45 protein-coding genes and 1 pseudogene (2 of these 46 cut by a window edge) are annotated in these 57,671 nt (G+C 70.5%); 20 read left to right on the forward strand and 26 right to left on the reverse strand.

Annotated features, from left to right (window positions below):
- The 6 genes from ACZ7OY_RS24170 to ACZ7OY_RS24195 form a co-directional block, all read right to left on the reverse strand.
- On the reverse strand, positions 1-825 hold the 5' portion of the coding sequence (locus ACZ7OY_RS24170) for an ABC transporter ATP-binding protein (protein WP_471913275.1). 273 nt of this gene lie to the left of the window's left edge; only the first 825 of its 1,098 coding nucleotides appear in the window; the start codon lies at positions 823-825; its stop codon lies beyond the left edge, outside the window.
- 5 nt (positions 826-830) lie between these two features.
- Positions 831-1,796, reverse strand: coding sequence for an ABC transporter permease (locus tag ACZ7OY_RS24175; protein WP_471913276.1), 966 nt, complete (start codon positions 1,794-1,796; stop codon positions 831-833).
- Positions 1,793-2,854, reverse strand: coding sequence for an ABC transporter permease (locus ACZ7OY_RS24180; protein ID WP_471913277.1), 1,062 nt, complete (start codon positions 2,852-2,854; stop codon positions 1,793-1,795). The genes ACZ7OY_RS24175 and ACZ7OY_RS24180 overlap by 4 nt, the downstream gene beginning before the upstream one ends.
- A 3-nt stretch (positions 2,855-2,857) precedes the next feature.
- A complete protein-coding gene (locus tag ACZ7OY_RS24185; RefSeq protein ID WP_471913278.1) occupies positions 2,858-4,702 on the reverse strand; it encodes an ABC transporter substrate-binding protein in 1,845 nt (614 codons plus the stop codon).
- A 253-nt stretch (positions 4,703-4,955) separates the two neighbouring features.
- Positions 4,956-6,329, reverse strand: coding sequence for a M20/M25/M40 family metallo-hydrolase (locus tag ACZ7OY_RS24190; protein WP_471913279.1), 1,374 nt, complete (start codon positions 6,327-6,329; stop codon positions 4,956-4,958).
- A 121-nt stretch (positions 6,330-6,450) separates the two neighbouring features.
- Positions 6,451-7,473 (reverse strand): MurR/RpiR family transcriptional regulator, encoded by a 1,023-nt coding sequence (locus ACZ7OY_RS24195; protein ID WP_471913280.1) that lies wholly within the window; start codon positions 7,471-7,473, stop codon positions 6,451-6,453.
- A gap of 127 nt (positions 7,474-7,600) precedes the next feature.
- Here ACZ7OY_RS24195 and ACZ7OY_RS24200 point away from each other — a divergent pair, with 127 nt between their 5' ends.
- From ACZ7OY_RS24200 to ACZ7OY_RS24210, 3 genes are all read left to right on the forward strand, one after another.
- Positions 7,601-8,326, forward strand: a complete 726-nt coding sequence (locus tag ACZ7OY_RS24200; RefSeq protein WP_471913281.1) for a helix-turn-helix domain-containing protein — start codon at positions 7,601-7,603, stop codon at positions 8,324-8,326.
- A gap of 5 nt (positions 8,327-8,331) precedes the next feature.
- Positions 8,332-9,717 carry a diaminopimelate decarboxylase gene (gene lysA / locus ACZ7OY_RS24205; RefSeq protein ID WP_471913282.1) on the forward strand — a complete coding sequence of 462 codons (1,386 nt, stop codon included), beginning with the start codon at positions 8,332-8,334 and terminating at the stop codon, positions 9,715-9,717.
- A gap of 175 nt (positions 9,718-9,892) precedes the next feature.
- Complete coding sequence (locus tag ACZ7OY_RS24210; RefSeq protein ID WP_471913283.1) at positions 9,893-11,956, forward strand: S9 family peptidase; 2,064 nt, start codon at positions 9,893-9,895, stop codon at positions 11,954-11,956.
- Between the two features lie 71 nt (positions 11,957-12,027).
- Here the strand turns inward: ACZ7OY_RS24210 and ACZ7OY_RS24215 are convergent, their stop codons facing one another.
- From ACZ7OY_RS24215 to thpR, 4 genes are all read right to left on the reverse strand, one after another.
- Positions 12,028-13,587 carry a DUF4139 domain-containing protein gene (locus ACZ7OY_RS24215; protein WP_471913284.1) on the reverse strand — a complete coding sequence of 520 codons (1,560 nt, stop codon included), beginning with the start codon at positions 13,585-13,587 and terminating at the stop codon, positions 12,028-12,030.
- An 8-nt stretch (positions 13,588-13,595) separates the two neighbouring features.
- Positions 13,596-15,722: a DUF4139 domain-containing protein gene (locus ACZ7OY_RS24220; RefSeq protein ID WP_471913285.1), complete on the reverse strand. Its 2,127-nt coding sequence runs from the start codon at positions 15,720-15,722 to the stop codon at positions 13,596-13,598.
- A 200-nt stretch (positions 15,723-15,922) separates the two neighbouring features.
- Positions 15,923-17,722: a chitinase gene (locus ACZ7OY_RS24225; RefSeq protein WP_471913286.1), complete on the reverse strand. Its 1,800-nt coding sequence runs from the start codon at positions 17,720-17,722 to the stop codon at positions 15,923-15,925.
- A gap of 282 nt (positions 17,723-18,004) precedes the next feature.
- Positions 18,005-18,607, reverse strand: coding sequence for an RNA 2',3'-cyclic phosphodiesterase (gene thpR, locus ACZ7OY_RS24230; RefSeq protein ID WP_471913287.1), 603 nt, complete (start codon positions 18,605-18,607; stop codon positions 18,005-18,007).
- A 451-nt stretch (positions 18,608-19,058) separates the two neighbouring features.
- Here thpR and ACZ7OY_RS24235 point away from each other — a divergent pair, with 451 nt between their 5' ends.
- A complete protein-coding gene (locus tag ACZ7OY_RS24235) occupies positions 19,059-21,206 on the forward strand; it encodes an FUSC family protein (RefSeq protein ID WP_471913288.1) in 2,148 nt (715 codons plus the stop codon).
- 37 nt (positions 21,207-21,243) lie between these two features.
- Here the strand turns inward: ACZ7OY_RS24235 and ACZ7OY_RS24240 are convergent, their stop codons facing one another.
- Positions 21,244-23,211: a glycoside hydrolase family 15 protein gene (locus ACZ7OY_RS24240; protein ID WP_471913289.1), complete on the reverse strand. Its 1,968-nt coding sequence runs from the start codon at positions 23,209-23,211 to the stop codon at positions 21,244-21,246.
- A gap of 215 nt (positions 23,212-23,426) precedes the next feature.
- Positions 23,427-24,608, reverse strand: a complete 1,182-nt coding sequence (locus ACZ7OY_RS24245; protein WP_471913290.1) for a hypothetical protein — start codon at positions 24,606-24,608, stop codon at positions 23,427-23,429.
- Positions 24,609-24,842: 234 nt separating this feature from the next.
- Here ACZ7OY_RS24245 and ACZ7OY_RS24250 point away from each other — a divergent pair, with 234 nt between their 5' ends.
- The gene (locus ACZ7OY_RS24250; RefSeq protein WP_471913291.1) at positions 24,843-25,097 is read left to right on the forward strand and encodes a hypothetical protein; all 255 of its coding nucleotides are present in this window, start codon (positions 24,843-24,845) and stop codon (positions 25,095-25,097) included.
- A 74-nt stretch (positions 25,098-25,171) separates the two neighbouring features.
- On the opposite strand, the gene ACZ7OY_RS24255 is transcribed toward ACZ7OY_RS24250, so the two are convergent.
- A complete protein-coding gene (locus ACZ7OY_RS24255; protein ID WP_471913292.1) occupies positions 25,172-26,038 on the reverse strand; it encodes a hypothetical protein in 867 nt (288 codons plus the stop codon).
- A 719-nt stretch (positions 26,039-26,757) separates the two neighbouring features.
- On the opposite strand from ACZ7OY_RS24255, the gene ACZ7OY_RS24260 reads away from it, so the two are divergent.
- The 3 genes from ACZ7OY_RS24260 to ACZ7OY_RS24270 all read left to right on the forward strand — a co-directional run bounded on the left by ACZ7OY_RS24260 (position 26,758) and on the right by ACZ7OY_RS24270 (position 29,601).
- On the forward strand, positions 26,758-26,967 hold the full coding sequence (locus ACZ7OY_RS24260) for a hypothetical protein (RefSeq protein WP_471913293.1): 210 nt from the start codon (positions 26,758-26,760) through the stop codon (positions 26,965-26,967).
- A gap of 41 nt (positions 26,968-27,008) precedes the next feature.
- Positions 27,009-27,995: an NAD-dependent epimerase/dehydratase family protein gene (locus tag ACZ7OY_RS24265; protein ID WP_471913294.1), complete on the forward strand. Its 987-nt coding sequence runs from the start codon at positions 27,009-27,011 to the stop codon at positions 27,993-27,995.
- A gap of 577 nt (positions 27,996-28,572) precedes the next feature.
- Positions 28,573-29,601, forward strand: coding sequence for an isopenicillin N synthase family dioxygenase (locus ACZ7OY_RS24270; RefSeq protein WP_471913295.1), 1,029 nt, complete (start codon positions 28,573-28,575; stop codon positions 29,599-29,601).
- On the opposite strand, the pseudogene ACZ7OY_RS24275 reads toward ACZ7OY_RS24270, so the two are convergent.
- The 4 genes and pseudogenes from ACZ7OY_RS24275 to ACZ7OY_RS24290 all read right to left on the reverse strand — a co-directional run.
- A pseudogene (locus tag ACZ7OY_RS24275) lies at positions 29,588-29,783 on the reverse strand (hypothetical protein); the annotation flags it as partial. The gene ACZ7OY_RS24270 and the pseudogene ACZ7OY_RS24275 sit on opposite strands and share 14 nt — an antisense overlap.
- Positions 29,784-29,791: 8 nt before the next feature.
- The gene (locus tag ACZ7OY_RS24280; RefSeq protein ID WP_471913296.1) at positions 29,792-30,097 is read right to left on the reverse strand and encodes a TlpA family protein disulfide reductase; all 306 of its coding nucleotides are present in this window, start codon (positions 30,095-30,097) and stop codon (positions 29,792-29,794) included.
- A gap of 156 nt (positions 30,098-30,253) precedes the next feature.
- Entirely contained in the window at positions 30,254-30,679 is a 426-nt protein-coding gene (locus ACZ7OY_RS24285; RefSeq protein ID WP_471913297.1) for a nuclear transport factor 2 family protein, read from the reverse strand.
- Between the two features lie 75 nt (positions 30,680-30,754).
- On the reverse strand, positions 30,755-31,978 hold the full coding sequence (locus tag ACZ7OY_RS24290) for an RNA-guided endonuclease InsQ/TnpB family protein (protein ID WP_471913298.1): 1,224 nt from the start codon (positions 31,976-31,978) through the stop codon (positions 30,755-30,757).
- Positions 31,979-32,674: 696 nt separating this feature from the next.
- Between ACZ7OY_RS24290 and ACZ7OY_RS24295 the strand changes: the two genes are divergently transcribed.
- The 4 genes from ACZ7OY_RS24295 (at position 32,675) to ACZ7OY_RS24310 (ending at position 38,057) form a co-directional block, all read left to right on the forward strand.
- On the forward strand, positions 32,675-34,105 hold the full coding sequence (locus tag ACZ7OY_RS24295) for a selenium-binding protein SBP56-related protein (protein WP_471913299.1): 1,431 nt from the start codon (positions 32,675-32,677) through the stop codon (positions 34,103-34,105).
- 12 nt (positions 34,106-34,117) lie between these two features.
- On the forward strand, positions 34,118-34,885 hold the full coding sequence (locus tag ACZ7OY_RS24300; RefSeq protein ID WP_471913300.1) for a ZIP family metal transporter: 768 nt from the start codon (positions 34,118-34,120) through the stop codon (positions 34,883-34,885).
- Between the two features lie 422 nt (positions 34,886-35,307).
- Positions 35,308-36,174 (forward strand): alpha/beta fold hydrolase, encoded by an 867-nt coding sequence (locus tag ACZ7OY_RS24305; protein WP_471913301.1) that lies wholly within the window; start codon positions 35,308-35,310, stop codon positions 36,172-36,174.
- A gap of 104 nt (positions 36,175-36,278) precedes the next feature.
- A complete protein-coding gene (locus ACZ7OY_RS24310) occupies positions 36,279-38,057 on the forward strand; it encodes an MOSC domain-containing protein (protein ID WP_471913302.1) in 1,779 nt (592 codons plus the stop codon).
- A 33-nt stretch (positions 38,058-38,090) separates the two neighbouring features.
- Here the strand turns inward: ACZ7OY_RS24310 and ACZ7OY_RS24315 are convergent, their stop codons facing one another.
- Positions 38,091-38,549: a hypothetical protein gene (locus ACZ7OY_RS24315; RefSeq protein ID WP_471913303.1), complete on the reverse strand. Its 459-nt coding sequence runs from the start codon at positions 38,547-38,549 to the stop codon at positions 38,091-38,093.
- 359 nt (positions 38,550-38,908) lie between these two features.
- On the opposite strand from ACZ7OY_RS24315, the gene ACZ7OY_RS24320 reads away from it, so the two are divergent.
- Positions 38,909-39,706 (forward strand): maleylpyruvate isomerase family mycothiol-dependent enzyme, encoded by a 798-nt coding sequence (locus ACZ7OY_RS24320; protein WP_471913304.1) that lies wholly within the window; start codon positions 38,909-38,911, stop codon positions 39,704-39,706.
- 781 nt (positions 39,707-40,487) lie between these two features.
- Positions 40,488-40,898, forward strand: coding sequence for a lamin tail domain-containing protein (locus ACZ7OY_RS24325; protein ID WP_471913305.1), 411 nt, complete (start codon positions 40,488-40,490; stop codon positions 40,896-40,898).
- 355 nt (positions 40,899-41,253) lie between these two features.
- On the opposite strand, the gene ACZ7OY_RS24330 is transcribed toward ACZ7OY_RS24325, so the two are convergent.
- Entirely contained in the window at positions 41,254-43,422 is a 2,169-nt protein-coding gene (locus ACZ7OY_RS24330; protein WP_471913306.1) for an ATP-binding SpoIIE family protein phosphatase, read from the reverse strand.
- 140 nt (positions 43,423-43,562) lie between these two features.
- Positions 43,563-45,779, reverse strand: a complete 2,217-nt coding sequence (locus tag ACZ7OY_RS24335) for an MMPL family transporter (protein ID WP_471913307.1) — start codon at positions 45,777-45,779, stop codon at positions 43,563-43,565.
- Positions 45,780-45,927: 148 nt separating this feature from the next.
- On the opposite strand from ACZ7OY_RS24335, the gene ACZ7OY_RS24340 reads away from it, so the two are divergent.
- Positions 45,928-46,497, forward strand: coding sequence for a TetR/AcrR family transcriptional regulator (locus ACZ7OY_RS24340; RefSeq protein ID WP_471913308.1), 570 nt, complete (start codon positions 45,928-45,930; stop codon positions 46,495-46,497).
- Between the two features lie 392 nt (positions 46,498-46,889).
- Here ACZ7OY_RS24340 and ACZ7OY_RS24345 read toward each other — a convergent pair whose 3' ends face one another.
- Positions 46,890-47,912 (reverse strand): GlxA family transcriptional regulator, encoded by a 1,023-nt coding sequence (locus tag ACZ7OY_RS24345; RefSeq protein WP_471913309.1) that lies wholly within the window; start codon positions 47,910-47,912, stop codon positions 46,890-46,892.
- 70 nt (positions 47,913-47,982) lie between these two features.
- Here ACZ7OY_RS24345 and ACZ7OY_RS24350 point away from each other — a divergent pair, with 70 nt between their 5' ends.
- Entirely contained in the window at positions 47,983-48,936 is a 954-nt protein-coding gene (locus ACZ7OY_RS24350; protein ID WP_471913310.1) for an NADP-dependent oxidoreductase, read from the forward strand.
- Between the two features lie 197 nt (positions 48,937-49,133).
- Here ACZ7OY_RS24350 and ACZ7OY_RS24355 read toward each other — a convergent pair whose 3' ends face one another.
- Together ACZ7OY_RS24355 and ACZ7OY_RS24360 are read right to left on the reverse strand one after the other, a co-directional pair.
- Positions 49,134-51,629, reverse strand: a complete 2,496-nt coding sequence (locus tag ACZ7OY_RS24355; protein ID WP_471913311.1) for a SpoIIE family protein phosphatase — start codon at positions 51,627-51,629, stop codon at positions 49,134-49,136.
- 172 nt (positions 51,630-51,801) lie between these two features.
- Positions 51,802-52,107 carry a hypothetical protein gene (locus ACZ7OY_RS24360; protein ID WP_471913312.1) on the reverse strand — a complete coding sequence of 102 codons (306 nt, stop codon included), beginning with the start codon at positions 52,105-52,107 and terminating at the stop codon, positions 51,802-51,804.
- A gap of 264 nt (positions 52,108-52,371) precedes the next feature.
- Here ACZ7OY_RS24360 and wrbA point away from each other — a divergent pair, with 264 nt between their 5' ends.
- The 3 genes from wrbA (at position 52,372) to ACZ7OY_RS24375 (ending at position 53,938) form a co-directional block, all read left to right on the forward strand.
- The gene (wrbA, locus tag ACZ7OY_RS24365) at positions 52,372-52,986 is read left to right on the forward strand and encodes an NAD(P)H:quinone oxidoreductase (protein WP_471913313.1); all 615 of its coding nucleotides are present in this window, start codon (positions 52,372-52,374) and stop codon (positions 52,984-52,986) included.
- Between the two features lie 200 nt (positions 52,987-53,186).
- Positions 53,187-53,480, forward strand: a complete 294-nt coding sequence (locus ACZ7OY_RS24370; RefSeq protein ID WP_471913314.1) for a muconolactone Delta-isomerase family protein — start codon at positions 53,187-53,189, stop codon at positions 53,478-53,480.
- Positions 53,481-53,566: 86 nt separating this feature from the next.
- Positions 53,567-53,938: a nuclear transport factor 2 family protein gene (locus ACZ7OY_RS24375; protein ID WP_471913315.1), complete on the forward strand. Its 372-nt coding sequence runs from the start codon at positions 53,567-53,569 to the stop codon at positions 53,936-53,938.
- Between the two features lie 276 nt (positions 53,939-54,214).
- Here the strand turns inward: ACZ7OY_RS24375 and ACZ7OY_RS24380 are convergent, their stop codons facing one another.
- The 3 genes from ACZ7OY_RS24380 to ACZ7OY_RS24390 all read right to left on the reverse strand — a co-directional run bounded on the left by ACZ7OY_RS24380 (position 54,215) and on the right by ACZ7OY_RS24390 (position 56,643).
- Positions 54,215-54,832, reverse strand: coding sequence for a TetR/AcrR family transcriptional regulator (locus tag ACZ7OY_RS24380; RefSeq protein WP_471913316.1), 618 nt, complete (start codon positions 54,830-54,832; stop codon positions 54,215-54,217).
- 144 nt (positions 54,833-54,976) lie between these two features.
- Complete coding sequence (locus ACZ7OY_RS24385; protein ID WP_471913317.1) at positions 54,977-55,696, reverse strand: hypothetical protein; 720 nt, start codon at positions 55,694-55,696, stop codon at positions 54,977-54,979.
- A 359-nt stretch (positions 55,697-56,055) separates the two neighbouring features.
- Positions 56,056-56,643, reverse strand: coding sequence for a TetR/AcrR family transcriptional regulator (locus tag ACZ7OY_RS24390; protein ID WP_471913318.1), 588 nt, complete (start codon positions 56,641-56,643; stop codon positions 56,056-56,058).
- Between the two features lie 322 nt (positions 56,644-56,965).
- Between ACZ7OY_RS24390 and ACZ7OY_RS24395 the strand changes: the two genes are divergently transcribed.
- Positions 56,966-57,671, forward strand: the 5' portion of a protein-coding gene (locus ACZ7OY_RS24395; RefSeq protein ID WP_471913470.1) for a SpoIIE family protein phosphatase. 1,262 nt of this gene lie beyond the right edge of the window; only the first 706 of its 1,968 coding nucleotides appear in the window; its start codon is at positions 56,966-56,968; the stop codon falls past the right edge of the window.

Raw genomic sequence — 57,671 nt, forward strand, 5'->3', positions numbered from 1 at the left:
CAGGCCGGCCGGCGCCCTGCGCGAGGCGGGGTCGCCGATGGTGGGGAACGCACGCGACAGCGCCCGGGTGTAGGGGTGCCGCGGGTCGTCCAGGAGCTGCCGGGACGGGCCGGACTCGACCAGTTCACCGGCGTACATCACGGCGAGGCGGTCGCACATCTGGCCGAGGACGGACAGGTCGTGGCTGATCATGATGACGCCGATGCCCTCGTCGCGCACCAGGTCCGAGAGCAGGTCCAGGATCTGGGCCTGCACCATCACGTCCAGCGCCGTCGTCGGCTCGTCCGCGATGATCAGGTTCGGGCGGCAGGCCAGCGCCATCGCGATCATGATGCGCTGTCGCTGGCCGCCGGAGAACTCGTGCGGATAGCTGCGCATCCGGCGCGCCGGTACGCCCACCGACTCCAGCAGTTCGCCCGCGCGGGCGCGGGCCTGCTTGTCGGTGATGCGGCCGCCCTCCTCGCCGCCCCTGCGGCCGTGCAGCAGGATCGGTTCGACGAGCTGGTCGCCGATGGTGTGCACCGGGTTGAGCGCGGTCATCGCACCCTGGAAGACCACGGAGGCCTCCGCCCAGCGCACCGCGCGCATCCGGCTCCATTTGGCGGTGAGCAGGTCCTCGCCCTGGTAGAGCACCTGGCCGGTGACCTTCGCGGCGGCCGGCAGCAGCCGCAGCAGGCTCATCGCCAGCGTGGACTTGCCCGAGCCGGACTCGCCGGCCAGGCCGAGCGTCTGCCCGGCGTCCAGGGTGAGGTCCACCCCGCGCACGGCGGGCACCGTGCGCCCGCCGCTGCGGTACGTGACCTCGAGGTCCTTGACCTCCAGCATCGCGTTCAACGTGTCTTCACCGACCTCGGGTTGAGAAGGGTCTCCACGGCGCGGCCGGTCAGGGTGAAGCCGAGGACGACGATCAGGATGGCGATGCCCGGCGGGTACAGGTACCACCAGGCGCCGGAGGTGACGGCGCCGCCGCTCAGCGCCGAGTTGAGCATCGCGCCCCAGGAGATGCCCGTCGGGTCGCCCAGACCGAGGAAGGTCAGGGTCGCCTCGGACAGGATCGCCGAGGCCACCGTCAGGGTGGAGGAGACCAGGATCAGCGGGGTGACGTTCGGCAGGACGTGCCGCAGCATCACCTGCGGACCGCCCGCGCCCAGCGCCCTGGCCCGCTCGATGAAGGGCTTGGCCTCCACCGCGAGGGTCTGCGCCCGTACCAGCCGGGCCGTGGAGGACCAGCTGGTGACCGCGATGGCGATGGTGATGGACGCGGTGCCCTGCCCGATCACGGCCGACAGGGAGATGGCCAGCGGCAGGCTCGGCAGCGCGATGAACCAGTCGGTGAGGTGCATCAGCGCCTTGCCGATCCAGCCGCCGTAGTGCCCGGCGACCAGGCCGACCGCGCTGCCGAGCACCACCGTCAGCGCCGTCGCCATCAGACCGATGGACAGCGAGGAGCGCGCTCCCCAGATGACCAGCAGGAGGATGGAGCGTCCCTCCTGGTCCGTGCCGAGCGGGTAGCCGTCGGTCGGGGAGTGCAGGGAGGGCCCGTCGACCTTGATGACGTCGAGGTCGTTGTCCGAGATGAACAGCGGCGCGCAGACGGCCAGCAGACCGAACACGACCAGGATGGTGAGGCCGGCCACGCCGGAACGGATGCGGACGAAGGAGCGGACGAAGCCGGCGAATCCGTCGTGGCGCGGCTTCGGTGCGAGCGGCCGTGTGGCCGGCGCGACCGGCGGCGCGGGGTCGGCCCCGGCTTGCGGCGGGGAGACGGCCTCGGTGAGGGGTTCGTGGTGGGTCACTGGGCACGCACCCGGGGGTCGAGGAAGCGGTAGATCACGTCGGCGAGCAGGTTCATGAGGATCACCGACGCGCTGAAGACGATGAACGTGCCCTGCAGCAGGGGCAGGTCGGGCACCTTCAGGGCCTGGTAGCTGAGCTGGCCCAGGCCCGGCCAGGAGTACACGGTCTCCACGGTGATGGCACCTCCGAGCACCGTGCCCAGGTGCATGAAGATCATGGTGACCGAGGGCAGCAGGGCGTTGGGCACCGCGTGCCGGCGCCGTACGTCGTCGTCCCGCAGGCCCTTGGCCCGCGCGGTGAGCAGGTACGGGCTGCCCAGCTCGTCGATGATCGACGAGCGCATGACGGCGACGTACTGGGCGAAGACCACCAGGACCATGGTCAGACAGGGCAGGACCAGGTGTTTGGCGACGTCGAGGACGTGGTCCAGGCCGCCGGTGATCGCCGGGTCACTCATCCCGCCCGCGGGCAGGAAGCCGGGGACCGGACCGATGCCGACGCTGAAGGTGATCAGCAGGATCATGCCCAGCCAGAACGTCGGCACCGACCACAGCGTCAGGGACGCGCCGGTGGCGATACGGTCCAGCCAACTCCCGTGACGCCAGCCGGACCTGACGCCCAGCCAGAGGCCGAGAGCCACCGAGATGACGGTGGCGGTGCCCATCAGCAGCAGGGTCGGCCACAGCCGGTCGCCGATCAGGGAGCTGACCGGCTGCTGGAACTCCCAGGAGTCTCCCAGGTGACCGGTCAGGGTGTCGGTGACGAAGTGGAGGAAGCGTTCGGGCACCGACTGGTCCAGGCCGAGCTGGTGGCGCAGCTGCGCCATCTGCGCGTCGCTGGTCGGCCGGCCGCGGGTGATGGACTGCACCGGGTCGGCCGGCATCAGGCTGAACAGGACGAACCCGATGACGAGGGTGGCCAGGAAGCTGATGGCCGCGGCCACCAGCTTGGTGGCGAGGTAGCGGGCGAAGCCGGAGCCGGGCCGGAGCCCGCCGCTCGGGGCGGCGGGCTCGGCCGTGACGGCGCCGGTGGCGGTGGCGTCGATTGTTTCAGCCACGGTCTACTCGCGGTCGTCGGAGGAGGAGCGGCGGCGTGCCAGGAACACTCCGCCCGCGGCCAGGACGACCACCACGGCCGCCGAAGCGCCGATCACCGTGCCGGAGTTGCCGTCCGAGGAGGAGGACGCGGACTTGGCGGGGGTCGCGTTCAGGTACTGGTGGAAGGAGTTCTGCGCGGGGTAGGCGCCGGCGGAGTTCGCCTTGCCGGCCACGATGCCGCTCACGTGGTCGGTGCGGTACGCGGCGAGACCACTGGCGTTGTAGATCATGATGTTCTCGTTGGCCTTGTACAGGATGGCCTGCATCTGACGCAGCAGGTCGGCCCGCTCCTTGTCGTCGAAGGCGCTCTGCTGACGCAGGAACAGGTCGTCGTAGTTCTTGTCGCAGAAGAACGAGTCCGTGCTGCCGCCCTCGCCCTTGCTGTCGGGCAGCGCCGAGCAGGTCTGGATGCCCAGCAGGTACGTCGGGTCGGGACCGGTCGACCAGGAGTCCATCAGGATGTCCCAGTCGCCCTTGGCCAGGTCGGCGTTGAGCTTGGCGGAGCTCATCGACTGGATGTCGGCCTTGACGCCGATCTCCTTGAACCAGCCCGTGAGATACGTGGACACCTTGGCGTCGCCGTCGTCGTCGGAGTGGATGCCCAGGCGGAACTCCAGCTTGCGCCCCGACTTCGGGTCGACCCGGATGCCGTCCGAGCCCTTCTTGTAACCCGCTTCGTCCAGCACGGAGTTGGCATTGGCCGGGTCGTAGCCGAACTTCTCCGAGTCGGAGGGCTGCCACGCGTACTGCGGCAGCGACTGCGGCAGATAGCTGCCGCCGACCTCCGCCAGGCCGTTGCGGACCTTCTTCACGATGGTCGCCCGGTCGATGGCGCGTGCCAGCGCCTCACGCACCTTGACGTCGGCGAGCGCCGGGTGACCGGTGCCGATCTTCTTGCCGTCGCGGGTACGGGCGCCGCCGTTGACCTCGATGCCGCTCCAGCGGTTGCCGACCTGCTCGTAGGCCTTGATGCCGGACTGGCCCTTGAGCGCCTGGTACTGGGTGGGGTTGAGACCGCTGACGTAGTCCAGCTGGCCGGAGCGCAGGGCCGCCACCGCGGCGTCCGTGTTCTTGAACGACTGCTCGATCATGTGGTCGTAGTGGGGCGCGCCGAGCACGAAGTCCTTGTTCGCGTCGAACTTGGCGTACTGCTCGGCCTTGTAGTCCGTCAGCGTCCAGGGGCCGTACCCGACGATCGGGAAGCTGTCGTTCTTGTAGTTCTTCAGGTCCGTCACGTGGGATTCCCAGATGTGCTTCGGCACGATCGGGATGCCCGACACCGGGATGCTGACCGACAGCATGGTGGCCTGCGGCTTCTTGGTCTTCACGACCAGGGTGGTGTCGTCCGGCGCGGTGACCGACGCGAAGTTGCTCACCAGGGAGCCGTTGGCGGTGGCCGCCGTGGAGTTGCTCATGATCAGGTTGAACGTCCAGGCGGCGTCCTCGGCCGTGATCGGCTTGCCGTCGCTCCACTTCAGACCCTTGTGGATCTTGAAGGTCCAGGTGAGCTTGTCGTCGGAGGTCGTCCAGGAGTCCGCCAGGTACGGCTTGACGGTGCCGTCCTGCTCCACGGTGTCCAGCGCCGGGTAGATGCCGGCGAACACGTCCAGGCTGCCCGCGAAGTAGGCCAGGAACGGGTTGAGGGAGTCGATGCCGATGCCGGTGATCGGCATCCGCAGCGTGCTGCCGCCGTTGTCGGCCGTGGCGGCCGGTGCGAGGGCGAGGCTCGCGCCGGTGGCGAGCAGCAGCGACGTGGCGAGCGCGGCGGCCTTGCGGCCGGTTCTGCGCACGGGGGCGGGCTTGGTCATCGTGACTTCTCCTGGAGGTGCCGGCGGCGCGGGGCCGCGAGGGGACGGGAGAGATGAGGTCGCTGCGCCGAGGACCCGGGGATGGGCCGCAGGGCGTGATGGTGCGTGCAGAGTGCACTTATTGGTTCATGCATTGGTTAATGCATTGGTGCATGCATGAATATGTGTATGCATGCGGTGGGGGTCTGGTGGGCGGGTCCGGTCCGTGGTGCCGTGGCCGGTCCCCGCGGGGTTCAGCGGAGGTGCGGGGCGGTCATCGCTGCGCCTTCTGGGACCCGGTGCCGGTGCGCAGGAAGTCCTCCAGCACCCGTACGCCGAACTCCAGGCTGCTGACGAGGACTTGCTCGTCGACGCCGTGCACATACCGCCACACGTCGAAGCCGGGCGGGGTGAGGCCCGGGCCGAACCCGTAGCACTGGATGCCCAGTCGGGCGAACGCCTTGGCGTCGGTGCCGCCCGACATGATGAACGGCAGCACCAGCGCTTCAGGATCGGCGCGGTGCAGTGCCGCCGCCATCTGTGCGAACTCGGCCGAGGTGTGGTCCGCCGAGACCGGCGCGGCGAAACTGTGGAAGGACCGCGAGACCTTCTCGCCGAGCAGGGCGTCCACGGTGGCGAAGAACTCCTCCTCCGCGCCCGGCAGGATCCGGCCGTCCACGGCGGCCGTCGCCTCGCTCGGGATGACGTTGTGCTTGTAACCCGCCTTCATCATGGTCGGGTTGAGCGTGTTGGCGACGGTGGCCTCGACCAGCTTGGCCGCCTCGCCCAACTGCGCGAGGGACGCGGGGTCCGCCGGGTCGACCGTGATGCCCAGACGGGCACTGAGCCCCTCCAGCAGCGTGGCCACCGCCGGCACGATCCGCACCGGCCAGCGGTGCGCGGCCAGCGCGGCAAGGGTGTTCGCCAGGGTGGCGACGGCGTTGTCCGTGCCGGGCCGGGAGCCGTGACCCGCCGCGCCGCGCGCCGTCAGGTCCATCCACGCGCTGCCGCGCTCGCCGACGGCGATCGGGTAGAGCCGGGAGGCGTCCGGCAGATGGACCGAATAGCCGCCGGACTCGCCGATCGCGGTGGTGACGCCCTCGAAGAGGTCCGCGTGCCGGTCGACGAGGAAGCCCGCCCCCAGCTCACCGGTGTCCTCCTCGTCCGCGACGAACGCCATCACGATGTCACGCGCGGGCTTCACCCCGCGGCGCGCCCAGGACCGGGCGGCCGCGAGCATCATCGCGTCCATGTCCTTCATGTCCAGCGCCCCGCGACCGAGGATCGCGCCGTCGCGTATCTCCCCGCAGAACGGGTCGAAGCTCCAGTCGGCGGGCTCGGCCGGAACCACGTCGAGGTGGCCGTGGACCAACAGGGCCGGGGCGTCGCGGTCCTCGCCGGGGATGCGGACCACGGTGCTGGCCCGGCCCGGCGCCGACTCCAGCACCACCGGCTCGTAGCCGGACTCGGCGAGCAGTGCGGCGGTCCACTCGGCCGCCTCCCGCTCGCCGCGGGAATCGCCACCGCCGTAGTTGCTGGTGTCGAAACGGATCAACCTGGCGCACAGCTCGGTGACTTCGGAGATCAGTGCGGCGTCCTCGGCGGGCGACGGAGCGCCGCCGTCCTGACAGAGGGAGGGGTCGTTCATGGGAAGGAACCACTTGCTTTCCCGGCGGCAGGGCGCGAGGACGGGGCCTCTGCCGTCGATGGCTCAGCGAGACGAGCTCGCGGAAACGGGGAACAGGCGGGACGGGGGAGACAGGGGGCGGTCACCGCGCTGGCGCGTGCTCGTCCCCGGGCACGGCGGGTAAGGCGGACGGGCCCGTGGCGCGGGCGCCGGGAAGCCCGGCGGCGGGTCCCGGGAGATCCGCCGCGCCGTCCGTCTCGCCCGCGACCGCGACGGACGGCGTCTCGCCCAGGCCGTAGCTGCCCAGGGAGCGGAAGAGCTCGGCTCGGCGCCGGCTGCGCCGGGCGGCACCCTTGGCGCCCGCGGCGGCCAGCGCCGCCAGCACGTGGGCCGCGGCCGCCACCGCCGTCGGCGAGTGGTGCGGCGACTCGCTGCGGGTGTCGACCGCCAGCACATGCGTGGCGAAGGAGCACACCGGACTGGTGTAGCTGTCGGTCAAGGCGATCACCGAGGCGCCCAGCTCATGGAACTCCCGGGCCACGTCCACCGTCAGCCCGCTGTAGTTGCGGAAGCTGAACACGACCAGGACGTCGTCCGCGTGCGCGTCGCTGATCGCGTTGACCGCCGCGCCCGTCGCCGGCTGCACCAGGAACACGTCCCGCATGCTGCTGGTGAGGTCGCTGGTCAGCAGCGTCGCGTAGCCGGCCGACTTCAGGTCGCCGAGCACCCACCGCCGCCGTGCCCTCAACAGGGCCGCGGCCGCCAGTTCCAGGGCGCCGTTGGCCTGCAGATCGGCCAGCGTGCGACGGAGGTTGCCCTCCTCCGCGGTGATCATCCGGCGCAGCGCCGACCGCTCCCGCGGCTCGGACTCCGGATCGCGGCTGGTGAACCGCAGATCCGGCTCGGCCAGACGCAGGCCGCTCTCCCGGGCCGCCAGCATGCGCAGGTCGTCGGTGGAGGCGACCCCGGCCGCCGACAGCAGTCCGTCGAGGTCCGCGGCGCTCGCGTCGGCGGCCCGCAGCAGCTGACCGGGCCGGCGCTCCAGCGAGGCCGGGTAGTCCTCCGCCAGCACTTCGAACAGACGCTGCGCGGCGGGGCCGCACAGTACGGCGGCCGCACGCAGCAACTCGAGGGTCGGCGTCGGCGCCAGCGGTCGTCCGGTCACTGCTCACCCCTCCTGTTCAGGGCAGACGCACCCACGGGTCCGGCTGCTGAACGGCATCTCTGCTGACAGTTAAACGGCGGTGTCAGATTGCTTGATCTAAGCGATGCGTGAGTCTTACTGTCGCTGCATGACCTCGTCAAGAGCTTCGGGCGCGGAAAACTCTTCGGCCGATCCCCCCGTCTCACAGCAGATCTCGCGGCGCGCCACGAACGGTTCCGTGCACCCCGACGACGAACCGGGCAGCAGGGCGGGAAAGACCGACCCCACGGACACCGGCCGAGGCACACCGCCCGACGGCACGGACCCCGGCGACGTGCTCGCCGCCTCCGTCGCCCGGGTCCGCCGCGCTGCCGGACTCACCCTGAGCGCAGTGGCGACCAAGGCCGGCGTCTCGACGGCCTACGTCTCGCAGATGGAGTCCGGCGCCGCCAACCCCACGGTCCGCACCCTCTGCCAGATCGCCGACGCCCTCGGCGCCACCCCCGCCGAACTCCTCGGCGGCACTGGCCCGGTCACCCCCGCGCCCGCCCCGGCCTTCCCGCCGCGCTTCGCCCCGGCACCCCTGCTCGCCCAGGCCGACGGACACCGCGGCATCTGGGACCTCACGGCCCCCGGCGCGAGCCGGATCGGAGCGCGGCTGCTCCACGCCGACCTCGGCGACCACGACCACCCGACGGCGCACGGCGGCGAGGAGTTCGCGCTCGTGCTTGCCGGCTCCTGCCGGGTGTCGGTGGGCGGCGCCGTACGGCTGCTGCGCCGCGGCGACAGCTGCCACTTCTCCGCCACCGACGAACACCACTTCACCGACCCCAGCGACGACCTGCTCATGCTGGTCGTCCTCACAGAGGAGTGACTCCCATGCCCACCGCCGCATCCCTGCCCGCCCCCGCAGAGACGTCGCTGCCCGACGGACTGGCTCCCGCGGCCGCCCCGGAGACCGCACCCGAGGTGTGGCCGCTGACCGCCCGCACCGTCCAGGGCCGGCTGCACGTGGGCGGCGTCGCCATGGACGACCTGGCCGAGGCCTGCGGCACCGCGCTGTACGTGGTGGACGAGGCCGACTTCCGCCACCGCGCCCGCTTGTGGCGCACCTCCGGCGCGGACCGGGTGCACTACGCCTCCAAGGCGTTCCTGTGCGCGGAGATGGTCCGCTGGGTCGACTCCGAGGGACTGCACCTGGACGTGTGCAGCGGCGGTGAGCTCAAACTCGCCGCCGACACCGGCTTCGACCCCGCCCGCATCGTCTTCCACGGCAACAACAAGTCGGTCCCCGAACTGGAGGCCGCGGTCGCCCACGGCGTCGGCGTCGTGGTCGTCGACTGCCTGGAGGAGATCGACCGGCTCGCGGCCGCCGCCGCGGCGGCCGGCCGCATCCAGGACGTGTACGTCCGCATCGCCCCCGGCGTCGCCGCCGAGACCCACGACTACATGGCCACCGGCGGCGACGACGTCAAGTTCGGCTTCCCGGTCCGCGGCGGCCACGCCGAACGCGCCGTCCTCGCCGTCGCCGCACGCCCCGCCCTGCGCCTGGCCGGCGTGCACTCCCACATAGGCTCACAGATCACCGCGACCGAGGGGCTGACCCTCGCCGCCGAGCGGGTCGGCGCCTTCGTCGCAGCCCTCGTCGAGCGGCACGGCATCACGGTGGACGAGATCGACCTCGGCGGCGGCGCCGGGATCCCCTACCTGCCCGGCCAGCCGCGCCTGGAACCCGCCGAGTTCACCGCCGCGCTGCGCGCCGGACTGGACCGGGCGCTGCCCGGGGCACCGGTCCGCCTCGCCGTCGAACCCGGCCGCTCGATGATCGGCACCGCCGGACTGACGCTCTACCGCGTGGGCGCGGTCAAGGACGGCCTGCGCCGCCGGTTCGTCTCCGTCGACGGCGGCATGAGCGACGCCCTGCGTCCCTCCCTCTACCTGGCCCGCTACACCGCGTGGACCGCGAACCGGACCGCCGAGGGCGAGCCCGTGCACGCCGTGGTCGTCGGCCGGCACTGCGAGAGCGGCGACATCGTCGTGCCCGACCTCGCCCTGCCCGACGACATCGCCGCCGGCGACCTACTCGCGGTCCCCGCCACCGGTGCCTACCACCACGCCATGGCCAGCAACTACAACGCCCAGCCCCGGCCCGCCGTCGTCGCCGTACGGGACGGCCGCGCCCGCCTCATGGTCCGCCGGGAGACCCCGGAGGACCTGCGCCGCCGCGACGCCCACGGCGAACCGGTGCACCTGAACACCGCCTGACCCCGCGGACCCGGTCCGCCGCGCCCCTGGCGGACCCGTCCTCGACGCCTTCCGCGCCCTGAGAACCGGCCCCGGATTCCCGCTGCCCGTCCTGCAACCGGCTCCGGATTCCCGCCGCGCGCCCCGAAGTCGGCCCCGAACCCCCGCCGCCCGTCCCGCACTCGGAGTCATTCCCATGCCCAGCACGCCCCAACTGCCCTACGGCACCTGGCCGTCACCGATCACCGCCCAAGCGGTCGCCGACGCCTCCGGGTCCACCTCCTGGCCCTCCGGCGCCGGCGAGGAGAACTGGTGGTGCGCCTCCGACCCGGCCACCGCCACCGTACGACTGCTGCGCAACGCTCTCGGCCACGAGCAGCCCGTGCCCGTGCTCGCCCCCGGCATCTCGGTCCGCAACCGCTCGCTCGGGTACGGCGGCAAGCCGTACTGGGTGCGCCCCGCCGCCCCCGGCACCGACAGCCACCTGCTCGTCTTCACCGACCACCGCGACCAGCGCCTCCACCGCGCCGAGGTGCCCCGCATCGAGACGGCGTCGGCAACGACTTTCCCGGCGACCGCGCCGCTCACCCCGGCCGACCCGCCCGGCCAGGAGACCTGCTGGGCCGACCCGGTGCCGTCACCCGACGGGACCGAGGTGTGGTGCGTGCGCGAGACCACCCGCGCCGCCACCGGAGAGGACGACGCCGACCCGGCCGTCCGCACCGTCCGCGACATCGTCGCCGTGCCGCTGTCGGGCGCCGCCGCCGACGACCCCGAGGCCCTGCGCGTGGTCGCCCGCTCGCACCACTTCCTGTCCGGGCACCGCCCCAGCCCGGACGGCCGTCGGCTCGCCTGGATCGGCTGGGACCACCCCCACATGCCCTGGGACAGCTCGGAGTTGATGGTCGCCGAACTGCGCGACGGCGTGGCGGGGGAGCCCGTACGTCTGCTCGGCGGCAGTCACGACGGCACCGAGGTCTCCGTCTCCCAGGTGGAATGGGCGGACCCCGACACCCTCTACGCCATGGCCGATCCGGACGGCTGGTGGAACCTGCACCGCGTCGACCTTTCTGCGGACGGCCTGGAGGCACTGAAGATCACCAACGTCCTTCCCCTGGAGGAGGACTGCGCCGGCGCCGTCTGGCGGGTCGGCCCCAGCTGGTTCGCGGTGTCGCCGCACGGCGTGGTGTTCCCGCACGGCAACGGGACGCAGAAACTCGCCCGTTGGAGCCCTGAGTACGGCACCCTGACCGAACTCGCCGAAGGCTGGAGCAGGTTCCAGGGCGATCTGTGGTCGGACGGCGAACGTGTCCTGGTCAGGTCAGCCGATCCCGCCCTCGGCACCGCCCTGTTGACGGTACCCCTGGCACCCGGCGCCGGACCGGCCCGGCCGGTCCGGCCCAGGTCCGAGGACCCGCTGGCCGCGTGGCAGCCGCTGCCCGAACGCCGTACCGTGCACGACGCGCAGGGCCGCCCCGTGCACTACGTGCTGCACCGTCCGAGCCACCCCACCGCCACCGCGCCCGACGGCGAACTCCCGCCGCTGCTCGTGCAGGTGCACGGCGGCCCGACCAGCACCTGCGGCGTCACCGCCGACCTGGAGTACTCCTTCTTCACCAGCCGCGGCTTCGTCGTCGCCGACGTCGACTACGGCGGCTCCACCGGCTACGGCAGGGCCTATCGCGACCGCCTGCGCGACGGGTGGGGCGTCGTCGACGTGGAGGACTGCGTCACCGTCGCCCGCGCCCTGGCCGCCGAGGGCCTGGCCGACCCCGGCCGTACGGCCGTGCGCGGCGGCTCGGCCGGCGGCTGGACCACGCTGGCCTGCCTGACCCACACCGACGTCTTCTGCGCGGGCGCCGTCTACTACCCCATCAGCGACCCCGCGAGCTGGCGGGCCGGCCAGACCCACGACTTCGAGTCCCGCTACGTCGACACACTGGTCGGCGTCCTGCCCGAGGACCGGGAACGGTTCGAGCGGGTCTCGCCCGCCGGCAACGCCGACCGCATCACCGCGCCGCTGGTCATGCTCCAGGGCGCGGACGATTTCATCTGCCGCCCGGACCAGGCCACCCGCATCGTGGACCACCTCGCCGAACGCGGAGTGTGGCACCGCTTCCTCCTCTTCGAGGGCGAGGGCCACGGCTTCCGCCAGGCGGACAGCGTCCGCCGCTCCCTCCTGGCCGAGGTCGCCCTGTACCGCGAGGCCCTCGGCGCCCACATCGCCCCCGACGTACCGGTGGACGCCGACACCCTCTGACCACCGCGGGCGCCGGTCTCTCGGCGCCCGCCACGATCACCCGCGCGCCCGCACCGGAAGGCGGGGCGCATTCACAGCCCGGTGACCTTCCCGCTCGCCGACACTTCGTAGGCCAGGGTGAGGGTGCGGCGGCCTCCGGGCGGGAGGGTGATGTTCCAGCTGGCGATGCCCTCGGTGTCGACCGTCTCGGGCGCGGGGGAGCAGGCGTCCTTGGACAGCCGTATCTCCACCGCCGAGACCTCCGACACCGGAATGCGCTCCCGGAGGACCACCGTCCGTTCGTCGTTCTCCCCGGGAGCCGAGAAGCGGGACAGATGCAGCCGGACGGTGCGGGTGAGCACGGTGCGCTGGCTCAGCCCGACGCTTTCGCGGGACTCCTCGACATGGCGGACCACCCGGAAGTCGTCGCAGCTGCCGAACGCCAGTTCCACGGGGGCGCCGGGAGCCGTGAAGTCCAGCGTGCCGCGGCCGCTGTATCCGCTGTCGCGGACCAGGTCCACCGGCCCGGCCAGCAGCACATGCCCGGACCGGTTGTCGAACCGCAGCAGCCGGGTGACCAGCGGGGACAGCTCGGGGGAGCAGCCGTACTCGCTCTCGGCAGGCGTGGTGAAAGAGGAGACCGGCACCCGGTGGGCGCGCCCGTCGCCGGGCACGGACACCGGCGAGGGAGAGTGCAGCACCCGTACCTCGCCACCGTCGGCCACGCCGGGCAGGCCGGTCACCGGGACCGGGCCGAGGTCCCCGATCTCCTGTTCGCGCAGTTCGACCTCGACCGTACGGCGTTCCGCGGCCGACCGGTCCTTGAGCGTCAGCCGGTCCTCTCCCAGCCGTGGCGGTTCGGTGGCCGCCGCCGACCGGGCCGTCGACAACGTCAGTCGTACGTCCGACCAGTCCTCGCCGGTCTGCTGCCAGACCATGGCGTCCGTCTCCAGGGTCAGTGCGCCCCCGTCGAGCACGGCCCGATAGGCAGGGCGCCACAGCGCACACGGAGTGAGGTGGCTGAGCCGCAGCCCGACCGGTCCGGCTGCCGCGGTCTGCACGGTCAGCTCGATGTGGCCGACGAGCTGGACGGGTTCCGTTTCGGCGAGGTCCATGGCGCGCCGGACCGCGTCGAGTTCGGAGGCGGCCGCTGTCAACTCGGCCTCAGCGGCGTGCAGTTCCTCGCTGTGTGTGTCGCGTTCACCGTCCACCCGGTCCAGTTCACGGTTCCAGCGGGGCACGTCGGTCTCCCCGGAGCCGGCCCCTTCGCCGATGTCCCGCAGCAGGTCGGCGGCCAGGCGGGCGAGGGCGTCGAGGCGGGCGCGGAGGCGATCCCGGCGCTGCTTCAGCGCGGCCTGCTCCTTCTCGAGGCTGTGCAGGCGGTGACGCAGGGCGGAGTCGTCGGCGGACGGCAGTGGCCCGCGCGGGGTCCAGCTGCGCACGATCCGCAGGTCGAGCACGGTCGCCGGGTGATCGGCGGTCAGTTCGGCGTGCAGGGTGCGGTCGACGGCCAGCGCGCTGACCGGACCGAGGCGCAACCGCTGGACTCCGGCCTGCAGTTCGAGCACCGCGCTCCGCTCGACGTGGGCGCGGTCTTCCAGGCAGGTGACGGCGGTGACAGGAAGCGTGATCGGTGTCTGGGCCGTGGACATGGGGTGTGTCAGCTCCTGCGGTTGCCGCCGGCCAGGACCTTGCCCGCCGGGATGCGTATTTCGTAGCCGCCGTCGAGGGCGACGGTGCCGCCCGCGGGCAGCTCCACCCGCCAGATGCGCAGGCCCGGGACAGGGTGATCGGGACTCCGGTCGTCCTCGGGTGCCGTCCAGTCGGCCTGCTCGACGATCCGTACGTCCGCCTCGGAGGTGACCGGCACCCGCTCGCGTACCTCGACGATGACGGGCCACGGGAGCCGGTTGGCCAGTTCCACGTGGACACGGTGGTCGAGCACGGTGGTGCCGTTGCGCAGGCCCGCCGTCGACTCGTGCAGGCTCGTACGGCGAGTGACCCGGATGCCCTCGGCCGGCCCGAGTCCCATCCGGCTCACGCCGCCGGGGGCGAGCGTGGGCAGCGCGGCGGTCAGCAGGAATTCGCCGTCTACGCCGACCTCCACCGGTCCCGCCAGCAGTGCCTGGTCGGTGGCGTTGGAGAGCACCAGCGTGGCGTACGCGGTCTGTTCCACGCCCGGCACGCTGAGGTACTCGGTACGCAGGCCGACCGGGATCTCGGCGACTGTGACGGTGTGCCAGGTGCCGTCCGAGGGCACGTCGGCACGGGCCGCGGCGTCGAAGCGATGGTCGAAGGAGCCCGCCGATTCGCGGGGCCGCACCGCGTGTCCGGGCAGCGGCAAGGCGGCCGTCGCCTCGGCGCGGCGGCGGAGTTCGGCGGCCACCGGATCGAAGGACGGGCCCGGGAACAACAGGCCTCTGCGATCGCTTCCCGCCTCGGGGCCGCACAGGACGAGGGCGGTGTAGTCGAGTTCGGCGTCGCCGGGCCGCGGCGGACCGGCGGGTGCCTGGGCCGGTGGCGGGCCGGCGAGGAACTCCGGAAGCGACGGCGGCGCAGCGGCGCCCGGGCTCGGTGGCGGCGCGGCCCGGCCCGGGGCGGCGGGCGCCATGGCGGCGAGGGCCGGGAACGGACCGCTGCGGGCGAGCGGACGGGGCGGTGGCGCCAGGTCGGGCAGCGCGTCGGCGGCGGCCTTCGGAGCGGCGCCCGCCGACCCCGGGGCACGAGGCGCTCCTCCCACAGAGGGCCGCCCGCCGTAACCCGGGGACGGCGGTGGGGGCGGCGCAACGGGACCGGGCGCGGCGGCGACCGCTGCGACCGCCCACCCCGCCCCGGCATCCACGGGCGCGGCGGACGCCGCGGGGCGCGGTCCCGCCGCGTTGTACCCGGCGAACAGGTCGGCGAGTCCCGTGGGAGGCTCGCGCCAGCCGGAGGGCGCGGGGGCGGGCTGACGGCGCCCGATCCGGATCGAGCGCAGCTTCGGCAGGTCGGTGCGGCGTCGCAGGTCGGCGGTGGCCAGCGCGATGCGTACGCCGGTCCAGTCCTCTCCGGTGCGCTGGGCGACCGAGGCGCGCAGCATCAGGCGGCCGCTGTCGTCGCCCTGCCGGTGGCTGAGACGGTAGGCCGGCACCCATACGGCACCCGGCACCGCGTATTCGAGTTCGACCTCGGCGTCACCCGCACCGACGAGGGTCAGGGCCGCGGAGACCGTTGTCTCCACGTGTGCTGCCGGTGCGTCGGTGGAGGCGCGGGCGAACCGGTCGATGGCGAGCTCGAGTTCGTGCTCGACGAGCCTGAGTTCGTCCTCCAGCTCGGCCAGACGGGTGTGCAGCTTCGCGGTCCTCTGGTCGACGAAATCGGCCAGCTCCAGCCAGGCGTCGACCGGGGTGCGGCGGTGCGGGTCGTCGCGCCTGCGATTCGGCGGGACCGGACGCAGATCCGCGATCTCCCGGATCAGACCGAGTTGACGGTCCCGGCGTTGTTCGGCTGCCGCGTACTCGTCGTGCAGCCGCTCCATCGCGTGCCGCAGTTCATCACGCGTGCCGGCATCGGTGGCGGACGGCTCGGCGTCGACCTCCACCCTGGCTTCGACCACGTGCACCTCGGGGGCGCCTGTGACGCGGGCCCGCAGGGAGCCCGCATCCAGTGAGCGGGGCAGCCCCGTCACCCGTATCCGGCCGTCCGCAGGCACACTGCCCCGGGCCAGCCGGCGGCAGACCGCACCCTGTGCGTACACCACGACCGAATCGAGGACAGACCCCCAACTCCGCGCGCTCTCAGCCGCCATGTTCTCCCCCCGCTGTGTCTGTGCCGGGCCAGCCTACGCCCGCGGACGCGCGCCCCGGCCAGGTGCTCCCTGCACCTGCGCGAATGTCTAGGAGGGATTCCATCCGCTGTGTCAGACCCACCGTGTGGCCGGTCGCGGCGCAGCGGCGGGCCGACTCGGCCGGTCACCGGTCGGTGGCCGGCCGCACACAGACGTCGACGTCATCCGAAGTAGTTGTCGAAGGTCCGCTGGAACTCCCCGCCCGCGAAGCGGTCCCAGTTGATCGACCACGTCATCAGGCCGCGCAGTGCCGGCCAGGTGCCGTGCGGCGCGTACGAGCCGCAGTTGGTCCGCTTCGTCAGGCAGTCCAGGGCCTTGGTGACCTCGGCCGGGGCGACGTAGCCGTTGCCGGCGTTGGTGGACGCGGGCATGCCGATCGCGATCTGGTCCGGGCGCAGCGCCGGGAAGACGTTGTTGGCGTTGCCGGCCACCGGGAAGCCCGTGAGCAGCATGTCGGTCATGGCGATGTGGAAGTCCGCGCCGCCCATGGAGTGGTACTGGTTGTCGAGGCCCATGATGGGTCCCGAGTTGTAGTCCTGGACGTGCAGCAGGGTCAGGTCGTCGCGCAGGGCGTAGATCACCGGAAGGTAGGCCCCGCACCGCGGGTCCTGGCCGCCCCACTGGCCCGTGCCGTAGAACTGGTAGCCCATCTGCACGAAGAAGGTCTCGGGCGCCATGCTCAGGACGAACTTGGAGCCGTACCGGGCCTTCAGGGTCTTCAGCGCCGAGATGAGGTTCACGATGGTCGGCGTCTTGGGGTTCTTGAAGTCCGTGTCGTCGGTGTTCAGCGACAGGGAGTGGCCCTCGAAGTCGACGTCCAGGCCGTCGAGTCCGTACGTGTCGATGATCTGAGAGACGGACGAGACGAAGGTGTCGCGGGCTGCCGTCGTGGTCAGCTGGACCTGTCCGTTCTGTCCGCCGATGGAGATGAGCACCTTCTTGCCGGCCGCCTGCTTGGCCTTGATCGCCGCCTTGAAGTCGGCGTCGCTCTCCACGTTCGGGCATTCGGTGACCGGGCAGCGGGTGAAGCGGATGTCGCCCGAGGTGGTGGACGTGGGCTCACCGAAGGCCAGGTCGATGACGTCCCAGCTGTCGGGGACGTCGGCCATGCGCGTGTAGCCGGCGCCGTTGGCGAAGCTCGCGTGGAGGTAGCCGACCAGAGCATGGGTGGGCAGGTCGGTGGATCCTCCGCCGCCCGACCCCGCGGTCGTCGTCGCCGTCACCGCCGTCGACTTCGCCGACTCGCCGGCGTTGTTCACACCGGCGACCTGGAACGTGTACGCGGTGGCGGCGGCCAGACCGGTCACGGTGGCCGAAGTGCCGCTCACCGTCTGGACCTTGACGCCGTCGCGGTAGAGCGCGTAACTCGTCGCGCCGCTCGCCGCCGACCAGGACAGGGCGACGCTGGAGGAGGTGACGGTGTCGGCCTTCAGGCCGGTCGGCGCGGCGGGTGGCTGGCCGGCCGGGGCGCCCGGGCCGAACACGGAGACGTCGTCGGCGTAGTACGCGCCGGTGTTGTACCAGCCGTGGGTGTAGATCGTCACCTGGGTGGTGGACGCGCCGGTGCGGAACGTCGTCGTGAGCTGCTGCCAGTCGGAGGCGGACTGGGTCCACGTGGAGACGTCGGTGGTGCCGGTGCCGCTCGCGCCGAGGTAGACGTAGGACCCGCGCACGTAACCGGACAGGGTGTACTGGGAGTTCGGCTGCACGGTCACCGTCTGCGAGCACTGCGCGTAGTCATTGCCGGCCGGGGTCGCCTGCAGCGCCGAGCCGCCGGTGCGTACGGGGCTGCTGACCGTCTTGCCGGCCGTACAGCTCCAGCCGTCCAGTCCCGCCTCGAAGCCGCCGTTGCGGATGAGTTCGGCATCGGCGGCCTGTGCGGCCGACGAGAGCGCGGCGATTCCGGGCACGGCCAGTGCCGCGGCCGTGAGCAGGGCGAGGAGCGGTCTGGGGCGGTCCACAAGTGCCTCCGGGTGGGGGGTGGTTGGACTGCGGGGCGCGCCCAATTTGGTCCAGACCAATTCGTTTGTCAAGGCCCGCGGCGGACGTCGCGGAGTTCGAGCCCTGCATGACATGGCTGCGGGGCGAGGACACAGACCCTCACTCGTCGACGGACCGTCCTGGAGGCCGCCGGAGACCACGGATGTGGCCCTGACCGGCGTTCTTGTGCACCCCGACGTGAATGGATCGCCCCGGAGTTATGTGAGGAACTGCGGTGATCGCCGGGGGAGTTGCCGGTCCGTTCAGAGATCGGTGGTGGTGGTGCTGCTGTCGCCGATGGCCCACGACTCGATGTCGCGGTAGTGGATCGGTCCCTGGCTGCGGCCCGCGTTGCTGCCGACCAGGTGCAGGCGCTCGGCAGGCCAGCCCAGGCCGGTGAATCCGGCCAGCCGTTCGGCTATCTCCGCTGCCGAGGACCGGTCTCCTCGGCGGGCGCGCGCCAGTGTGAGGTGGGGGCGCAGAGGGCGTTCTTCGAAGGTGATCCCGCAGTTCCTGACGGCGGTTCGCACATCGGTGGCGAGCGTGTGCAGCTCATCGAGGTCTCCGTCGATCCCGCTCCACAGCACCCGGTCGTCGAAGTTGCCGCTGCCGTGCAGGGACAGACGCATCGGCTGCCGTCCGGCAGCGAGCGCGGCAAGCGGCGCCCGCAGCAGCAGGGCCGTCTCGGGTGACAGCTCTCCGAGGAACGCCAGGGTGATGTGCCAGTCCTCCACGCGGTTCCAGCGCATGCGCGGGTGCGTGCCGTAGGCGGGGCGCAGTTCCCGGGCCAGTTCCTCCTTGGCGTGGTCGGGCGGGGCGACGGCGATGAACACGCGAACGGTGGCGGGTCGGGTCTGATCGTTCACAACGGGCTTCCTGCCACCGGCGGCGGGTCGACTCTCCATGGACCATACGAGTATCCAGCAATGATCTCGGAGCAGTCATCCAGGAGCCGTCATCCATGGGCAGGCGCCTGAGGGTGTCCGGGTCCGGGTCCACGACTGCCCGCCTCCCGCGGCCCCGGGCCCTCTCGGTGCGGCTACGGAGCGGGGCGTGAACTCGGAGCGGGCACGCGAACACGTACGGTGGTGAGTGCCTGGTCGGTCAAGCCGCGAGGGTCCCGTCGACCGGCGCCCGCCCTGTCCACGGCCCCACGGCCCTACGGTGGAAGGGCTGTTCGCGACGGGACGAGCACACCGTCACCGTCCGTGTCACCACGCCGAGGGGCACCGCCCGGCGGCAGCGGTGGCAACCACGCCGGGGCTGGCAGAGGATGGGAACGCTGCCCCCGCGCCATGCCGCGAAGGAGGCTCGGACATGCGTTGGTGGTCGTCGCTGATCACGATGGGCCGGAACGGACTCCGCATCGAACGGGCATTCGCCTCCCCGCCGGTGATCGCACGAGCCGTGCTGGCCGTGGTACTGACCACGGTCCTCGGCCTGCTGCTGGACGATGCCGTGGCCGGGGCCATGGCCAGCGTCGGTGCGTTCATCTGCGGCATCGGTACGCTGTTGAGCCCGCTGCGGCATCCCGTGCTGAACGCGCTGGGGATGGCGGCGGCCTTCAGTGCGATGGCTGCGCTGGGAGCACTGGTGCAGGGCACCGCCTGGCTGTTCCTGCTGCTGCTCGCGGTCTCGGCGTTCGCCGCCGGACTGTGGCGGACGATGGGCGTCGCGCCCGGCATCCGGGCCTGCCTCGCGGTGATCGGGCTGATGATCACGGCCGATCTCTCTCCCGACGTACACGGCGGCCTGGTGATCGCCGGATGGATAGCGGTCGGGACCGGATTCGTCGTGCTGGTACAGCTTCTCCCGCCGTACGGTCCACGGTTCGCCGCCCAGCGCCGCGCTCTCGCGGCCCTGTACCGGTCGCTCGCCGGGACTTCGGTCACCGCCGACCCCAGCGGCCCGGGCGCGAGCGCGCCGTTCACGGCGGCCCGTCAGGCCCTGGACGTTCTGCCGCAGTTCAGCCGGCCCGCGGCCGCGCCCCTGTTCGGACTGCTGGGAGAGGCGGAGCGCATCCGCCGCGCGCTGCAGACCGTGCGGCTGACGGCGCCCCCGTCGACGGCGGCCGGGGACCAGGAGGCCCTGGGCGCCGCCGCGCAGGTGCTGAGCGGCATCTCCCGTACGGTGGCCTCCGGCCGCGAGCACGGCACGCCCGAGGCGGTCAGCGCCCGCCTGGAGTCGTGGGCGGCCGTCGCGCCCGTGCACGGCCCGCGCGAACTGGCCGCCCGCCTGCGGCTGGCCGAGGAACTGGCCCGGCGCTCGACCGACGACCGCCTCGGCGACGTACTGGAACCCCACTCCGAGGTGCCGGGCCTGTACGCGGGCACCCCTGCCGTGGCACGCGCCGCCCGGCGGATCCGGGCGCAGTTCCATCCCCAGTCGCCGATCTTCCGCCATGCGGTGCGGCTCGCGGTGGGCGTGGTGGCCGGTGAGCTCATCGGCCGGTCGATCGGCGGGTGGGGCGGGCTGGGCATCTCCGCGCATGGCTTCTGGGTGGCCCTGACCACCCTGCTGGTGCTCTTCCCCGAGTACGGTCACACCATCGCCCGCGGCTGGGGACGGGCGGCGGGGGCCGTGCTGGGCGGCATCCTGGCCTGGGCGCTGTCCCTGCCGCCCTGGTCGCCCACGGGTCTCGCCGTTGTGTCGGTGGTGCTGGCCGCGGTGTCGTTCGTGACCCTGCGCACCGGGCAACTGATGCTCAACCTGTGGCTGACCACCTGGATCGTCTTCCTGATCCACCACGTCGGCGGGCTGCCCGGCCCCACGGCGTGGGCCCGGGCGGCCGACACGGTGGTCGGCGCCGCGCTCGCCGTACTCATCTTCCTGGTCTGGCCGACCTGGTCCACACGACGGGTGCCGGGCCTGCTCGCGGAGTGGCTGCGGGTGCAGGACCGGCTGCTGCCCGAGCTGCTGACCGGATACGCCGACGTCGGGGCGACCGACGTGGCAGCCGTCGACGCGCTACGGGCGCGGTCACGGCAGGTCAGGGAGCATCTGGAGGTCGCGGTGACGCAGGCGCACGCCGAACCGGCCGAACACCGCGGCCCCTGGTCGAGTGCGCAGCTGGAGCAGCTCAGGACCCAGGTGTCCACGGTCGCCGGATGCGCCACCCTGCTGGGCGAGCACCTGCCGCGTACCCCGCAGGACACCGTGCCGGAACTGACCGAGCTGGTCGATCCGCTGCACGAACACCTCGCCGCCCTGGCCCGTGCCGCCGCGGGAGCCGAGACCGTGGCCCCGGGGGCACTGCGGTCCGTCTTCGACTCCTTCACCGCGCGCTCCGGTCTGCTGGAGGGGGTGTCCGGTGGCGCCGGCAGCGTAGAGGGGGTGTCCGGTGGCGCCGGCAGTGCGAGGGCCGGCCGTGCCGTCGGTCTGAGCACGGCGACCGTCGACGCCGTCGAGGACCTGACCGCCACCATCGCTTCCCGGAAACGCCGCCGCCGCCACGCGGCGGTCTGAAACCCCGCAACTCCGCGCAACTCCGTCGAGCGGTGGCTCACCTGCGGATGACGTGGTGCGACGGATAGGGGGTGGTGGGCGTGACGGGCATGACGGGCATGCTTCCGGCCGCCGAGGCCATCGGCTGCGCGTAGAGATAGGGAACCGGCCCCGGGGAGGTGGGAGGAAAGCCCGGCCTGGCGGCGTCGAGATGGGAATCCAGGCTGAGCGCGGCGGTGACGAGGGCCAGATGGGTCAATGCCTGGGGGAAGTTGCCGAGTTGCTCGCCGGTCAGCCCGATCTCCTCGGAGTACAGACCGAGATGGTTGGCGTAGGTGAGCATCTTCTCGAAGACGAGGCGGGCTTCCCTCAGATGGCCGGCGCGGGCGAGGGCCTCGACGTACCAGAACGTGCACGCCGAGAACGTGCCCTCGGAACCGAGCAGGCCGTCGGGGGAGGCGGAGGGGTCGTAGCGGTAGACGAGCCCGTCGGACACGAGATCGTTCTTGATGGCGTCCAGGGTCGAGAGCCATCGTGGATCCTGCGGGGGGATGAATCCGACCGCAGGCATCCGCAGGACCGCCGAGTCCAGGACCTCGCTGCCCAGGTACTGCGTGAACGCGGCACGCCCCGGGCTCCAGCCTCGCCGCAGGATCTGCCAGTAGACCGCGTCGCGTTCCTTCGTCCAGCGCTGCACCTCGGCGGGACGGCCGCTGCGGGTGGCCATGCGGATGGCCCGGTCCAGCGCGACCCAGCTCATGAGCCGTCCGTAGGTGAAGTCCTTGTCGCCGCCGCGTGTCTCCCAGATGCCGGCTTCGGGCCGGTCCCAGTTCTCGCACACCCAGTCCACCGTGTCGATCAGCGCCTGCCAGATGCGGCACGTCGTGGGCAGGCCCTGCTGGTCGGCGAAGTGGAGGCACTCCAGCGCCGATCCGTAGATGTCCAGCTGCAACTGGTCGGCGGCACCGTTGCCGACCCGCGCCGGAGCGGAGCCCCGGTAGCCTTCCCAGTGTCCCAGGGTCTGTTCCTCCAGGTCGCAGGAGCCGTCGACGCGGTACATCACCTTCAGCGGGTGCGCGCCCGGTTCGGTGTACTCCTGAACGCGGTCTCCCAGCCACTCGGTGAAGGCCACGGCCTCCTCGGTGAATCCCAGCCCGAGCAACGCGTGCAGGGACAGCGAGGCGTCGCGTACCCACGTGTAGCGGTAGTCCCAGTTGCGCTCGCCTCCGACCTGTTCCGGAAGGCTGGTGGTCGGAGCCGCGATCATGGCCCCGGAGGGGGCGTACGTCATGAGTTTGAGCGTCAGGGCGGAACGGTTGACCATCTCCCGCCACCGCCCGGTGTAGCGCGAATGGGCCAGCCAGCCGTGCCAGAAGGCGATCGTGTCCTCCAGCAGCCGTTCACATTCCTCCGGGGACACCATGTGTGCCGGACCGTCAGCGAACGTCTCCAGCACCAGTCCGCGGGTCATTCCGGCGCGCAGCCGCACCGTCATACACGCGTCACCGGCACGCGTCGCCCGGTCGCCCACGCACTCGTCGCCCGGTGCGTCCACCATGTGTACGGTCGCCTTCACGTCGCGGCTGACGAAGTCCCAGCCACCCGTGCACGACGTGACCTCGTGCGGTTGCCGTGCGTAGTCGAAGCGGGGGGCGACCTCGATGTCGAACGAGATCTCACCGCGCGTGCAGCGCAGCATGCGGACCAGCCGGTGACGGCGGGTCGGACTGTGCGGCGAGGCGGGCGGCATGAAGTCCACGACCGATCCGACGCCCTGCTCGGTCATGAACCGGGTGAGCAGTACACAGGTGTCCGGATAGTAGAGCTGCCTCGTTGCGTACGTCGGTGCCTGGGGAGTGATCGACCAGTGACCGCCGTTCTCACTGTCGAGCAGTGCTCCGAAGATGCTCGGCGAGTCGAATCGCGGGCTGCAGAACCAGTCGACCGAGCCCCCGGTGGAGACCAGGGCGGCCGTCTGCAGGTCACCGATGAGTCCGTGGTCGTCGATCAGCGGGTGTTCGCTCATGGGGGCCTCTTCCCCTTTCGCCTGGCGCCGACGACGTCGCTGCTGTCGGCCGCACCACTCGCGGACACACGACGCGCTCCCCCCTTCCAGAGTGCACGGCGTGCACAGGGTTCGCATCACTCCCGGAGGCGGACGCGACGCACGCTACTGTCCGTGACCGGTGAGGGACCTGCCACGTGGTGGCGATGCAGGCGCCGGCCCTGTCGAGCGAGGGCCTACGAGCGGAACGGGTCCCACTTCGGGCTGAGGGAGATCGTTCGCAGTTGCGCCTGCGTCAGTGCGGGTGCCGGGCGGGACGGAGCGCCGTCCTCGCTCGCGGCGTTGTAGGCGCTGAGGACGATGCGAAGACCGCCGCCGCCCAGGGTGTCGACCGTCCACATCACCCTGCCCCTGACGCTCTGGCCGTCCGGTCCCCGGTGCTTGGCGATCACCGTCCCGTCGGCCAGATCCTCGGCGCCGTCGTAGACCTGCGAGACGTTTTCGTCCACGTCCATGCAGTACTGGACGTGGACGCGGATGTAACTCCTGCCCTTGCCGTCGTCGACGACGACGTGGCCGTCGTCGGCGTCCCGCTCGACGACCTCGACGTCCTTGGGCAGGAGCTGCACGAAGGTGTCCAGGACCTCATTCACATCCGGTCCGGGACGCCGGCACGGCTCCTCCACGACCGTGCGCTTCTTCTTGTCCTCGCCGAGGGCGGCCACGACCCGTCGCCACGGCCGGGCCGTGACCACCTTCTTCAACTCGGCGGCGGACAAGGGTGGTTCGGCCCGCGTCGTCGGGGACCCGTGGTCGGCGACGGAGTTCCACTCGCTGACCGAGATGTACTGGCTGCTCGGAGTGAGCAGCGAGGCCGACCAGAACCTCGTGTCCACGCGCCGGTCGGGATACACGTATCCCTTGAACAGATTCAGTTGCGAGCCGTCGGGCAGTCGGCTGACGACACAACTGTCGAACTGATACGTCGGGTCCTTGGTGGGGCAGCCGATGGTCATCTCGGCCTGAATGCCCGGCTCGAGCCAGTCGATGAAATTGATACTGACGGCCGCCGGTCCCCTGCCGTCGTCGTAGACGACATGCGCGTACGGATCGAATCCTTCGCCCAGCCCGCGTCCGAGCCGATCGGTGATCTCGCCTTCGGGCAGGAGGCTTTCGAGCGTACGGATCATGTCGGCCCTGGAAGTGGGGTTGGCGACCGGCGTCCTGGACGCGTGCGGCGAGGTGCCTGCGCCGATGGCCCAGGACAGCAGCAGCGCCCCGGCCAGCACGACGACACCGATTCCGGACACCACGACGGCCCGCCGCAGCAGTCGCCCGAGCGTCGTCCCGGACCGGTACGACCATCCCGAACGCGCCTCCTCTCCCTCGGCGTTCGCCTCCGCGCGGACCCGTCCCATGTACCGTTCCCCCTTGCGCCGTCCACAGCCGCCCCGACCGCGTGCGCTGCACTGATCGCGATGGAGCCGGGGGACTCTCCCACGAGCAGATTGCCGTGGAGGAAAGACCCAGCGACCAGCAGTCACGGGGACGATGACCACACGGTGTCCGCCCGGGCGTTGCCTCTCGTGCGGTCAGCAGTACGGCGGCTGGTTGGTCAGGGACGCCGCCACCCCTTCCGGCAACTGTGCACCATGGGCCGGCAAGACCCGCTCTCCACCCGGCCGCTCGCCGACGGCGACCAGATCACCCCGGCGATGCGCACCCGACGGGCCAAACCTTTCCAGACCCGCCGGGACACCTGTCTGCGCGACCGACTGCAAGAACAAACCGAGTGGTACCGGAGGGCATCAGCCAAGGCCCACACGGCTGCCCGGCGCTGGTCCGCAGCGACCACCACGTCGGCCTGCCCGTGGCAGATTTCGATCAACTGGTCGAAGACCGTCTGATCCTCGCTGGCACGCGCCGACGGCAAGCTCCTTGCAGGACCGGCCGCCGGATGGTCGGTGACCGGGGCTGGGTATCAGCCGCTGAGGTCGAACACGCCCCACACGGTGTACGGCTCGGCCAGGACGTAGATCCTGCTTCCTCGGCCGACGACCCGCCGGCGGCCGGGGACAGGGCCGTCGGCAAGCGTGAGCAGGCCGACGTCCGTCGGCTCGACGGATGTTTCGGTGAGCTCTCCGTGGGCGAGTCGGTCCCGCTCCTCGCCGTAACCGCCGTAGAAAGCGACCCGCTCGCCGTGGACGGCCACCGCTTTGGCGCCTCGTACGCGGTTCGCCCACACCCTGACGGGCCGGTCTGGGCGATCGGCGCGTATCTCGACGAGCGGGAAGTCCGTGTAGGGGCACGCCCAGGCGGTGGTGCCCGACACGTTCAGGGCGTAGCAGTCGAAGAGGCCGGGGATGCGGGCGCCGTCCGAGGTCCAGGTGAGTCGGCCCGTGGTGCTCCAGCGGCGGATGCCAACTGGGTTCTCGTCGAAGTGCCCGACCCAGATCTGGTCGGCCTCGTCCACGAGCAGGTGCTCGATGGCGTCTCCGACGGAGAACGACGAAGTCTCGCGGCCGAGCGTGTCGAAAACCTGTACCTGGTTCGCGTCCTCCTGTCGGCGGGTGCGAGACGCGGCGACGACGAATCCGCCGTCGGGCAGGCGGTCCAGGTGCGGCCAGCGGGCCCGCACGGCGCTCAGCTCGGTGAGTTCGACGTTGCCGTCCGGACGGACGGAGACGACCAGCGCGTCGAAGGGCAGGACACCACCGCCAGGCTGCGGAGCGCGTTCGGTGAGCAGCCAGTGGGCGGTGCCGAAGACGTCGACGGTGCTGGTCAGGACATGGTGGTCGTGGTGTGCTCGGGGGAGGTGGGCGTAGGGAACGAGGGCGGTCTTCTGCACGGCGGGCTCTCCTGGGTGGGCGGTCACGGCCATCGGGCGCTGGGGTGAGCGGCGGTCGGCGGCGCGCGAGCGGTGGAGAGGGGAGCGGGGCGCCTAGACGGCATCGCCCTTTCTGGTTGTCATGAGGTGATCATCATCGACGTCCGACCCTGTGACAAACCCTTTCGGTGCGCCGCCGCCACTGATCGAATGTTGCGAGAGCACGGACCTGACCGCACTCACACCACCAGCGCGACACTTCCCTCGGACGAGCCGACATCCGTCACGAGCCGGGCCGCATACGGCATCTGACCGGGAGTACCCGCAGGCCACCCACCTGCTGGAGCAAGCCGGCCCATCAGATCCCCGGTCCGCTGCTCGGTGAGCCGCGGGCTTCGCCTGCGGTGCCGTAGGGCCGGCGTGAGTGAGGGCGGCTTCAACGTTCTCCAGCGCCCGTTTGGGCCCGCCCGGATTCAGGGCGGAGTCGACGGTGTGGACGATGCCGCCTTCAGCGCATTCTGCGGCTGTGGGCCACTCGGCGGTCACGCTGCTCGTCAGTCGGCTCGCCGGCGGCACGTGAGGTAGAAAGGAAGCCTTTACATCGCCCGGCGCAGGCTCCGCGCGTCCCGCCGGCCATCCGCGGTGTCCCTCCTTGGGTGGCTCTCGAACGCAGGGTCGCCCTGGCTCTCGCAAGACCCGACGAAATCAGCGGGGCTCATCGCGCTTCGGGGAGGTTCGGCATGCCCAGCGGCCTGTCGCCGACGGCTCGGATCCTGTCGTGGGAGGAGTTCACCGCCCGCTCGGTCGGCGACGACGCGGTCGATCGACAGCAGGGTGCCTTCCAGCAGCACGATCGCCTTGTTGGTGGCGACGGTCATGCCCTGCCGAGGGGTGCGGGCGAGGGCGGCCGGGACCTCCACCGCCTCGGCGGGCCGTCTGCTGTCAGCTAATCCGCCTGGCCGGACGGTGATCGCGGTGCTTGTGTGTCGGTATGGAGATCTTGGTTCTGGGCGGAACGGCATGGGTGGCTCGGGAGCTCTCGCGGCAGGCGATCGAACGCGGCCATCGGGTGACCTGTCTCGCGCGTGGCGAGAGCGGAGAAGTCTCGGACGGGGCGACCCTGGTCGCCGCCGACCGGCGCGACCCGTCGGCGTACGAGCCCCTGCTCGACCGCGTATGGGACGCGGTCGTCGAGGTGTCATGGCAGCCGGGCTTCGTTCGTGGAGCGCTCGACGTGCTGGGCAGCAGGGCCGGACACTGGGTGTACGTCTCGTCCGGCAACGTCTACGCCTCGCACGCCACGTCGGGGGCGGACGAGTCCGCGGCCCTGCTCGCCCCGACCGACCTGAGCGAGGTCGACCGCGACTTGTACGGCGAGGCGAAGGTCGCCTGCGAGCAGGCGTCGACGGCCGCTGTGGGCGACCGCCTCCTCATCGCTCGATCCGGGCTCATCGGCGGGCCGGGCGATCACAGCGGGCGCTCCGGCTACTGGGTCGCCCGCGCCGCACGCGATCCGCGAGGGCCGATGCTGGTCCCCGACACACCGGCCATGCCCACCCAGGTGGTCGACGTGCGGGACCTCACCTCCTGGCTGCTCGATTCCGCGGAGACGGGAACCACCGGCACGTACAACGCCGTCGGCCCGGTGGTTCCGTTCGAAGAGTGGATCGAGCTGTCCCGCGCCGCCGGCGGGCACACCGGTCCGATGGTCACCGCCGAAGCGGCGTGGCTGCTCGCCAACGGCGTGGCCCAGTACATGGGGTCCGAATCGCTGGCGATGTGGCTGGTTGAGCCGGGCTGGGAAGGGTGGTCGGCCCGGGACGGGTCCGCGGCGCGCGCCGCGGGGCTGCGTCACCGGCCCACGGCGGAGATGCTGGCTGACACGCTGCGCTGGGAACGCGAGCAGGGGCTGGGCCGGGAAAGGCGCGCGGGCCTCAGCGCGCGGCGCGAGCGCGAGTTGCTCGACGCCCTCGGCTGACTCCTTTTGCTGATGAGCTGGGACGGTCGGACGCGGACGGAGTCAGGCCCGGGGATCCTGCATCACGCCCGTGCCCTGAAGGTGAAGCAGGTCACGTTGCGTCGGCGGATGCGACCGATCGTCGTATGGGGCAAGACTCACCCGGACCGTGTGCCCACGCGGTGCGCGCCACGGCGGACGGACGCACCCCCGTTCCTGCCGGAGCGCCGGTCGACCGTGGGTCGTCTGCGTTCCCGGCCCGTTCCCGGGTCCGCTTCCGCAAAGTTTCCCGTACGTGATGCGTGCCACATACGGATCTTCGGTCAGGCAGTACGCTGAGGACATGCTTTCGCTCGTTCGACGCCGCCACGTGGACTACGTCCGCGTCACGAGCATGGGCTGTCGACGCTCCCTCTGAGCCGTCCGGCCTCTCTGCGCATGGTCGCGCTTCTGCGCTTCTGCGCTTCTGCGCTTCTGCGTTTTTGCGGTTCACAGCCGCCTGCGTTTCCTCTTCTCTGCTCACCTGGCACCCCTGCGCCTGCTCACCCATGGCGGGCGTGCGGGACCCCGTATACCCAGCGGATGCACCATGACGAACGTGACCCAGACGACTGAGAAGCCGTCGTACCGGCAATTGCCGATCATCGATCTCTCCGCCGCCGACCGAGGGCCGCAGGCCCGGGCGCTGTTGCACAGCCAGTTGCACAGTGCCGCCCATGACGTGGGCTTCTTCCAACTCGTGGGGCACGGGGTGAGCGAGGAGGAGACCGAGGGCCTGCTTTCCGCCATGCGGCGGTTCTTCGCCCTGACGGAGGCCGAGCGGCTCGCGATCGACAATGTGAACTCGCCCCACTTCAGGGGATACACAAGGACGGGGGACGAGCGGACCGGCGGGCGGCAGGACTGGCGCGATCAGCTCGACATCGGGGCCGAGCGGCCCGCGCGGGTGCCGGGGCCCGGCGAACCGGCGTACTGGTGGCTGGAGGGGCCCAACCAGTGGCCGGCCGGGCTTCCCGAGCTGCGGGTGGCCGCCCTGCGGTGGGTGGAGCGGCTCAGCGGTGTCGCCGAGAAGCTGCTGCACGAACTGCTCGCCTCGATCGGAGCGCGCGCCGACTTCTACGACTCCGTCTTCGGGGAGCGGGCACATCCGCATCTGAAGCTGGTGCGGTATCCGGGGAATGCGGGGAACGGGGCCGATCAGGGGGTGGGAGCCCACAAGGACTACGGGTTCCTGACCTTGCTGCTCCAGGACCAGGTGGGTGGGCTTCAGGTGCAGCGGGAGGACGGGCTGTTCCACGATGTGCCGCCGCTGCCCGGTGCCTTTGTCGTCAATCTCGGGGAGTTGCTGGAGGTGGCCACGAATGGCTATCTCGTCGCCACCAATCACCGGGTGGTGTCACCGCCCAGCGCCGTCGAGCGGTTCTCCGTGCCGTTCTTCTACAACCCTCGGCTGGACGCGCGCGTGGAGCCGCTGCCCTTCCCGCACGCCTCCGCCGCCCCCGGCGTGACCGACGATCCGGCCAATCCCCTGTTCGCCGAGTACGGTTTCAACGAGCTGAAGGGCAAGGTGCGGGCGCATCCGCTCGTCGCGGAGCGGCATCACGCGGAGCTGCTCAGCCCCGCGTGATCGCGCTCGTCCTCGCCTGATGGGCGACGTCCTGAGCGAAACCCTGGCGGGCGATGTCCGCGTAGCCCTCGATCGCCCGGGGGGCTACGCGTCCCCGGGCCGCTGGAATGGGCGGAGGGGCGGGCCGGACGGCCGGTGCGCTCCTGTTCCAGGATGTGCGCGGACCAGCCGGCCGTGCGGGCCCGCTCCCTCAGACTGCTGCTGCCAGTTCCACCACCGACACCACGTCGGCCTGCGTCGGCGCGCCGGAGGCGCGGCGGACAACACGACCGGTGCGGTCGAGGACGAGTACGGTCGGTGTACGCATGACGTCGAAGCGCCGGACCAGTTTGAGCCGTGTCTCGGCGTCGATCTCCACGTGGCGTACACCGGGAGTTCCGTCGGCCACACCGGCCAGCAGACGGCGGGTACCGGGGCAGGTGGCACAGAGGGCCGTCGAGAACTGCACCAGCGTCGCCCGCTCGCCGAGCGTCACGCCCAGCTCGCGAGAGGACAAGCGCAGCCCGTCGCCCTGGCCCGCGTCACGTAGCCTGCCGTCGCGTCGGACCCGTACCAGCCCGGACCTCCCCTTCCCGCGCCCCGCGTTCGAACGCCACCAGCGGCGTGGCCAGGTCGCACACGAGGTTGCAGCGCAGCACAGCAGACGGGCTCGTCACCCGGCCGGCCCGAGCAGCCCAAGAGTTCGGCCCGGCATCGGCTCCGCGAGCGCGGCCCGCCAGGCCGGCACGCCGAAGGAGCCGGCGAAGTACTGCGTCTCGTGCACCACCTGCTGGTCGGCGAATTCCATGATGCTCACCGAGTACGAAGGCACACCGTCGTAGGTGATGAGACATTCACTCACCCACAGATTCGCATGGCCGGTGATCCGCTGGACGGCGAAATGCCGGTCGGCCGGGTGTCCGCCGCGTTGCGCCGAGATCGCCGCTCGGCCCCGGAACCGCTCGCCCGACTGCGGGTAGTCCAGGATCGCGTCCGTGGCGTAGATGGCGTGCTCGGCTTCCGTGTCCCCGCGTTCCGAGGCCCGCCAATGCTCCTCGACCGCAGCCCTGGTCCGGGAGTCAGTATCCACATCATCCATGACACTGCCTTTCCTTGACTTGCTCCTCGGGTTGAAGCCCGAGGATTCTGGCCTTCTCTGCCGGATGCTGTGCCGCTACGCGGCGCAGCTGCCAGCGGGGATTCCGTGGCTTCCTGTTTCTTCGCGCTGCGCCGGGACGAGTCCTGGTCTTACCGGCGCTCCGCAGGCTGTTGCCGCCAGTCCGGCGGCCGCCTTGATGTTGAGTGCGGCGTTGTGGTCGCGGTCGTGGAGGGTGCTGCAGGCGGTGCAGGTCCATTCCCGGACGTGCAGGGGTTTGGGTCCGTCCTTGACGCCACAGGCGGAGCAGGTCTGGGAGGTGGGCTCGAACCGGCCGATCCTGACCAGGGTGCGGCCGTACCGTGCTGCCTTGTATTCCAGCATGCTGATGAACGATGCCCAGCCCGCGTCGTGTACGGACTTGGCCAGCCTTGTACGGGCCAGTCCCGCCACCGACAGGTCCTCCACACCGATCCCTTGGTTCTCGGAGATCAGCCTGGTGGAGAGCTGGTGGTGGAACTCACGGCGAGCATCAGCGACCTTCGCGTGGGCGCGGGCGACCTTCAGGCGGCCCTTGGCCCGGTTCCTGGACCCCTTCTCTTTGCGGGACAGCTCCCGCTGGGCCTTCTTCAGTTTCTTCTCCGCGCGCCGCAGGAAGCGTGGGGAGTCGATCTTCGTGCCGTCGGACAGGACCGCGAAATGGGTGAGGCCGAGATCGATGCCGACGGTGCGATCGGTGTCGGGCATCCGTGCCGCGTCGGCGGCAAGGTCGGTGTCGATCACGAAGGACGCGAAGTACCGTCCCGCCGCGTCCTTGATCACGGTGACCGAGGAAGGGGCGCTGGGCAGGGTGCGGGACCACTTCACCCTGACCGCGCCGATCTTCGGGAGGCTCAGCCGTCCGCTGCCGGTGATGGACCAGCGGGCGTTGGCGGTGAACCGGATCGACTGCCGGTTGTCCTTGCGGGACTTGAACCGGGGCGCACCGATTCGGGGGCCCTTGCGGGTGCCTTTGAGCGAGGCGAAGAAGTTGCGGTACGCGGTCTCGGCATCCCGAAGGGACTGCTGGAGCACCACCGAGGAGACCTCACCCAGCCAGGACCGCTCCGCAGTCCGTTTGGCCACGGTGATCAGGCGCGTGGACAGCTGACCGGCCGTCGGGAACGGCAGCCCGGCCTTGCGGGCGTCCTCACGGGCGCGGACCGCGTCGTTGAACACGACGCGGGCGCACCCGAACGCTTTCGCCAGCGCCGTCTGCTGGGCGGTGTCCGGGTACAGGCGGAAGCTGTACCTCAGCTGCATGTCCGTCACCCTACGCACGCGGGACGGGTTGATATGCCGGAGACCGAAACCGGTCGGCACGGTGCTTGCGGGACGCATGTGCTCCTGGTCTCCGCTACCGGGTTTCGGCACGGGGTATTCACCGATGGCCGCGTGAGACGGATGGAGGCGGGCCGGCAGCACCTCGGACAGCAGACCACCGGCCGGCATGAGCACCGCGCGGCTTCGCCGGGACCAGCCCTGCCGACGCTCCGCGCCGCAGCCCGAAGAACTGCGGTGTCCGACTCCGCCGGACCTGAATGCGCGACGCTCGGCGTCGCGACCATCGGATTCGCCTCACCACCGGCCTGAAGGCCGATGCACTGCGAATGAATTCCGGTAGCGGTGACAGCCTAGGCGCTCCGGGCCCCAGCCGACCGGAGCTAGCCGGGCCTGGGCTGCCAGGTCCTCCCTTTGGATGATCGAGTTCGGCGAATGGCAAGGCGGCCGGAAGGCTCGGCTTCGTTCGGCGCCGTCTTCCTCGGGCGCTCGGGCGCTCGGGCGTGCCGAAAGCGAGCCGCGCCCCCACGTTGTCGGCTTGGCAGGGTTCCGGGACTGTGAAACGCTCGTTTTATGGCATATGTGTCCCGCCTCGGGACGTCGATCCCGAACGGTTGAGTCCGGCTGCCTGTCGGAAGTCCCCGGATCCAGGCTCCCGTTCGGGAGTAAGGAACAGCCATGAGGACGACCGAGCACGCTCACGACCGCGATGGCCACGGTGACCCCACCTTGTACCGAACTCCGGCGGATGCCGTCGCCGCGCCCCCGGAGAAGCTCGCCTATGTGGTCGGTTTCGACCCGACCGCACAGCGCGCGGACGCGTTGTTCACCGTCGGCACCGACCCCGAATCCGCCGAATACGGCCGAGTGATCTCCCATACCGAGCTGCCCGGCCTGGGTGACGAGCTGCACCACTTCGGCTGGAACGCCTGCTCGAGCGCGCTGGCCCATGCCGGTCATGATCACGCCGTGCGGCGCTACCTCATCGTCCCGGGAATACGCTCTTCCCGGCTGCACATCCTCGACACAGACCCCGATCCCGTCCGCCCGCGCCTCGTCAAGGTGGTCGAGTCCGAGGAGTTGGCCGCCAAGGCCGAATACTCGCGCCCGCACACACTCCACTGCGGTCCCGACGGGGTGTTCCTGTCCTGCCTGGGCGGCGCGGACGGTGCCGACGGGCCCGGCGGCGTCGCGCTGCTGGACCACGAAAGCTTCGACGTGCTGCGCGCCTGGGAGAGCGACCGCGGACCGCAGCGGCTCGCCTACGACCTGTGGTGGCATCTGCGCCAGAACGTCGCCGTGACCAGCGAATGGGGCACCCCCACGATGTACGAGGACGGTCTCGTCCCCGAACTGCTGCTGGATCGCCAGTACGGCCACTCGCTGCACTTCTGGGAGCTGGACTGCGGTCGGCACCTGCAGCGCGTCGATCTGGGGGACGAGAACCAGATGGTGCTGGAGCTGCGTCCCGCGCACGACCCCGAGGCAACGTGGGGGTTCACGAACACCGTGGTCAACGTCGAGGACCTGTCGGCGTCGGTGTGGCTGTGGAACCGGGAGGGCGAGGACTTCGTGGTCCGCAAGGTGATCACCATCCCCGCCGAGCCCGCGCAGACGGAGGACCTGCCTCCGGCGCTGCAGCCGTTCGGCGCCGTTCCCCCGCTCATCACCGACATCGACCTGTCGGTGGACGACCAGTGGCTGTACGTATCCGCATGGGGAACCGGCGATCTGCATCAGTACGACGTGAGCGACCCGTTCCATCCGAGGCCGACCGCGTCCGTGCGCCTTGGCGGCGTCGTCAGCCGACAGCCGCATCCCGCCGAGCCGGACACTCCGCTGACCGGCGGAACGCAGATGGTCGAGCTCAGCCGTGACGGGCGGCGCGTGTACGTGACGAACTCCTTGTACAGCGCCTGGGACGCGCAGGTGTATCCCGCAGGCATCGACCCGTGGATGGTCAAACTCGACGCCGACACCTCGCACGGCGGGCTCGTTGCCGACAGCCGCTTCTACCCGCACGGCCCGGACTTCCTGGGCCTGCGCGTGCACCAGACGCGCCTGCAAGGCGGCGACGCCTCCTCGGATTCGTACTGTTACCGCAGCTGACCGCCTGGGGACATGACCTCCGTGCTTTACGCAGCGGGCGCGCACACTGACGACACAACCGGGTGGCAGCTGCCCTCCACCGAAACGCTGGCGGCCGTGGCTCTGGTGGCTGTGGCCACTGTGGTGGGCGCCTGGCTGGCGCGGCGCGGATCCGGCCGGTCGGTGCTTCTGCTGGCCGCCGCGTCGGGGATATTGCTGAGCATCGCGGTGCTCGACCTTCTGCCCGACGCGTGGGACGAGGCCCATGAGGCCGGCGTGCCCCTGTGGGCGGTGCCGGTCACCGCGCTCGCCTCGTACGGGGTGATGGGTGCAGTGGTCCGTATCGGCTGCCCGTGCAAGCCAGGTCGCGCGGGCGGCGTCGGCGCGGCATCAGGGCTCGCTCTGCACCGCTTCCTGGAGGGGGCGACCTTGGCGCTGACCGCCTCGGCCGCCGTGGTGGCGGCGCTCCTCGTGCACGCGGCCAGCGAGGGCCTGGCGTTGGCCGCTCTGCTGGGGGCCCAACCGAGGCGGCGTGTGGCACCGTGGATCGGGCTGGCTTGCCTGGGCCTGGTCGCGGGAGCCTTCGTGGCGAGCGCGGTGCCCATTCCGGACGGCATCATGCCGTTGCTGCTCGCCTCCGTCGGCGGCGTACTCGCGCAGGCGGCGTGGGTGGCGCTCACACTCGCCCAGCGGCAGCGGCCCGCGGACCGGCGAATTCTCGGGGTGCCGGCTGCGATGGCGATGACTCTCGCGGCCGTCCTCACCGCGCTCTCCGTCTTTGTCGGGACGGTCAACCGCTGAACGCGACCTGCCACACGAAGGCCATGAAGGTCGCGGGAACCCCCCGTGTCACGTCAGGCGTACTCACCACGACTGCAGAGCCTGTTCGAAACCACCCTCAGCGCCGCTCGGGCCGACCCTGACGAGTACAACCGCCGCTGGGCCCGCGCAGTGGACGGCGCTGGATCCTGAGTTGCGGGACGAGCCGTGTCGAGTGCTCCTCGCGACCCGTGAGTTCCCCGGTGTGGTTCAGTCGCGTTGTCCTTCCTGAGGGTCAGGACTAGCGTGGTGAGTGGGAGAATTCGTCACATACCGTCGGGCCAGGACGCCGGGCAGGGGAAGCCTGCGCCGGGCTCCGCGACGGCCGCCCCTGGCCGAAGTCATCGAACCGGCACGTGGGTGGATCTGACGCATTTCAGCGCCGGAGGGTGCAGGAGGTCGATGTGCTTCCCACGCGACACAAGTCAGCGACCATCAAAGGGCAAAAGGTCTTCTACCGAGAAGCAGGTCCCGGCGATGCGCCGGTCGTGTTGCTGCTCCACGGATTCCCGAGCAGTTCGCACATGTTCCGCCATCTCGTCCCCGCACTGGCCGATGACTATCACGTGATCGCCACCGACCACATCGGATTCGGCCACTCGGCCATGCCCAAGGTGGACGAGTTCGATTACACCTTCGACAACCTGGCAGGGGTCACCGCCGGGCTGCTCGATCATCTGGGCATTCGGCGCTTCGCCATCTACGTGCACGACTACGGAGCGCCGATCGGCTGGCGCCTGGCGCTCGATCCCTCCTTCGACGTCAACGCGATCATCTCGCAGAACGGGAACGCGTACATGGAGGGTTTCACCAAGCCCTTCTGGGACGATCTGTTCGCGTATGCCACCGATCCCAGCCGTGCCACAGAGCCGGGTGCGCGGGCCAAGTTCAGTCCCGGCACGACCCGTTGGCAGTACGAGAACGGCGCGTCCGACACCAGCCTCGTCAGCCCCGACACCTGGATGTTCGACCAGCTCCTGCTGGAACGGCCCGGCAACGACGAGGTCCAGCTCGCCCTGTTCCGTGACTACCCCACGAACATCGAGGGCTACCCGAAGCTGCAGGAGTACTTCCGAGCCAGTCAGGTGCCTCTGCTCGCGGTCTGGGGCGAGCGGGACGAGATCTTCGGGCCGGACGGAGCGCGGGCGTTCTTGCGCGATCTGCCCGAGGCCGAAGTCCACCTGCTGCCCGCCGGCCACTTCGCCCTCGAGACGCACCTGGACGCCATCAGCGGATACATCCACGGATTCCTCGGACGCGTCCTCACCTGAGAGGTGGCCGGATCCGCCCGCGCCGGCTGTTCGTGACGGGCCGCGGCAGTTGAACCTGCGCTTCCCGATGCGGCGGCACGGGAAGCGCGTCCGAGGGAGGCGGCGTGGTGGCCAGACTGGTGGCGGTGAATGTCGGGATGCCGAAAGACGTCCCCTGGCACGGCAGGACCGTGTACACCGGCGTCTACAAGCGGACGGTGGCCGGGCCGCGGATAGTGCGGCGGCTGAACATCGACGGAGACGGCCAGGGAGATCTCGGCGGGCACGGCGGTGAGCAGCGCGCGGTGCTGGTCTACCAGTTGGACTCCTACCGGTTCTGGGAGAAGGAACTGGGGCGCGAGAACCTGACGCCGGGCCAGTTCGGCGAGAACTTCACCGTGGAGGGTCTGCCCGACGACGAGGTCTGCATCGGCGACCGCTACCGCATCGGCGCCGCCCTGTTCGAGGTCACCCAACCCCGGGTCACCTGCTACCGGGTGGGGCTGCGCATGGGCGAGCCCCGGATGGCGGCCCTGCTCGTGGCTCACCACCGCCCCGGCTTTTACCTGCGCGTCATCGAGGAGGGCGAGGTCGAGGCCGGGCAGGAGATCGTCAAGGTGTCCTCCGGCCCGGAAGCCATGACCGTCGAAGAACTCGACGCCGTGCTCTACCTGCCCGGCCACACCCGCGAACAGGTCGAGCGGGCCCTGCGCATTCCCGCGCTCAGCCCGGGATGGCAGGGGTCCATGAAGACGCTCCTGGAGCAGGACGGCGAGCGGACCTCGGGGAGTTCTTCCGGCAGCGCCGGGCTCTCCGCCGCGGCCACCGCTCCACCGCCTGTCTGGCCCGGTTTCCGTCCCCTGACCGTCACCCACATCCAGCCCGAGAGCCACAGCGTCTTCTCCCTGCGTCTGGCCGCCGCCGACGGCACCGCGCTCCCGGCCGCGCTGCCCGGCCAGTTCATCACCGTCAAGGTCCTGCCCGAAGGAGGCGCTCCGCCCCTCATCCGCAGCTACTCGCTGTCCGGCCCGCCGGGTACCGGCACGTACCGGATCAGCGTGAAGGTCGAACCCCACGGCGCCGCCGGCAACGAGCTGCGAGCCCACACCCGGGTCGGCGACCGTCTGGACGCCGCAGCGCCCCGCGGCACCTTCTGCCTGGGCGAAGGAGCCAACCCGGTCGTGCTGCTCTCCGCCGGGGTCGGCGCGACCCCGGTCCTGGCCATGCTGCACACCCTCGCCCGCGACCGCTCCACCCGGCAGGTGTGGTGGCTGCACGGAGCCCGCAACGGCACCGAGCACCCCTTCGCCCAGGAAACCCGCGACCTGATAGCGGCACTGCCCGACGCACGGTCCGCCGTCTACTACAGCAGACCCACCAGCGCCGACCGGCTGGGCGTCGACTACGCCGCAGCCGGGCACGTGTCGGCCGAACTCATCCGCCGGCTGGACCTGCCGACCGACGCGGACGCGTACCTGTGCGGGCCGGCCACCTTCATGGACTCGGTCACCGCCGGCCTCGTTGACCACGGCCTGTCCGCCTCCCGCGTCCACACCGAGACCTTCGGCTCCGGCGCTGCCCTCACACCCGGGATCAAGGGCGCCGCGGCGGCACCGGCGCCGCACCAGCCCCCGGGTCCCGCGGGCACCGGCCCGCAGGTGTCCTTCGCCCGCAGCGGCCTCGACGTCCCCTGGAACGACGCCCAGGAGTCGTTGCTCGAGCTCGCCGAGGCCTGCGACGTACCGGTCCGGTGGTCCTGTCGCACCGGCGTCTGCCACACCTGCGAACTGGCGCTCATGTCGGGGTCGGTCGTCTACTCGCCCGACCCTGTCGAGCCCCCGGGCGAGGGCAACATCCTGATCTGCTGCTCCAGGCCCGCCGGAGAAGTCGTACTGGACCTGTGAGCCACGTCGTTTGATCGGGGGCTATGGCTATGGCTATGGGTGGTGGGTGGTGGCCAGGCTGTAGGTGACGAGGCCGTAGACGAGGTGGGGTACGACGTCCGAGGTCCAGTCGGCGGCTGTCCAGGTGCGGGGGTCGCTGAGGCCGAGGCGGGCGATCGGGATGTCGGCCACAGCCATGAGGACTGCTCCGGTGAGTACTCCTCCCAGCCACAGGGGCATTCGGGTGCCTGTGCGGTGCAGGAGTGATACGGCGACGCCCATGCCGCTTCCCAGGGCGATCCCGGTCAGTGCTGCGAGGCCGGTGAGCCGGTTGTCCTTGGTGGCCGAGTCCCGGAGCGGATGCCCTGCCCGGGTGGTGACGGTGTCCACCAGGTTTTCCGGGACGGTGCTGGAGGGTCTGCCGCGCAACGCCATGTCGGCATAGGACACGGCGTTCAGAGCAGTTGTGCCCGCGGCTCCCGCTGCGCAGCCGCGCATGATGGTTCGGATCATGTTCCAGGCGGTCCCCGCCGCTGTCCTCGCTTCAAACGGGTGCAGGCGGCGGGCCACTCGGATCACGGATGTTGTGGGGCTGTCTGGGCGGTGCTCCGTTGTCCTGCTCTGCGCAGATGCGCCCGGGTGTTGGGTGCCGGAGTCGGTGTCGGAGCCGGAGCTGTCGGTATCAAACGGGCGGTCATCGTTGACAGCTGAGGCGGCCAACGAGGCCTTGCCGGTGCGGCGTTGCGTGACGCACTGATCGTCGGAATGTGGATACGGCGTCATCCGAGGGCGCCCGACCCGTGCCGCGCGCCCGCCGCCTCGGCTGTGAAAATCATTGTCCGATTGTCGGAACACGGTGATAGAGAGTCCATGTGACAACAACACTTGCGTTCCCCGTTCTGCTGCGACTGATCGACGAACGGTCGACTGCCTTCCGCGCCGCGGTCGCCTCCGCGCGCAGTCTCGACGTGCAGGTGCCGACCTGCCCCGAGTGGACGCTGTTCGATCTGGCGCAGCACATCGGCGAGGGGCGCCGCGCCTGGGCCGCCACCGTCGCCGCAGGGCCCGCTCCGGCCAAGTCCGCAGCGGAGGGCGCCCCGGACGCGCCTCGGGAACGCGAGGCCCTGCTGGCCTGGTTGGCGGAGTCCATGGAGCAACTGCTGGACGCATTGCGGGAGGCCGGCCCGGATCGCGGCTGCTGGACGTGGTGGGGTGCGTCCCAGTCGCCGCAGACCTGTGGCGCCGTCGCCCGGCACCAGCTCCAGCAGATCACGGTGCACACCTATGACGCCCAGGTCACTCTGGGTGCCCCGGAGCCGCTGCCGGACGAGGTGGCACTCGACGGCGTCGAGGAGTTCCTGTACACCTGCGTCGCAACGACGAGTGCCTGGCCGCACAAGCCCACTGCCTTCGACTTCCACGCCACCGAGGGCCACTCCTGGCGCCTCACGGTCGACGGCGACGGCGCCCGCTCCACCCGTATCCCCACGCCCGGCACGACGTCTGTCGCCGCTGCCGACGAGGGCCCGAACGCGGCTGGCGTCTCCGTTCGCGGTACGGCCAGTGAACTGGTTCTCTTCGTGTACGACCGTATCCCGGCGGACTCCCTGCAGATCGAGGGAGACGCAGGTTTGTTCGACCTGCTCCGTGCGTGGGAACCGGAGGAGTAGGACGGGTGCTGTAGAGCGGCGAAGTCGGCCTTGTCACGACTGCATGCGGCGTCTGACACCAGCGGCTGACACCAACGAGCACGAACCGCAGCGGTCAGCGCCGGACCCCGCTCCGGCTTCAGGCCGCCGCGCTATCGAGCGAACCGCTCCCTGAGCCCGTGCTCGGCATCGAGGTGGTACCGCTTCGCCCAGGTGAGCTGTGCGCAAGGGGTGGGGGAGCGGGAGGCCGAATCACCGCGGTGAGTGGGTCGTTCTGACGCCCTACCGAGATCCGTGCTGCAGCAGGCACCTGCTCCGCAAACCCGGGTGACGGCCGTTACCCACTTTCGGGTGACCCCGTGGCGGGGCCGGGTTGCTGCGGTCCGGGTCGATAGCGCCATCTGCCCGGTTTGGGAAGGAAGTTGGAGATTCGGGGGCGTCAACCGCGCGCCCTTCTGCGGTGGATGGGTGATGCATCCGACAGTCACGTATATGTGGACAAGTTGTAACACGCGCTGGGCAACCCTCGTGACTTTTTGGGTCCGCTTGCAGGGTGTGGGTGTGCGGCCGAACGGTCGCACACCCACACCACACACCTCGGGTGGCCTGCGGCTTTCCTGCCGTGGCGCCTTCGAGTGTGCGGTACGTCTTCGCGAAGGAGGACCTTGTGTCTGCTTCCCTTTCCGCCACCGCCCGTCGTCTCGGTGCTGTAACAGCCGTGGCGGCCGCCTGTATGGGGGCGGCGGCGCTGCCGGCGTCGGCGGCCGAACACCACCAGTCGGGGCGGGGTGACCGTGCGCGGTTGGAGATTTCGGACGTGCAGGCCGACGCGCCGGGCCGTGACGACCGTTCCAACCGTTCGCTGAACAGGGAGTGGGTGGAGATCACCAACACCAGCCGCCGGGCGGTCGACCTGGACGGCTACATGCTGTCGGACGAGGACGGCCACACCTACACCTTCGGCGACTTCTGGCTCGGCGGGCGGGACACGGTCCGTGTCCACACCGGCGTCGGCCGCGACACCGACACCGACGTCTACCAGGACCGGCGCAACTACATCTGGGACAACGACGAGGACACCGCGACCCTGTACAACGACCGGGGCCGCTACGTCGACGACGAGTCCTGGGGCCACAACCACCGTCACGGCGGGTGGTACGGCCACCACCGCGACGGCAGCTGGTACGACCACCGCGGCGACCACCGCCGCTGATAGGGCCCGGTTTCCCCTTTCCCGGCGCCCCCTTCAGGTGGTGCGCTCCTTCCCGGTGAGGAGCGCACCACCGCTTTCTTGTCCCGGCACGCCCGACGGCGCCGGGTGATCCGCAGACTGCGCCGGCTGAAGGCGCGGCTCCGAGGGGATGCGCAGGTCTGCGAGGACGGCAGCGTGATCGGACGGCCGTACGCCGTCCGCAGTGACGCGATCCGCGCCCGCGAGGACGCCCGCAGGGCCGGGCTGCCGTTCCCGACCGCCGGACAACCGTCCCGGAAGCTGATTACCGAGGCGAAGCGAAGAAGGAACGGTCCTGACTGGGCTGGGTTCCGCCGTGGTGCTCGAGCAGTCGGGGTCAGGAGGCTTCCGGAAGGAGTTGCTCCGCCCAGATCACCTTGCCGTCGCGGGTGTAGCGGGTTCCCCAGTTCTCGGCCGTCTGGGCGACGAGGAACAGGCCGCGGCCGCCCTCGTCGTAGGTCCTGGCGCGGCGCAGGTGGGGTGACGTGCCGGAAGCGTCGGCGACTTCGCAGGTCAGCGTGGACTGGAGGATCAGCCGCAGGCTGATGGGTGCTCGTCCGTAGCGGATCGCGTTCGTGACGAGCTCGCTGACCATGAGCTCGGTGCCGAAGGCCAGATCGTCGAGGCTCCAGGCGGCCAGCTGGGCGGTTGCGTGTGCCCGCGCCCGGGAGACCACCGAGGGATCGGACGGCAGCTCCAGGGTGCTGACGTGGTCGGCGCCCAGCGCATGTGTACGGGCCAGGAGAAGGGCCACGTCGTCTGCGGGCCGGGACGGAAGCAGGTTGTCCAGAAGCCGGTCGCAGGTGTCTTCCAGCGAAGAGCCCGCCCGGGCGAGTACGTCGCGCAGTGTGGCCAGTCCGCGGTCCAGATCACGGCCGGGACTCGCGATGAGGCCGTCCGTGAACAGGGCGAGAAGACTGCCTTCGGGCAGTTCGAACTGCGCGGTCTCGTAGGGAAGTCCCCCCAGCCCCAGGGGCGGGCCGATCGGCGCGTCCGCGAAATGCACCGGCCGCGGGTCGCTGGGGCGGCTGTCGGGCGTCGCCGGCACCACGGCCGGCAGCGCATGTCCGGCACTGGCCAGCGAGCAGTTCCGCGTCACAGGGTCGTAGACCGCGTAGAGACAGGTGGCGCTGATCCCTTCGAGGTCCTGACCCTCCTCGTGCTGCATCCGGATGACGACGTCGTCGAGGTGTGTGAGGAGTTCGTCGGGCATGAGATCGATGTCCGCGAGCGTCCGCACGGCCGTGCGCAGGCGCCCCATCGTGGCCGAGGCGTACAGACCACGGCCGACGACGTCTCCGATGACCAGGGCCATCCGGGCCCCGGAGAGAGGGATCACGTCGTACCAGTCGCCTCCCACGCCGGCTCGTGCGCCGGAGGGCCGGTAGCGGACTGCCGTCTCGACGGCTCCGTGCCGGGGCACGCTGTTCGGGAGCAGGCTGCGCTGGAGTGTCAGGGCGGTGGCGCGTTCCTGGGTGTACATACGGGCGTTGTCGATGTACACGGCTGCCCTGGAGGCGATCTCCTGGGCCAGGAACAGATCGTCGTCGTCGAACGGTGCGGCGTCACGGTGACGGAAGAACTGGGCGATGCCCAGGGGGCTGCCCCGGGCCCACAGCGGGATCAGCAGCATCGAGTGGACGCCGAAGTTGTCGGAGTACGGCCTGTGGGCCTCGGAGTCGGCGAGCCACGCCGGGGCTTCGGCGGAGGTGATGCGATGGCGCAGCGGGCGGCCGGTGGCCAAGGCGTCGGCGGGACCGGATCCCTTCATGAGGCTGTGCGTGCTGCCGGGCGGCAGCAGCGTCTCCGGGCAGCTCTCGAGCACGGAGCGCTGGGCGATGCGCCGCAGCACCAGGGCGTCCTGCGGCGGGGCCGGGCCTTCTTGGCTCAGCACGGCGTCGACGAGATCGACGGTGACGCAGTCGGCCAGATGTTCGGTCCCCACTTCGGCCAGTTCCCGAGCGGTGAGGGCGATGTCCAGGCTGGTGCCGATCCGTCGGCTGGCCTCGTTGACCACCATCAGCCGCCGCTGCAGCCGGTGGTCACGCGCGTGCTGGAATGCCGCCACCGCCCGTTGGGAGGTGAGGTCGATGTAGTCGAAGGACCCCTCCACCAGGGCCATGGTCACCGTGTCCCGCAGCTCTGGATCGGTGATGAGGCGTGCCGCCTCTTCCCGCACCATGCCGAGGGCGGTGCGGTGCGCGATCCGGTAGGCGCGCAGGAGGCCGGTTATCTGTCCTCCGTGCTCGGCGAGGCGCGTGGCGAAATCGATGGCGGCCTTCGGAGCCCGGATACCGGATATGTCGAATCCACGTTCGAGGTTGATAAGTACGGTGTCGACATGCTGCTGGGCGGCGAGCCTGGCCAGGTTCGTGAGGTCGTCGTGAGCCCATACCGAGGGAACCTCTTCGCGCATGCTCGTGACCAGGGCGTCGACCAGTTCGTCCATACGCGGCCGGAGCCGGACGGCGATCTCGCGCAGCAAGGAGTCGACGTCGGTCCTCATGACTTGAATGTAATGGATGCCCGCCTTTCGCTCCGTTCGGCCGAAGCGTGCACGACGGTCGGCTGCCCGTAAGGGGGCACGGGCGGGCCCGGCCACTCCCGTCAGAGGGTGGCCGGGCCCGCCCGTCGCTGGGGACGAGGTCAGATCCGGACGGCGAGCTCGTGGTCCGTCCGGCTTTCCGGCGTGCCGGGCTCGGCCGGGGCGAGGGCCGGGAGCCGTGCGCCCTCGATGTCGACGTCCGGCACCAGACGGTCGAGCCACCCGGGCATGCGCCAGGCGTGCCGGCCGACCAGGGCCATGACGGCGGGTACGAGCGTCATGCGGACGACGAAGGCGTCGACGAACACGCCGAAGGCGAGCGCGAAGCCGATGGACTTGATGATCGGGTCCTCGTTGAAGACGAAGCCGCCGAAGACCGCGACCATGATCAGTGCGGCGGCCACGACCACGCGCGCGCTGCGGGCGATGCCCTGGGCGATCGCCTCGGCCGGGTCCCCGTGGTGTTCGTGGTGTTCGCGCATCCGGCTGACGAGGAAGACCTCGTAGTCCATGGCGAGCCCGAAGAGCACGCCGATGAGGAGGACCGGCAGGAAGCTGGGGACCGGGCCGGTGGCGGCCACGTTCAGCAGGCCGTTCGCGTGGCCCTGCTGGAACACCCAGACCGAGGCGCCCAGGCTTGCGCCGACCGAGAGCAGGAAGCCGAGCGCGGCCTTGAGCGGCACCAGTACCGACCGGAAGGCGATGGTCAGCAGGATCAGCGCCAGGACGACGATGACGGCGACGAACAGGGGCAGGGCGTCCGAGAGTTTGCCGGCGACGTCGATGGCCATGGCGGTCTGCCCGGTGACGTAGAGGGTGCCGCCGGTGGCGGCGACCGCCGCGGCGTTCTGGCGCAGGCGGTGCACCAGGTCCGTCGTGGCCTGGACGTCCGGGCTCGACTTCGGGACGACGGCCATCAGCGTGAGGTCGCCGGCAGGGCTGGACACCGGAGGCGAGACGGCGGTCACGTCCTTGTCGGCCGCCAGCGCGTCACGCAGCTTCGTCACCGTGGCCTGCCGCCGGTCCTCGGGGATGTGACCGGTGTCGACCACGGTGGTGAGCGTGGCGTTGAAGCCCGGTCCGAAGCCCTTGGTGAGCAGGTCGTAGCTGCGGTGCTGCGTGCTGGTGTCGGGCTGGGAGGCGTAGCTGGGCAGGCCGAGGCGCAGGTCCCGGGCGGGCAGCGCGACGGCCAGCAGGCCCACGACGCCGACGAGCAGCACAGCGGCCGGCGCGCGGGTGACCGTGCGCGCCCACGCCAGTCCCCAGGAGCCCGGAGCGCGCCCCTGCCGATTGTCCGGCCGCTCGCGTCGGCGCGGGCGCATCCGCTCCCCGAACACGCCGAGCACGGCCGGGAGCAGGCTGATGGCGACCAGAACGGCGATCAGCACGGTTGCGGCGCCGGCCAGGCCCATGACGGTGAGGAAGGGAATGCCGGCGATGGCCAGCGCGGCCAGTGCGATCACGACGGTGGCTCCGGCGAAGACGACCGCGCTGCCGGCCGTGGCGGTGGCCTGTGCGATCGACTCCTCCCAGTCGGCTTCCGGATCGGCGAGCTGTTCGCGATGGCGGGAGATGACGAACAGCGCGTAGTCGATACCGACCGCGAGGCCGATCATCAGTGCCAGGGTGGTCGCGGTGCCGGTCATCGTCACGAATCGGGAGACGAACATCGTGCCGAGCACGCCGACGGCCACTCCCACCAGTGCGCTCACCAGCGGCAGCCCGGCCGCGACGAGGGAGCCCAGGGCGACGGCGAGGATCGCGAAGGCGATGACGACGCCGGCCAGTTCGGCGGGGCCGCCCGCCTTGGTCTGCGGATTCATGGCGTAGCCGCCGAGTTCGACCTGCATCCCGGCCTTGCGGACGGGCTGCATCGCGGTGGACAGCGCGTCCTTGGCGGATTGCGGGACGTTCGAGGCCTCCTGCTCGAACCGCACGTCGGAGTACGCGATGGTCCCGTCGGCCGAGACCGCACCACTGGTGGCGGGCTGGGAGACGGCGACGACGCCGGGTACCCGGGCGGCCCTGCGCAGGGCGTCGTCCAGCACCTTCTGCTGTGCCGGGCCGGTGACCGTCGCCCCCTTCGGTGCGGCGACCACGATCCGTACGACACCGCCGGCCGCCGGCGGGAACTTCTCCTTGAGCAGATCCTGCGCCCGCTGTGACTCGACGCCGGGGACCGTGAACTCCGTGGACGTCTTGCCGTGCAGGGACACCCCCAGTCCGCCGACGACGGCGAGCAGGAGGATCCAGGCGGATATCACCCAGCGGCGGCGGCGAACCGTCCAGCGCGCCCAGGCGTACAGGCGTGAAGCCATCGATGCATGTCCTAACCGGTCGAGATCGCGATCAAGGGGAGCCGGGACGAGGAGGCCCGTCGGCGGGCGGCGACGACGCCCCACGGATTGCAGCGTAACGTAATTTTACTATCGACTGTAAATTAGCAAGCGATGGTAAACTTGCGGCATGGTGGGTGACAGCCTCAGGGAACGCAGCAAGACACGGCGCAGAGAAGCGATCCTCACCGCGGCCTACGAACTGTTCGCCGAGCGGGGCTTCGACGCCACGAGCATCGCCGACATCGCCGAGGCGGCCGAGGTGTCGCCGCGCACGGTCACGCTGTACTTCCCGTCCAAGCTCGAACTGGCGATGGCGCACTTCAACGCGTTCATCGACGAACTCGACCAGACGCTGCACACGCGACCGGAAGGCCAAGGCATCCTCGACACCGTCGAGCAGTGGCTGCGTCGACAGATGGACGAGCGGGACGAGTCCGATCGGCTCCACGACCGCATGCTGCAAGCCAATCCGCAGCTCAAGGGCCTGTGCGGAGGGCGCCTGGCCGACGTCATCCAGAACGGCGCGCGCCTCCTGGCCGAGGAGCAGGGCCGGCGCCCCGACGACTTCGCCCCCCGCATTCTCGCCGCCACGGTGGCCAGCGTCATCGGTGAACTGATGCACCGATCCGAGCCCGGTGATCTGGAGACCGCCATGGCCTTCATCCGCGCCGCAGCCGCCTCCCTGCAGTCGGACTGATCACCCCTTGCCGCATCCCTTGTCCGGCCCGAAGCGGGTCGGGTCACGTCCGCTGGACGACACCGTTGGCGGTAGACGGTCCCATGGGCCGTTCCTGTAGCAGCGCCCCAGTCCGCCGATGCCGTCCACGATGTACCCGCTGGATCCCCGCATGCGCGGGAAGCGGTCCGCGGGGCCGGCGGCCGCTCCTGGGGGCGCGGGGGCGGCGTGAGGTGGGAGCCTGGGGCAGCCGATCCTTGCCGTCCTCGACAGGCGGGGGAGGGGGGAGCGCTGACCGGCTGCTCACGCTCATACGCCGCATCGCCCGGAAGCCGGGAAGTGAAGTGATCACCACGCTCGGGCTGCCCTGCTGGTCACCCCGCAATCGTTCCAGCTCCCCCTTCCCGTGATTCTCATTCGCTGAGGGGCTGTACGGCCAACGTCTGCGTCCCGGGCCGTTCGGCCGCGGAGCGGAAGGTGCGGCGATAGGTGAGTGGAGAAACGCCCAGTTCGGCGTTGAGGTGCTGGCGTAGTGATGTGGCGGTGGCGAAGCCGACCTGGGCCGCGATTTGTTCCACCGTCAAGTCGCTGGTCTCGAGGAGGTGCCGGGCATGGTCGAGCCGGTGCTTGATGAGCCACTGCCGCGGCGGCAGACCCGTTTCGTCACGGAAGCGGCGGGCGAACGTGCGCAGGCTCATATGGGCATGGGCGGCCAGTTGTGGTGCGGTGAGCGGCTCGCTGAGGTGTGCGAGTGCCCATTGGCGAGTGGCGGCAGTCGAGGTCCGTGGGTCATCCGGCACGGGCCGCTCGATGTACTGGGCCTGCCCACCGTCGCGATACGGAGGGACGACGCAGCGGCGGGCGGCGCGGTTGGCCAGTTCAGTGCCGTGGTCGGTGCGGATGAGGTGCAGGCACAGATCGATGCCGGATGCAGCGCCTGCAGAGGTCAGGACGTCGCCGTCGTCGACGAACAGGACAGCCTCGTCCAGGCGGATGTGCGGGTACCAGGCGCGGAACAGCGGGGCGCACTCCCAGTGGGTGGTGGCAGGGCGACGGTCGAGGAGGCCCGCCGCAGCCAGGATGAACCCGCCGGTGCAGATGGAGGCGACACGGGTGCCCGGCCGGATGCGGGCGAGGGCAGCGGCGACGCCGCCGGGCAGTTCCCGGGTCAGGGCCGCGGGGTCCACCGGCGCGACGATGACCGTGTCTGCCGACTCCAGTGCTTCCGGACCGCAGCGCGGACTGACGGTGAACCCGGCGTTGGTCTCGACCGGATGTCCGTCGACGGAGACGACGGCAATGTCGTAGTGGCCGTCGGCTGCACCGAGGATGCGCGCCGGAATGCCCAGCTCGAAAGGGTACGTCCCATCCAGGGCGAGGACCGCGACGCGATGCGGCGACGTACCGGCAGCCTCGGAGGGTTGCAAACCATGCATGGCAGAATTCTATCGGCTCATGACCTATCTGCCATGTTCGGAAGACGATTCCGAGCCCAGCATGGGATCCATGAACAACACCACGCAGACCACCGACACCATGCACGCCATCAGCCAGGACACGCTCGGCGGCCCTGAGGTCCTCAAGCCCGTCCTCCTCACCCGCCCCACCCCGGGGATGGGCGAGATCCTCGTGCGGGTGCACGCAGCCGGCGTCAACCCGGTCGACGCCATGAACCGCGCCTCGGGCGTGTTCCTCGGCCGGCCGCCTTTCGTGCTCGGCTGGGATGTGTCGGGCACGGTCGCCGCCGTCGGCATGGGCGTGACCGTGCACAAGGTGGGCGACGAGGTCTTCGGCATGCTGCCCTTCCCGCACGGTCACGGTGCCTACGCCCGGTACGCGGCCGCCCCCGCGCGCGCCTTCGTCCCCAAGCCGGAGCGCCTCGACCACGTGCAGGCTGCCGCCGTGCCCATGGCCGGTCTGACCGCCTGGCAGGCGCTGGTGGAAACCGCCGGTATCGGCCAGGGCAGCCGCGTACTGATCAACGGTGCTGCCGGTGGTGTGGGCCATCTCGCGATCCAGATCGCCAAGGCGCGCGGCGCCCACGTCATCGCGGTGGCGGCCCCGGCCAACGCCGACTTCGTACGGGGTCTAGGCGCCGACGAAGTGGTCGACTACACCACCACCGGCATCGACGCGGTCGCCAAGGACCTCGATGTCGTACTGGAGACCGTCGGCGGCGACTACCCCGCACAGGCCGTCAAGGTCCTCAAGCCCGGCGGAATCCTCGTCTCCACCCTGCCTCCCACCCTCGCCCCGGCCGTTGCCGTAGCGGCGGAGCGTGGAGTGCGCCTGGCCGGGCTGTTCGTCGAGGCCGACCGGCTCGGCATGACCGAACTGGCTGCCCTCGCCTCCGCAGGCCGACTCACGCCCGTCGTCTCGGCCACCTTCTCCCTGGATCAGGCGGCCACCGCGCAGACCACCCGGTCCAGCGCCGGCAAGACCGTCCTCGTGGTGGACTGACGGCGCGCCGACCCTGCCGCCTGGTACGTCGAGAAGGGCGTTCCTGGTCGGCGGCGAGATCCTGGGACCGCTACCACCGCGACGGCGGCAGGGGCCACCGTGGCGTTGGCTGGCACGGCCACCGCGGCGACTACCGCCGCTGACCTGGCCGCAGGGAGCCTGCGGCCGCCGACACGAGCCCAGACCCCGGCCGGTCATCACGCGGCGACTGCCCCTGTGGTCTCCACGCCCATGGACAGCGGTGTGGATGGTTTCTGGTCGGGCGGGCGCCGGTCCCGGGCCGGATGTCCAGGGAGGTCCTGCTCCGCCCAGACGACCTTGCCTCCCGGTGCCGGGCGGTAACCCCACCTGTGGGACAGCTTGGCGACGAGGAAGAGACCGCGGCCGTGCTCGTCCGTGGTACCTGCGAGACGCGTCCGCGGGGTGCAGGAATCGGTGTCCGACACCTCGCAGGTCAGGACTTGGTGCCGGATGAGCCGCAGCCCGATCGGTCCGGTTCCGTGGCTGACGGCGTTGGTGACGAGCTCGCTGACGATCAGTTTCGTGGCGTCCTCGAGTTTTTCCAGGCCCCATTCGATCAGCTGCTGTGCCGCGAGGTCCCTGGCGTTGCGGACTGCCGTCTCGTCGCAGGGAAGTGTCCAGGACGCCGTCCGGCTCGGGCTCAGCGCGCGGGTGCGGACGAGGAGGAGGGTGACGTCGTCGCACAACGCCTGGTCCGGAAGGTTTTGCGTCGCGATGTCGCAGAGTTCTTCCAGCGATCGGCCGGGTTCCGCGAGCACGCCGCCCAGTCGGTGCATTCCTTCTTCGATGTCGTGGTCTCGCGATTCGACCAGACCGTCGGTGTAGAGGGCGAGGAGGCTCCCCTCGGGCAGTTCCAGCTGCACGGACTCGAAGGGGTCCCCGAGTCCCACCCCCAGGGGACGACCGGCGGCGAGGTCGGGGTAGACGACACGGCCCTGCGCGTCAATGATCGCGGGCGGCGGATGTCCGGCCGACGCCATGGTGCACTGTCGGGTAGCCGGGTCGTAGACGGCGTACAGGCAGGTGGCGCCCGTCACCGCGGGAATCTGTTCAGGGCGGTCGCACTCTTCCTCACCGAGCCTTTGAACCGTGTCGTCGAGGTGGGCCAGCAGTTCGGCGGGGGGTAGTTCCATGTCGGCGAGGGTGCGGACGGCGGTACGCAGCCGGCCCATGGTCGCGGCGGCGTGGAGGCCGTGGCCGACCACGTCACCGACGACGAGGGCCACGCGCGCGCCGGCGAGCGGGATGGTGTCGAACCAGTCGCCGCCGACGCAGTGGTCCGCGTCTGCGGGCAGGTAACGCGACGCCACCTCGACCGCCATGCCACCCCTCAAACGGTGCGGCAGCAAGTGATGTTGCAGGGTGAGCGCGGCGGTGTGCTGGCGTGTGTACTGACGAGCGTTGTCCAGTGAGTGCGCTGCGCGGTGGACGAGCTCCTCGGCCAGCACCAGATCGGCGTCTTGGAAGGGCACGGGATTCTTTGTGCGCACGAACAGCGCCACGCCCAGCAGGGAGCGCCGTGCACGGATGGGCACGACCATGAGGGAGTGCATTCCGTTCTCGCGGATCCGGTGTCCCAGCCCCGGCACATCGTCGATCCACGTGCCCGGAGCGGTGGGCAGAACCGGCTCCAGGCGGGACTTCCCGGCACGCAGGACCGCGCTGAGGGGCGAGCCCGGCGGGGCGAGGACCAGTTCACCCCGCACCCATGGAGATTCGGGGACCCCGGGGTTGATCGAGGCCAGGCCGGCACGTCGGAGGCCGGGGATGCGCTCTCCCGTGGCACCGATGCCGACCGGGGGGCCTTCACCGAACGAGACCGACTGTTCCAGGTCCACGGCGACATAGTCGGCGAGCAGCGGTACGGCGAGGTCGGCCAGTTCCTGGCTGATCTGCATCACATCCAGGGTGCTGCCCAGGCGCGCGCCGGCCTCGCCGAGAAGGGCGAGACGCTCGCCCGCCTGCTGGTTCTCGATGACGCTGGAGCTGATCACGCACACCCCCAGCGCCTGGCCGTCGGCGTCCAGGAGGCAGTGGAGGGAAACCGAGAACGGTTGTTCCTCACCCAGGCTCGTGGGCTGCCACATCCGGCACTCGTGAACCTTGGTGGTACCGCTTTGCAGTACCTGCCTCATCAGCGCCTCGAACACGTCGGCGCTGTGGTCGGGCTGGGAGTCGCGGATCCAGCGTCCGAGCCGTTGATCATGCGGAGTACCGTCATGGCTCGCCATCGCGTCGTTCGCCCAGGTGCACTGTAGCTGCGGGTCCCGGATGACGATGCCGATCGGCGTGCGGGCGATGAGCGGTCCTCGCACCGCTTCGTTCAGCCCGTCCCCATGCAGTACGCCGGCGTCCGTCAGGGAGACGAGCCAGCGCAGCGCTCCCTCCATTCCCCGCAGCATCGAGATCCGCAGGCAGACATCGAGCGCGCGACCGTCGCGGTGGCGCACCTCTGTCGTGCCGGACCAGCCGTTCCGGACGTGACACTGCTCGGCGAAGCCGGATGTCGTCGGCACCTGCGTGAACTCCGGCAGTACGAGGTCCGCGGTCCGGCCCACAGCCTCTCGGGCGGAGTATCCGACAAGCTGCTCGGCGGCCTGTGTCCATCCGACCACCCTTCCCCGGTCGTCCAGCAAAGCGATCGCCGTGTCGGACACATCGGCAGTAGCCATGGCTTTACCTAGAACCACCGTGCCAAAAGCCGCTGTGGTCATAGTGCTGCCCTCCTTGGACGGCTAGGAATTCCGGCGGCGTGACGCCGGGGGGATATGGCCCTTTTGCACTATCGACCGAACGGGCGCTGACTGTGTGACAGCACTGCGGCAGGGAACGTGTAGGGCTCGATCACAGATCGCCGTACGCCTGCCACGCCAGCCTCCTGCCCTGAACGGTCGGCCGGGCATTGCGCCGGGGCACGCCGAAGCGCTTGATCGCGGCCTTCGCGACGCGCTTGGCGGTGTCGGGATCGGTGAGGTCTCCCTGCACGGTCAGGACGTGCCGGTCGTCGGAGGCTGTGATGCTGCGCGAGGCGGCCACGACGGCGTGGCCGAGCTGTGGGCGGTGGGGGCCGTGGGCGGGTCGGGCGAGCCTGCCGTTCCGGGAGGGGTGCCGGTCCGGCCGGTTCGTCGAGCCGTCGCCGGACGGCGGCACCCATGGCTGGAGACCTCGCCCGCCGTGCTCGGGCAGCCGACGGCGGTCCCGGGAATCGCACCCGGAGCCGCCTGCGGACCGCCTTCCAGGGGGCGCCCCTGGCGGAGATCGTCCGATCCCGCCCCTCTCAGCGGCGCCGAGAGCCGTGTGCCGTGTCTCACGGCCGGCTGGATTGACGCTCACCGGGGCGGCACCTAGTTTCGTAATAGACGACCGGTCGGCTACTAGCCACCGCGTCCCATCCCATCCGAACGGAGCAGATCCATGGACACCACCCCCGTCAAGCTCGCCGTCATCTACTACTCGTCCACCGGCACGATCACCGAGATAGCCAAGGAGCTCCATGACGCGGGCCTCAAGGCGGGTGCCGAGGTCCGCCTGCTGAAGGTCGCCGAGCTCGCCCCGCAGGCCGCCATCGACTCCAACCCCGCCTGGGCCGCCCACCACGCGGCCACCGCGGCCCTGCCCCAGGCCGGCGCCGAGGACGTCGAGTGGGCCGATGCCGTGATCTTCGGTACGCCCACCCGCTTCGGCAACGTCTCCGCCCAGCTCAAGCAGTTCATCGACACGCTGGGCGGCCTGTGGGCCCAGGGCAAGCTCGCCAACAAGATCTACAGCGGCTTCGTCTCCAGTGCCACGGCTCACGCCGGGCAGGAGGCGACCCTGCTTTCCCTCTACACATCGATCCATCACTTCGGCGGCATCACCGTGACCCCCGGCTTCACGGACCCGCACAAGTTCGTGGACGGCAACCCCTACGGCACCTCCCACGTCGACGGCCAGGGCGCGAATCCCGTGGACGAGGTCACCCGTACCGCTGCCCGGATCCAGGCCGAGCGCGTGGTCAGGCTCGCCGGTGCGTTCAAGACAGCCGCCTGAGGTCCGGGCTCGCGGTGCCGGCGGGTCACCGCGAGTGGGCCGTTCCCCGGCGTCGGGGAGGTGAGGGCACCCCGCCGCCCGACCCCGCCCCGCCTTTCGTGAGCGCGCGGGCCGTCCCCGGCCCGCGGGCATCGAAGGGTCTGCCGACGGGCGACAGTCCTGCTGCCACCCACCGGGACCGATCCGTGGAGGAAGAGGTCATGAAGGAATATCTGGTCGAGCTGACCACCACTGTGCCTGACGGAACCGAGCCGGCGGAGGTCGACAGGCGACGCGCCGCCGAATCCGTACGGGCCAAGGAACTGGCAACCCAGAAACGCCTGCTCCGGCTGTGGCGCCCGGTGGGCGAGCTTCGCAGCATTGGGGTGTGGCGTGCCGAGGACGAGACGGATCTGCGGGAGAGGGTTCTGGAGAGTCTGCCCCTGTGGCCCTGGATGACCGCAGTGATCACCCCTCTGGAATCACACCCCAACGACCCGAGCCCGGCGCACTGAATCGGGCAATGCGCGGCACCGACAGGGCGGCCGATTCGCCGCCGAGCACGGTGCCCGGCACGTGTCGGCGCATCGAGGAGCTACTGATGGAGAACACGCAAGCGCAGCGATCGGCCCTGCGCGGTGTCATGGACCGATGGAAGGGCGCAGTCGACGCGCACCGGCCCGAAGAAGTGGCCGCATGCTTCACCGAGGACGCGATCTTCCAGGGGCTGCGGCCCTACAGCGTCGGACGTGCGGGGGTTGCCCAGTACTACGCCTCCCAGCCGCTCGGCCTGGTGGCGGAGTACGAGGTGCTCGAGACCCGCGCACTTGCCGAGGACGTCCTGCTGGGATACCTCAGCGTCGACTTCGCCTTCACCGACCGGCCGACGATTGCGGTCACCCTCGGCGTCGTCCTCAGACGTCTCGCGGGTGAGTGGTGCATCGGCCATTACCAAGTCGCCCGGCGCGACTGACACACAGGCCAATGTCCGGACACGGTGAGCCGGTGCGCAGCATATTGTGCAGCCGGCACCGCCGTTCGGCGGGAAACCGCGTCGTACTGCTTTTCGCCGTCGGCAGCGCCTCTGCCCGCACCTCCAAGCCCGCCGGGAAGAACGCAACGGTGTGCCACGGCCCACGCGCGGGTACCGCACCGACGCCGCCACGGTGGTTGCCGACTACGGCAATTCGCCCTCTCCCGGGCCGATGAGAGCGCGACCCTCACCGACGGAAGGCCGGAAAGGCCCCCGTCAGGTGCGGACCGGAACATGGGGATCGGGAACGCCCAGCAGGGCGAGACTGCTCGGCCAGAGCCTGTTCAGTCGGGACGGGTTGTTGTACAGCTTCGCGAAGAGCACCTGGCCCTCGAGCTGCGCCACGATCGACTGGGCGGCGTCGTGGGCGTCGGCCACGGCCACGTCCCCACGCTCCCCAGCCGCGACGATCACCGCCTCGACCATCTCCACCTGAACCTCGAATATCTCCTGCAGGCGCCCGCGCACGGTATCGGCCTGGTTGCTCATCTCCAGGGAGAGATTCCCGAACATGCACCCGACGACTGCGCCGCAGCTGTCCTGGGCGGCCTGCTGTACTGCTTCCGTCGCCTCGAACAGCTGCCGCAGCCGCTCCAGGGGCTCGGCGTCGCTGTGCAGAACGCGCTCCCAGTCGCGCCGCTCGGCTGCCCAGTGCTCGTCGATCACGGCAAGAGCCAGGGTCTCCTTGGAGTCGAAGAAGTAGTAGAAGCTCCCCTTGGGAACGCCCGCTGCCTTGCAGATCTCGGCGACGCCCAGGGCTGAGTAGCCCCGCTGCTCGAAAAGTGCGTGAGCGGCAGAAAGGATCTTGCTCTTGGCGTCGCTGGTCCGTCCCATACCACAAGTATACGACCGATCAACTATCTCGCGGTGATTCCCTTCGGCACACCTCGGCGATCACGGTGTCAGTGCCTGGGTCCGATGTTCCGGTATCGGGGGTCCGCCCCCAGCCGGGCGGTGCGCTTGTCGGCCGGCCCGATGTCAGGTGAACCGAGGGCTGCCGATGTCGATGGAGACCATGGTCTGTTCCAGGATCGGGCGGTTGTGCGCATCGCTTCGGTAGGCCCGGCGCTTGGTGGGCAAGCGGATCCCGTCCGCGTCCACGATGTCGTAGACGTACTGTGCCGCGGCGAACCCGCCTGCGATGTCGACGTGATAGTCGTGCCGGCGCAGGAGATGGTCGGAGCCGAAGTAGAAGTCCTGCTGCGTGCTGTGGCTGGCGATGCCGGGAGGGAACGTGGCGCGCAGTCCGCGCCAGAGTTCGTCTCCTTCCCGCCATGATTCGATCTCGACGACGGTGAAGCCCGGCATCGACAGCAGGAAGGGCGTGGTGAGATACGTCCATAGCGCGTACCCGTTGAAGTAGGCGCGGTCCAGTGGGTCCCACGGGGTGTCGAGGTCGTGCCCTGTGAACGACGTGCGCGGCTCGTTCCGTTCGGCCACGACGCGGCCGTCGTCCTTTCTGATGCTGACGTGGTCGGCCGTGAAGTCGGTCTTCTGGTCGGGGGCGCCGAACGGCATCACGGAGGCGTGCTGTTCGTGCAGCCAGACGGTCATCTCCCGGGGGGTGGGGTCCTGCGGAATCCCCTTGATGGCGAACAAGTCGCCACCGCTGACGATGGTGGAGCGGACTGTGGTGAGTGCGTGCCAGCGGTCGAGGCCACCATGGGCATCGAGGACCTGTGCGAGCAACGCGTCCATGGCGGTCTCCTGCTCGGTGGTGTCAGGCTGCGGTGGCCAAAGGGCACCGATCGGGCGTCCCGGCTTCGGTGGCTGCCGCAGCCGGGCGGGCCGCGGTGACCTCATCGGCTGGGCGGCTCTTTCATCGTTCAGAATCCGTCCGTGAACTTCGGCCGACTCGCGGAGCCGGTGGTCCGTATGGCCGTACGGGTGCCCCTGCGGCCATACGGAGCGGGGAGAGGAAGAGCGCTGCCGGGGCGGCATCCCGGACCTGCGCGCACTGCATGCCGGCACCGCACCCCGTCGGCTCGAAGCATCCGGTCGACGGTTGCGCGGTCAGCCTCAAGGGGTTTTGGAGTCGGAGTTGGGGGCGGGGTTGTTCAGCGGGCGTTGATCAGGGCGGTGGTTGCGTGGGTGAGTACGGTGCCGGCTGTCCGGGGAGTGCCGAGGTAGCCGGCGATCATGGTGCCGTCGCGTAGAGCGATCATGGAGTCGGCGGACCGTTCGGGGTCGGTGGCGCCGAGTTGTCGGAAGGTGTCCACGAGGAGCTCGCGGAACCAGGCGCGGTGGTTCAGGACTGCTTGGTGGATCATGTTTGTGGGGTCGGGGTATTCCGCGGCGGCGTTGATGAAGGGGCAGCCGCGGAAGCCTGGGCCGCAGATTTCGTCGCCGATGCCGTGCGCGATGGCGGTGAGGAGGCCGGCGGGGGTGGGGATTTCCCTGGCGGCTGCGGTGATGGTGTCGCGGATGTGCTGGTCGGTCGTCTCGAGGTAGGCGCGTACGAGGTCGTCCTTGCCGTCGAAGTGCCGGTAGAAAGTGCCCCGTGCGACATCGGCCTCGGCCATGACGCGGTCCACGCCGACGCTGCGGATGCCGTCGCTGTAGAAGAGCCGGCTCGCGGTGGCCAGCAGGCGGTCGCGTGCCGCGGAGCGGCGGGTGGTGGCGGGTGCATCCGGTGTCTTCGGCATGCCGCCAGCATAGAACGGTCTGTCTCTTTTTGGTGTGATGCGTGGCGCACAGGGTGCGGTGCGTGCCGACCGCCTGACCGACGGACGCTGTGGCGGTGCCGGCCGGGCCTGGGTGTGCCTGCGCCGCGGGCCGGGTGCGGGGGCGTGTGGTGGAGGGGTTCCGCGGCCGACAGCAAGATCAAGACGGCGTGAACTGCCTTCGCCGAGTTCCTGCCGTCGTCACGCGACGTAGATGGTCGGACACTCCCTTTGTTGGGGCATTCCGGCAAAATGCGAGAAAATAGCTGGAAAGGCGGTTTTGGTATGCGCCAGGGAGCCGCAGATGGACGCCTTGGAGGAACTTCATCGAAGCGCTTGCCCGTCGGTTCTTGTGACACTGGACGGTGCCGTGCGCGACATCAACGCCGCCATGGCCACGGCGCTGGGCAGACCGGTGGAGCAGTGCCGGGGGCGTGACTTCGGTGACCTGTGGCCTGCAAGCCAGCGGATGTCGGCCGAAAATCTGGTGGCCAACGCCGCCCGGGCGGATGCCGTCGCGATGCGGGAGCTGGAGTTTCCCGGGCGGGACGGAGTCCCCGTTGCCTGTCTGCTCGAGGCGCGACAGATCAAGGACGCCGCCGGATCCGAGGAACTGACGTGGGTGCGCGCCCTGGATGCACGAAACGATCTGGCCAGCCTGCTGATTCCGTTCCGGCTGGCCACCGCGGCCGCCGGCCTTGGCCTCTGGATGTATTCACCCCGGAGGGACCAGCTGGAGTGGCTCGGTGGCCTGCCCAGCCTGGTCGCGCTCATCCCGGATCCGGTTGCGCCGATGTCCAGAGTGATGTCGGCAGTGCACTCCGACGACAGGGAGGCCTTCTGGCGGCTCCTGCACTCGTCCTCCTTCCAGCAGTCCCCCTGGTTGGGGCTGCGCTACCACACCTTGCACGGAGGCTGGCGCCGGTTGGCCGTTCAAGTGCGTCGGCTCCAGCTGGGGTTCGACGGCCCCGAACGGACCTTCGTGGTGGTCCGCGACGACACCACGCAGG

The sequence above is a fragment of the Streptomyces sp. NPDC107559 genome, from assembly GCF_055657365.1.

What these genes read in the sequence shown, in the direction of transcription:
- ACZ7OY_RS24185 (WP_471913278.1), bottom strand. Translation starts at nt 4,702, where the DNA reads ATGACCAAGCCCGCCCCCGTGCGCAGAACCGGCCGCAAGGCCGCCGCG.
- ACZ7OY_RS24190 (WP_471913279.1), bottom strand. Translation starts at nt 6,329, where the DNA reads ATGAACGACCCCTCCCTCTGTCAGGACGGCGGCGCTCCGTCGCCCGCC.
- ACZ7OY_RS24200 (WP_471913281.1), top strand. Translation starts at nt 7,601, where the DNA reads ATGACCTCGTCAAGAGCTTCGGGCGCGGAAAACTCTTCGGCCGATCCC.
- lysA (WP_471913282.1), top strand. Translation starts at nt 8,332, where the DNA reads ATGCCCACCGCCGCATCCCTGCCCGCCCCCGCAGAGACGTCGCTGCCC.
- ACZ7OY_RS24210 (WP_471913283.1), top strand. Translation starts at nt 9,893, where the DNA reads ATGCCCAGCACGCCCCAACTGCCCTACGGCACCTGGCCGTCACCGATC.
- ACZ7OY_RS24215 (WP_471913284.1), bottom strand. Translation starts at nt 13,587, where the DNA reads ATGTCCACGGCCCAGACACCGATCACGCTTCCTGTCACCGCCGTCACC.
- ACZ7OY_RS24220 (WP_471913285.1), bottom strand. Translation starts at nt 15,722, where the DNA reads ATGGCGGCTGAGAGCGCGCGGAGTTGGGGGTCTGTCCTCGATTCGGTC.
- ACZ7OY_RS24235 (WP_471913288.1), top strand. Translation starts at nt 19,059, where the DNA reads ATGCGTTGGTGGTCGTCGCTGATCACGATGGGCCGGAACGGACTCCGC.
- ACZ7OY_RS24240 (WP_471913289.1), bottom strand. Translation starts at nt 23,211, where the DNA reads ATGAGCGAACACCCGCTGATCGACGACCACGGACTCATCGGTGACCTG.
- ACZ7OY_RS24245 (WP_471913290.1), bottom strand. Translation starts at nt 24,608, where the DNA reads ATGGGACGGGTCCGCGCGGAGGCGAACGCCGAGGGAGAGGAGGCGCGT.
- ACZ7OY_RS24250 (WP_471913291.1), top strand. Translation starts at nt 24,843, where the DNA reads ATGGGCCGGCAAGACCCGCTCTCCACCCGGCCGCTCGCCGACGGCGAC.
- ACZ7OY_RS24260 (WP_471913293.1), top strand. Translation starts at nt 26,758, where the DNA reads ATGCCCAGCGGCCTGTCGCCGACGGCTCGGATCCTGTCGTGGGAGGAG.
- ACZ7OY_RS24265 (WP_471913294.1), top strand. Translation starts at nt 27,009, where the DNA reads ATGGAGATCTTGGTTCTGGGCGGAACGGCATGGGTGGCTCGGGAGCTC.
- ACZ7OY_RS24285 (WP_471913297.1), bottom strand. Translation starts at nt 30,679, where the DNA reads ATGGATGATGTGGATACTGACTCCCGGACCAGGGCTGCGGTCGAGGAG.
- ACZ7OY_RS24290 (WP_471913298.1), bottom strand. Translation starts at nt 31,978, where the DNA reads ATGCAGCTGAGGTACAGCTTCCGCCTGTACCCGGACACCGCCCAGCAG.
- ACZ7OY_RS24295 (WP_471913299.1), top strand. Translation starts at nt 32,675, where the DNA reads ATGAGGACGACCGAGCACGCTCACGACCGCGATGGCCACGGTGACCCC.
- ACZ7OY_RS24300 (WP_471913300.1), top strand. Translation starts at nt 34,118, where the DNA reads ATGACCTCCGTGCTTTACGCAGCGGGCGCGCACACTGACGACACAACC.
- ACZ7OY_RS24315 (WP_471913303.1), bottom strand. Translation starts at nt 38,549, where the DNA reads ATGATCCGAACCATCATGCGCGGCTGCGCAGCGGGAGCCGCGGGCACA.
- ACZ7OY_RS24330 (WP_471913306.1), bottom strand. Translation starts at nt 43,422, where the DNA reads ATGAGGACCGACGTCGACTCCTTGCTGCGCGAGATCGCCGTCCGGCTC.
- ACZ7OY_RS24335 (WP_471913307.1), bottom strand. Translation starts at nt 45,779, where the DNA reads ATGGCTTCACGCCTGTACGCCTGGGCGCGCTGGACGGTTCGCCGCCGC.
- ACZ7OY_RS24340 (WP_471913308.1), top strand. Translation starts at nt 45,928, where the DNA reads ATGGTGGGTGACAGCCTCAGGGAACGCAGCAAGACACGGCGCAGAGAA.
- ACZ7OY_RS24345 (WP_471913309.1), bottom strand. Translation starts at nt 47,912, where the DNA reads ATGCATGGTTTGCAACCCTCCGAGGCTGCCGGTACGTCGCCGCATCGC.
- ACZ7OY_RS24350 (WP_471913310.1), top strand. Translation starts at nt 47,983, where the DNA reads ATGAACAACACCACGCAGACCACCGACACCATGCACGCCATCAGCCAG.
- ACZ7OY_RS24355 (WP_471913311.1), bottom strand. Translation starts at nt 51,629, where the DNA reads ATGGCTACTGCCGATGTGTCCGACACGGCGATCGCTTTGCTGGACGAC.
- wrbA (WP_471913313.1), top strand. Translation starts at nt 52,372, where the DNA reads ATGGACACCACCCCCGTCAAGCTCGCCGTCATCTACTACTCGTCCACC.
- ACZ7OY_RS24370 (WP_471913314.1), top strand. Translation starts at nt 53,187, where the DNA reads ATGAAGGAATATCTGGTCGAGCTGACCACCACTGTGCCTGACGGAACC.
- ACZ7OY_RS24375 (WP_471913315.1), top strand. Translation starts at nt 53,567, where the DNA reads ATGGAGAACACGCAAGCGCAGCGATCGGCCCTGCGCGGTGTCATGGAC.
- ACZ7OY_RS24380 (WP_471913316.1), bottom strand. Translation starts at nt 54,832, where the DNA reads ATGGGACGGACCAGCGACGCCAAGAGCAAGATCCTTTCTGCCGCTCAC.
- ACZ7OY_RS24385 (WP_471913317.1), bottom strand. Translation starts at nt 55,696, where the DNA reads ATGGACGCGTTGCTCGCACAGGTCCTCGATGCCCATGGTGGCCTCGAC.
- ACZ7OY_RS24390 (WP_471913318.1), bottom strand. Translation starts at nt 56,643, where the DNA reads ATGCCGAAGACACCGGATGCACCCGCCACCACCCGCCGCTCCGCGGCA.